This is a genomic window from Peribacillus sp. AS_2, from assembly GCF_026891895.1.
Classification (GTDB): Bacteria; Bacillota; Bacilli; order Bacillales; family DSM-1321; genus Peribacillus; species Peribacillus frigoritolerans.
This window is the reverse complement of the sequence record NZ_JAPTGA010000023.1, coordinates 1-57,671: the sequence shown is the minus strand read 5'-3', so window position 1 is coordinate 57,671 and position 57,671 is coordinate 1. Positions and strand designations below refer to the sequence as shown.

At 44.4% G+C, this 57,671-nt stretch carries 48 protein-coding genes and 1 pseudogene (1 of these 49 running past the window's edge); 34 read left to right on the top strand and 15 right to left on the bottom strand.

Translation table 11 applies throughout. The features are described 5' to 3' along the window. Together OTG27_RS25065 and OTG27_RS25060 are read left to right on the top strand one after the other, a co-directional pair. A protein-coding gene (locus OTG27_RS25065; protein WP_268938462.1) for a hypothetical protein crosses the window boundary here: on the top strand, positions 1-125 show its 3' portion. 46 nt of this gene lie to the left of the window's left edge; the window shows 125 of its 171 coding nt (coding positions 47-171); its start codon lies off the left edge, out of view; the stop codon is at positions 123-125. 61 nt (positions 126-186) lie between these two features. Beyond that, positions 187-342, top strand: coding sequence for a hypothetical protein (locus tag OTG27_RS25060; protein ID WP_156404402.1), 156 nt, complete (start codon positions 187-189; stop codon positions 340-342). A 560-nt stretch (positions 343-902) separates the two neighbouring features. Here OTG27_RS25060 and OTG27_RS25055 read toward each other — a convergent pair. Further along, positions 903-1,487: a DJ-1/PfpI family protein gene (locus OTG27_RS25055; protein ID WP_268938461.1), complete on the bottom strand. Its 585-nt coding sequence runs from the start codon at positions 1,485-1,487 to the stop codon at positions 903-905. 150 nt (positions 1,488-1,637) lie between these two features. Between OTG27_RS25055 and OTG27_RS25050 the strand changes: the two genes are divergently transcribed. Together OTG27_RS25050 and OTG27_RS25045 are read left to right on the top strand one after the other, a co-directional pair. Continuing rightward, on the top strand, positions 1,638-2,069 hold the full coding sequence (locus tag OTG27_RS25050; protein WP_057278365.1) for an Lrp/AsnC family transcriptional regulator: 432 nt from the start codon (positions 1,638-1,640) through the stop codon (positions 2,067-2,069). A gap of 118 nt (positions 2,070-2,187) precedes the next feature. Then, positions 2,188-3,018, top strand: coding sequence for an STAS domain-containing protein (locus OTG27_RS25045; RefSeq protein ID WP_268938460.1), 831 nt, complete (start codon positions 2,188-2,190; stop codon positions 3,016-3,018). A 215-nt stretch (positions 3,019-3,233) separates the two neighbouring features. Here the strand turns inward: OTG27_RS25045 and OTG27_RS25040 are convergent, their stop codons facing one another. Then, entirely contained in the window at positions 3,234-3,758 is a 525-nt protein-coding gene (locus tag OTG27_RS25040) for a GNAT family N-acetyltransferase (RefSeq protein WP_268938459.1), read from the bottom strand. 157 nt (positions 3,759-3,915) lie between these two features. On the opposite strand from OTG27_RS25040, the gene OTG27_RS25035 reads away from it, so the two are divergent. Next, positions 3,916-4,062: a hypothetical protein gene (locus OTG27_RS25035; protein WP_100298038.1), complete on the top strand. Its 147-nt coding sequence runs from the start codon at positions 3,916-3,918 to the stop codon at positions 4,060-4,062. 116 nt (positions 4,063-4,178) lie between these two features. Then, entirely contained in the window at positions 4,179-5,144 is a 966-nt protein-coding gene (locus tag OTG27_RS25030) for a quinone oxidoreductase family protein (RefSeq protein WP_268938458.1), read from the top strand. Positions 5,145-5,501: 357 nt separating this feature from the next. On the opposite strand, the gene OTG27_RS25025 is transcribed toward OTG27_RS25030, so the two are convergent. Next, positions 5,502-6,890, bottom strand: a complete 1,389-nt coding sequence (locus OTG27_RS25025) for a hypothetical protein (protein ID WP_268938457.1) — start codon at positions 6,888-6,890, stop codon at positions 5,502-5,504. A 232-nt stretch (positions 6,891-7,122) separates the two neighbouring features. Between OTG27_RS25025 and OTG27_RS25020 the strand changes: the two genes are divergently transcribed. Continuing rightward, entirely contained in the window at positions 7,123-8,883 is a 1,761-nt protein-coding gene (locus OTG27_RS25020; RefSeq protein WP_268938456.1) for a hypothetical protein, read from the top strand. Between the two features lie 96 nt (positions 8,884-8,979). Here the strand turns inward: OTG27_RS25020 and OTG27_RS25015 are convergent, their stop codons facing one another. Beyond that, complete coding sequence (locus OTG27_RS25015) at positions 8,980-9,678, bottom strand: FHA domain-containing protein (protein ID WP_268938455.1); 699 nt, start codon at positions 9,676-9,678, stop codon at positions 8,980-8,982. Between the two features lie 1,048 nt (positions 9,679-10,726). On the opposite strand from OTG27_RS25015, the gene OTG27_RS25010 reads away from it, so the two are divergent. Next, the gene (locus OTG27_RS25010; RefSeq protein ID WP_268938454.1) at positions 10,727-12,184 is read left to right on the top strand and encodes a protein adenylyltransferase SelO; all 1,458 of its coding nucleotides are present in this window, start codon (positions 10,727-10,729) and stop codon (positions 12,182-12,184) included. An 83-nt stretch (positions 12,185-12,267) separates the two neighbouring features. Here the strand turns inward: OTG27_RS25010 and OTG27_RS25005 are convergent. Further along, a pseudogene (locus OTG27_RS25005) lies at positions 12,268-12,693 on the bottom strand (MarR family winged helix-turn-helix transcriptional regulator); the annotation flags it as partial. Between the two features lie 119 nt (positions 12,694-12,812). Here OTG27_RS25005 and OTG27_RS25000 point away from each other — a divergent pair. Then, positions 12,813-13,400 (top strand): NAD(P)H-dependent oxidoreductase, encoded by a 588-nt coding sequence (locus OTG27_RS25000; protein ID WP_268938453.1) that lies wholly within the window; start codon positions 12,813-12,815, stop codon positions 13,398-13,400. A 58-nt stretch (positions 13,401-13,458) separates the two neighbouring features. Here OTG27_RS25000 and OTG27_RS24995 read toward each other — a convergent pair whose 3' ends face one another. From OTG27_RS24995 to nikC, 7 genes are all read right to left on the bottom strand, one after another. Beyond that, positions 13,459-14,784, bottom strand: coding sequence for an SLC5/6 family protein (locus tag OTG27_RS24995; protein WP_268938452.1), 1,326 nt, complete (start codon positions 14,782-14,784; stop codon positions 13,459-13,461). 3 nt (positions 14,785-14,787) lie between these two features. Then, positions 14,788-15,486: a response regulator transcription factor gene (locus tag OTG27_RS24990; RefSeq protein WP_268564236.1), complete on the bottom strand. Its 699-nt coding sequence runs from the start codon at positions 15,484-15,486 to the stop codon at positions 14,788-14,790. After that, on the bottom strand, positions 15,483-16,247 hold the full coding sequence (locus tag OTG27_RS24985; RefSeq protein ID WP_098187580.1) for a sensor histidine kinase: 765 nt from the start codon (positions 16,245-16,247) through the stop codon (positions 15,483-15,485). The genes OTG27_RS24990 and OTG27_RS24985 overlap by 4 nt, the downstream gene beginning before the upstream one ends. Positions 16,248-16,335: 88 nt before the next feature. After that, positions 16,336-17,325: an ABC transporter ATP-binding protein gene (locus tag OTG27_RS24980; RefSeq protein ID WP_307730185.1), complete on the bottom strand. Its 990-nt coding sequence runs from the start codon at positions 17,323-17,325 to the stop codon at positions 16,336-16,338. Then, positions 17,325-18,347, bottom strand: coding sequence for an ABC transporter ATP-binding protein (locus OTG27_RS24975; RefSeq protein ID WP_268938451.1), 1,023 nt, complete (start codon positions 18,345-18,347; stop codon positions 17,325-17,327). The genes OTG27_RS24980 and OTG27_RS24975 overlap by 1 nt, the downstream gene beginning before the upstream one ends. Positions 18,348-18,359: 12 nt before the next feature. Further along, on the bottom strand, positions 18,360-19,280 hold the full coding sequence (gene nikB / locus OTG27_RS24970) for a nickel ABC transporter permease (protein WP_034304259.1): 921 nt from the start codon (positions 19,278-19,280) through the stop codon (positions 18,360-18,362). Positions 19,281-19,292: 12 nt separating this feature from the next. Beyond that, positions 19,293-20,195 carry a nickel transporter permease gene (gene nikC / locus OTG27_RS24965; RefSeq protein WP_063575165.1) on the bottom strand — a complete coding sequence of 301 codons (903 nt, stop codon included), beginning with the start codon at positions 20,193-20,195 and terminating at the stop codon, positions 19,293-19,295. Between the two features lie 210 nt (positions 20,196-20,405). Here nikC and OTG27_RS24960 point away from each other — a divergent pair, with 210 nt between their 5' ends. The 15 genes from OTG27_RS24960 to OTG27_RS24885 all read left to right on the top strand — a co-directional run bounded on the left by OTG27_RS24960 (position 20,406) and on the right by OTG27_RS24885 (position 42,826). Further along, positions 20,406-21,962, top strand: a complete 1,557-nt coding sequence (locus OTG27_RS24960) for a glutathione ABC transporter substrate-binding protein (protein WP_268938450.1) — start codon at positions 20,406-20,408, stop codon at positions 21,960-21,962. 66 nt (positions 21,963-22,028) lie between these two features. After that, positions 22,029-23,543, top strand: a complete 1,515-nt coding sequence (locus tag OTG27_RS24955) for an amidohydrolase family protein (RefSeq protein ID WP_268938449.1) — start codon at positions 22,029-22,031, stop codon at positions 23,541-23,543. Next, positions 23,540-25,039, top strand: a complete 1,500-nt coding sequence (locus OTG27_RS24950) for a chlorohydrolase family protein (RefSeq protein WP_268938448.1) — start codon at positions 23,540-23,542, stop codon at positions 25,037-25,039. The genes OTG27_RS24955 and OTG27_RS24950 overlap by 4 nt, the downstream gene beginning before the upstream one ends. Positions 25,040-25,139: 100 nt before the next feature. After that, positions 25,140-26,705: a glutathione ABC transporter substrate-binding protein gene (locus tag OTG27_RS24945; protein WP_268938447.1), complete on the top strand. Its 1,566-nt coding sequence runs from the start codon at positions 25,140-25,142 to the stop codon at positions 26,703-26,705. Between the two features lie 36 nt (positions 26,706-26,741). Then, a complete protein-coding gene (locus OTG27_RS24940; protein WP_268938446.1) occupies positions 26,742-26,894 on the top strand; it encodes a hypothetical protein in 153 nt (50 codons plus the stop codon). Positions 26,895-27,090: 196 nt separating this feature from the next. Next, positions 27,091-28,338: an amidohydrolase family protein gene (locus OTG27_RS24935; protein WP_268938445.1), complete on the top strand. Its 1,248-nt coding sequence runs from the start codon at positions 27,091-27,093 to the stop codon at positions 28,336-28,338. Between the two features lie 24 nt (positions 28,339-28,362). After that, on the top strand, positions 28,363-29,613 hold the full coding sequence (locus tag OTG27_RS24930) for an amidohydrolase family protein (protein ID WP_268938444.1): 1,251 nt from the start codon (positions 28,363-28,365) through the stop codon (positions 29,611-29,613). A 27-nt stretch (positions 29,614-29,640) separates the two neighbouring features. Continuing rightward, positions 29,641-30,888 carry an amidohydrolase gene (locus OTG27_RS24925; RefSeq protein WP_268938443.1) on the top strand — a complete coding sequence of 416 codons (1,248 nt, stop codon included), beginning with the start codon at positions 29,641-29,643 and terminating at the stop codon, positions 30,886-30,888. Positions 30,889-31,313: 425 nt separating this feature from the next. After that, complete coding sequence (locus tag OTG27_RS24920; RefSeq protein WP_252267675.1) at positions 31,314-32,609, top strand: uracil/xanthine transporter; 1,296 nt, start codon at positions 31,314-31,316, stop codon at positions 32,607-32,609. A gap of 698 nt (positions 32,610-33,307) precedes the next feature. Next, entirely contained in the window at positions 33,308-35,251 is a 1,944-nt protein-coding gene (locus OTG27_RS24910) for a putative thiazole-containing bacteriocin maturation protein (protein ID WP_268938441.1), read from the top strand. Further along, positions 35,248-37,191, top strand: a complete 1,944-nt coding sequence (locus tag OTG27_RS24905) for a TOMM precursor leader peptide-binding protein (RefSeq protein WP_268938440.1) — start codon at positions 35,248-35,250, stop codon at positions 37,189-37,191. Before OTG27_RS24910 ends, OTG27_RS24905 begins: the two co-directional genes overlap by 4 nt. Before the next feature lie 23 nt (positions 37,192-37,214). After that, positions 37,215-38,783 carry a SagB family peptide dehydrogenase gene (locus OTG27_RS24900; RefSeq protein WP_268938439.1) on the top strand — a complete coding sequence of 523 codons (1,569 nt, stop codon included), beginning with the start codon at positions 37,215-37,217 and terminating at the stop codon, positions 38,781-38,783. Between the two features lie 169 nt (positions 38,784-38,952). Continuing rightward, positions 38,953-40,383 carry a MocR-like pyridoxine biosynthesis transcription factor PdxR gene (gene pdxR / locus OTG27_RS24895; protein ID WP_268938438.1) on the top strand — a complete coding sequence of 477 codons (1,431 nt, stop codon included), beginning with the start codon at positions 38,953-38,955 and terminating at the stop codon, positions 40,381-40,383. A 1,589-nt stretch (positions 40,384-41,972) separates the two neighbouring features. Beyond that, the gene (locus OTG27_RS24890; RefSeq protein WP_063575181.1) at positions 41,973-42,167 is read left to right on the top strand and encodes a hypothetical protein; all 195 of its coding nucleotides are present in this window, start codon (positions 41,973-41,975) and stop codon (positions 42,165-42,167) included. A 209-nt stretch (positions 42,168-42,376) separates the two neighbouring features. Beyond that, on the top strand, positions 42,377-42,826 hold the full coding sequence (locus OTG27_RS24885) for a YfmQ family protein (RefSeq protein ID WP_268938437.1): 450 nt from the start codon (positions 42,377-42,379) through the stop codon (positions 42,824-42,826). 120 nt (positions 42,827-42,946) lie between these two features. On the opposite strand, the gene OTG27_RS24880 is transcribed toward OTG27_RS24885, so the two are convergent. From OTG27_RS24880 to OTG27_RS24870, 3 genes are all read right to left on the bottom strand, one after another. Beyond that, positions 42,947-43,789, bottom strand: a complete 843-nt coding sequence (locus OTG27_RS24880) for a MurR/RpiR family transcriptional regulator (RefSeq protein ID WP_057278473.1) — start codon at positions 43,787-43,789, stop codon at positions 42,947-42,949. Between the two features lie 155 nt (positions 43,790-43,944). Continuing rightward, a complete protein-coding gene (locus tag OTG27_RS24875) occupies positions 43,945-44,637 on the bottom strand; it encodes an N-acetylmannosamine-6-phosphate 2-epimerase (protein WP_098186299.1) in 693 nt (230 codons plus the stop codon). 31 nt (positions 44,638-44,668) lie between these two features. Then, positions 44,669-46,204 carry a maltose/glucose-specific PTS transporter subunit IIC gene (locus OTG27_RS24870; RefSeq protein ID WP_268938436.1) on the bottom strand — a complete coding sequence of 512 codons (1,536 nt, stop codon included), beginning with the start codon at positions 46,202-46,204 and terminating at the stop codon, positions 44,669-44,671. Positions 46,205-46,564: 360 nt separating this feature from the next. Here OTG27_RS24870 and OTG27_RS24865 point away from each other — a divergent pair, with 360 nt between their 5' ends. From OTG27_RS24865 to OTG27_RS24820, 10 genes are all read left to right on the top strand, one after another. Next, the gene (locus tag OTG27_RS24865; RefSeq protein ID WP_098937524.1) at positions 46,565-46,915 is read left to right on the top strand and encodes a DUF2294 domain-containing protein; all 351 of its coding nucleotides are present in this window, start codon (positions 46,565-46,567) and stop codon (positions 46,913-46,915) included. 192 nt (positions 46,916-47,107) lie between these two features. Beyond that, a complete protein-coding gene (locus OTG27_RS24860; RefSeq protein WP_268938435.1) occupies positions 47,108-48,145 on the top strand; it encodes an ABC transporter substrate-binding protein in 1,038 nt (345 codons plus the stop codon). Positions 48,146-48,166: 21 nt separating this feature from the next. Beyond that, positions 48,167-49,096: a nucleoside hydrolase gene (locus OTG27_RS24855; protein WP_098863931.1), complete on the top strand. Its 930-nt coding sequence runs from the start codon at positions 48,167-48,169 to the stop codon at positions 49,094-49,096. 24 nt (positions 49,097-49,120) lie between these two features. Next, the gene (locus OTG27_RS24850) at positions 49,121-49,945 is read left to right on the top strand and encodes an ABC transporter permease (RefSeq protein WP_268938434.1); all 825 of its coding nucleotides are present in this window, start codon (positions 49,121-49,123) and stop codon (positions 49,943-49,945) included. Positions 49,946-49,951: 6 nt separating this feature from the next. After that, a complete protein-coding gene (locus OTG27_RS24845) occupies positions 49,952-50,740 on the top strand; it encodes an ABC transporter permease (protein ID WP_048687496.1) in 789 nt (262 codons plus the stop codon). A gap of 15 nt (positions 50,741-50,755) precedes the next feature. Continuing rightward, positions 50,756-51,820, top strand: coding sequence for an ABC transporter ATP-binding protein (locus OTG27_RS24840; protein WP_063575186.1), 1,065 nt, complete (start codon positions 50,756-50,758; stop codon positions 51,818-51,820). 16 nt (positions 51,821-51,836) lie between these two features. Then, a complete protein-coding gene (locus OTG27_RS24835; RefSeq protein ID WP_268938433.1) occupies positions 51,837-53,555 on the top strand; it encodes an adenine deaminase in 1,719 nt (572 codons plus the stop codon). A gap of 187 nt (positions 53,556-53,742) precedes the next feature. Beyond that, positions 53,743-53,895: a hypothetical protein gene (locus OTG27_RS24830; protein ID WP_153246156.1), complete on the top strand. Its 153-nt coding sequence runs from the start codon at positions 53,743-53,745 to the stop codon at positions 53,893-53,895. Positions 53,896-54,550: 655 nt separating this feature from the next. Beyond that, on the top strand, positions 54,551-56,455 hold the full coding sequence (locus OTG27_RS24825) for an endonuclease MutS2 (protein ID WP_268938432.1): 1,905 nt from the start codon (positions 54,551-54,553) through the stop codon (positions 56,453-56,455). Positions 56,456-57,066: 611 nt separating this feature from the next. Further along, positions 57,067-57,333: a hypothetical protein gene (locus OTG27_RS24820; protein WP_268938431.1), complete on the top strand. Its 267-nt coding sequence runs from the start codon at positions 57,067-57,069 to the stop codon at positions 57,331-57,333. Positions 57,334-57,671: the final 338 nt, after the last annotated feature.

Here is a 57,671-nt window from a genome sequence, read left to right as displayed (position 1 = left end):
AGCTTCATAAACTGGTTGGCAGTATGGAATATACTAAAGCGCAACTAATCGAAGGTATGAATGGAATTTCTGAAGTTTACCTCAAAAACAGCGAGGAAGGCACATCGGAAACACCTGATAAATAATATTGTTGTGTAAGCATACTTAAATAGTAGGAACAACAGGCTTGAGGAAAACATACAAAGCGTGGAAGATAAATTCGCCAATGGCGAGCTGGATAGTCTCGATGTCATTCGCCGGTATGGCGTCATCATCGATTATGCAACGAATAAAGCCTTGCCGGAATCAACAAAACAGTTCCGTGCATCCATGAAAACCCGTTCATTGGCTTATTGGAAATAACGTGAAACAGGTTCCGAATTCACTCGGAACCCCAGACTGCAGATCAACTCGAAAAAAAACGAGTTTGCCTGCAGTTTTTTTTCAGTTGATTTCAGAAAACCCCTCCCTTTCCGCCGACTGTCTGCCAAGCGCCTCACCGCAAGCGGCTGCGAGGTCTCGGCTAGCCAGTTATTCGGCAGGAGTGTCGCAAATTTCTTCAATCTTTTAAGGGTTTCATCCGTATAAAATAGTAAAAAACATAACCAAAGGTTTCTTTTAAAATTATGGTTTGGATTTAGACCATTCCGTACCTCTTTTTGCCGCTGCTTTCTCGGTCCGTTGTACTTCATAATTGCTTTGATATCTTCCATGTTTCAAGTTTTCATCCTTCTAAAAAGACTGTAGGAGAAAGAGTTCGGAAAACGTATTTAAATAATGTTCTTGAACCAACTGACCTAAAGTATTATCTTCGACTCCAAGTATGATTTCCATCTGTACTTTTGTAACAAAGTGCGACTCCCCGACCGCCCGCGGATAAGCGGGTTTCTTGAGCGGAAATCAACATCCCAATCGTGACATTCTTAATGGAAGCCCATCAATTCCTCCACATGTTCACAATTATCTTTGGAAGTGAGCATTTCCAAGAGCGTAAAGGCAACATCGAATGCTGTGGATGGATTGTAGGATGTAATGATATTGTCCGTGACGACAATCGGTTCGTTCACGACAATCGCACCAAAATCTTTTAGCTGCCCCTGTCTCTTACTGGTTGGGTGGTTGTATGTTGTGGCTTTTCTTCCATTCAATATCCCACTTTTTCCTAGTGGGAGGGAACCTACACAAATGGTTGCGATGATTTTGTTTTTATTATGAAAATGCTTGATTACATTAAGAAACCTCTGATCATAGGCATCCTCATAGAAACCGGCTTCTTCAAAGCCTCCTGGAATGGCCAGAGCATCGTAGTCATCAAGGTTCACTTGATCGAGGGTCAGTTCAGGCTGCACGATGAAATTCCAGGTACATTTCAATCGTTCGTGAAGTCCCACCGTAACCAGGTCAGTGGTGCCATCTCCCTCTAATTTATTCCACCCCAATACATCTGTAAACACACTTGCTTCAACCGCTTCGAATCCATTGGATAGCAGCATCAATACTTTTTTCATAACAGCATCCCCCTTATTTATATTTGAATTAATTATATAAAAAGCAAATTCCTTTATACATGTGATTAATTACGTATTCATCACATTTCTTTTTATTTTATAATGTATTTGAAAGGATTCTGTTAATAATAAAAAGTGGGGGCGATTGAGTTGGATCGAACGGATAAAAGAATACTTTCCTTGCTGGAGAATAATGGGCGCATGTCCATGAAAGAACTGGCGCAAGAAGTGTCCTTAACGGCACCAGCAACGAAAGAACGTGTGAATAAATTAGAGGAAAGCGGAGTGATAAAGGGGTATAAAACGGAAATATCACTTGAAAAACTTGATAGGAGCATTACGGCATTCATATTATTCGAAACGGATAGATGCAAAGATTTTTATCAATTTAGCTTGAGCCACCCGGAAGTACTGGAATGCCACCGGTTAGCCGGTCAATACAGTTATCTTATTAAAATAAGTACATATTCGATGGAAACGCTGGAAGACTTCGTCGATGAAGCCATTAAATATGGGAAGTCTTCCACCCATCTGATTTTTTCTTCCGCATCGAAAAATGTTTTTTCAGGAGAGGAGATTTAACCAGCTTCAACACCTTCTCTTTAATATATGAGCGATTAGCAGGAAAAAACTCCACACATATAGAAAGTAAATAGTAACAAAAATCACAGTTGGATGTTCAAAAAGGGAGTGGAGAAGAGTGAGTTTTGTTTATGATGAGGATAAAATAATGGAATTCCTTTTGCAGAATAAAAGTGAGTTTGAAGAATATCTTTTATCAGCAGCGGTCAATGTCAGGGATAAAATCGAAGAAATCCTTTTGATTGGAAATGTCGACCTTTTGAATAATGCACATAAGCTCGTCCGTTATATAGTGGAGCAGAATGAAACGGATTTAATTTCCTTTGCCGAACAAGAGGGAGTTACGTGGGCAACCCACTCCTTGACGCTTTCATTCAAGCTGGAATGGATTCAGGCCCTCCGCAGGACGCTTTGGACCTTTCTTTATAAGTTCGAACAAGAAAAGAAAGCGTTTATTGAGGATTCCAAGGTCTTTTTTGATTTAGAGAAAATAGTGAATGAAAAGGTTGATGAATTTCTTAAATCCTTTTTCGTCAGTTACTCCGATTACAAAGACAAATTGATTCTCGCTCAGCAAAACTTGGTGGAAAATCTATCCGTCCCAATCATTCCCGTCACTTCCACCACCTGTGTCCTTCCGTTAATTGGGACAATCGATTATTCACGGATACAGATAATCGAAGAAAAGGTATTGATGGAGATAGGTAAATTGCGGATACAAACCTTGATCTTGGATTTATCCGGTATTATCGAAATCGAAGTTGAAATGATCAATGATTTGATGAAAATCCTCGATGGAACGGCAATGATGGGGTGTAAAGCTGTGGTGACTGGATTACGCCCAGAGGTTGTTACGAAAATGATCCGTTCAGGGATTCAGATCGATAATAAAGCAGAAACAAAGGGTACGCTGCAGCAGGCCTTGAAGGACTATCTTGCAGTTACCTAAATCGTGAAGTGGGGTCGCCATGTTTTGGTGACTTTTTTTTGTAGGTAATTTGGAATATAAAGGAAGAATATTTACGGTTTTATCCTTCCAAAATAAGGAAATGGAATGGGGGGAAGGATGCTCCGGACAAAACCGAATCTTGGTTTCGGAAATTCGCACCCTTTCCGCCGATTGTCGCGAATTTCTTCAGGATCAACCTTCCAAGGAAGTTGGCTTCACTTCAGCAAGGAATAGACATATGTATCTTGGGGGATCCCGTTTTGGTACATATAACTCCTTAATATTCCTTCCTGGATGAAACCCAGCTTAAGCAAGAGCTCACTTGATGGCTGATTTTCCAGAAAAACGACCGCGCCGATACGGGTTAAATCAAGGTCGTTGAAACCGTAGGCGATAGCTTCCTTAAGCGCTTCTGACGCAAATCCTTTGCGCCAATGTGCTGGATGGATTTCATAACCGATTTCCGCCCGTCTATATTTGGGACTGTGGGCATGAAAACCGATGGTACCAATAAATTCCTGTGTATCTTTTCTTTCAATTCCCCATCGAACGGCTCGTTTTTCATGATAGTTTTTCGCAAAGGCTGCTACAATATCCTTGGCCTGTTCGACATTTTCCAATGAATCTTGACCATAATAGCGGGTGACTTCATCTTTTGATAAGCATTGGAAAAGAGCTTCCGCATCACTTTCACGAATTTCCCGTAAGCGTAACCTTTCCGTGTTCAATACAGGAAACATTTTTTCCCTCCTCATAAATCTGTTTTCTATCTATTCGGTCCCCACAAAGGGTTTTCCTTTATTATGAAGTGCTTATTTTGTCGGTATTTTCGATGGTAATCGGACAAGCTAACATTAGTTCAATTTAAAAAAACATTGGATGAAGGGGAGATAGATCATGGGAAAAAAACATCGCAACCGCATCGCTTCACCAAAAAAGAATAACCATATACCGAAAGCTGATATCATTGCAGAACATGAAGCACACGGTAAGGAATATTCTGCAAATAAACGAAAGAACGGTCCTGGTTCCAATACAGATTGAGTAAACATAGTGACCGCTCCTGCCTTTAATGGCTGGGCGGTCTTTTGTGTTTCTTGCCATCAAAGGGTCCATCCTATATCTTAAAGAATGAAGATACATTGAAGGGAGTTAGGATGATGAAAGCACTTGTCTTTGATGATTTCGGCGGGCCGGAAGTTCTGTCTGTAAGGGAAATTGCAGAACCTGAACGTTCAAAATCAGCCGTGATCGTTCGAATGAAAGCAATTGGGTTGAATTTTGCTGATGTATATAGAAGGAAAGGGAATTATCATTTGGTGGGTGATCCCCCATTCATTTTAGGGTATGAAGGGGCAGGGGTCATTGAATATGCCGGGGAAGATGTCCATCATGTGAAAGCAGGAGATCGTGTCGGGTTCGCTGATGTTCCCCATGCCAACGCGGAGCTGGTTTCAGTTCCAGCTGAAAAGCTGTTGCCGCTGCCTGAGGGCATTACCTTCGAAACGGCCGCTTCCGTTTTACTTCAAGGATTGACTGCCCAATATTTAACGCATGACAGCCATCGAGTTAAAGAAGGGGAAACCATCCTGGTCCATGCCGCTGCAGGCGGAGTCGGTCAATTACTGACACAGATGATCAGGATGAAGGGCGGTCAGGTCATTGGCTTGACCTCATCAAATGATAAAGCGGCTGTTGCCAAACAAATGGGTGCGGATCATGTTTTCCTTTACGGATCGGACTGGGCGGAGTCCATTAAGGATGTTACCGGCGGTAAAGGCGTTGATGTCGTTTATGAATCAGTGGGCCAAACCTTGATGGATAGTTTCCGTGCCACCAAGACTGGAGGAGCTGTCGTATTCTTTGGGATGGCAGGCGGTGATCCCGAGAAAATCGATCCCAGGATGTTAATGGATACATCCAAGGCATTAATAGGCGGAGACCTTTGGAACGTCCTGACTACCCATGAAGAACGGACAAGAAGAACAGCAGAGCTGTTCCAATGGATTCTGTCAGGGGAAATCCGCATCAAAGAACCGACTCTTTTTTCGTTGGAAAATGGGGCGGATGCACATCGACTTCTTGAAAGCAGGAAAAGTTCGGGGAAACTATTATTAATACCATAACAAATCATGAGGGCTTTCCATTCTAAATGGGGGCCTGTTTGTCTGCCGAGATTCAACCCCTTATTCATACTGATGATTAAAACCTTTTTCAGTTCTTTTATATAAACCCATGCTTAGACCCTTGGAATAACTCCATAATAAATGCCCCTGCCCTTACAAGTGTTATGGCCTGCCGTCAAAACAACTTGCTTCCCGAGTTCCCTTATCCACAAAAGCCATATGCAATACACGAATTCAGAGGAGAAATCCACAGTGCGCCAATCACCAAACCACAATCGTCATTCTGCAATTCACAGTCGGCATTTGTTACAAGCAAAAAAAAGAGAACGGATCCGTTCTCTTGGAAAACATATTATTTTAAGAAGAAATGGAGAGAACATCGAGACGCTCCTTTTGGATCGCGAAATAGGATTGGAGGGTTTCCTTTTTCTTTGTGAGAGGGAAGTTCCGGACGTCCGGGGCCACTGCATGATTGCCGAATTGGAGAAGCAAGGTCAACAGCCTGTCCAACTGGCCATATGCATCGTTTCTAATGCGGGCCATATATTCGGCCGCGACCTGTTTATCTTCGGTATTTTTTCCTTTTCCTTCCGCCCGGAATTCATCGGTCACTGTCTTTACACGGGAAATGAGCCATGTTTCGCACCAGTCGTTCAGCACATGGCGGATGAAGTCCGCTTGATGGTATTTACGGAGAATGGGCTCGATATGTTCATCCATTTCCAAATCATTCACTTCCCGGCGGAGAGCTTTCTCGGAGATGTTTCTATGAAAATGGTCGCGTTCAAGCAGGCTTTTGATGGATTCTGCCTGGTGGGCATACTTGACCATCTGTTCCAATGCTTCATTGTACATGATTTTGCTTAAATAAGCAGAGGCTTGTTTTGGGGCAAGAAGCAACTGCTTATTGGCAGGTAGAGCCTGGCCAAATTTCTTAAGGGAATGAGAATAGATGAAACGGGCTAACTTCTGCAGTTCCTTTTGGATATCATGGGAGATGTTCGTCGCTTCTTGCAGAAATGAACGGAAAATATATTTGCCGACCCGTTCCAATTCCCTGCATACAGAATCATTGATATGCCCAAGGTAGCCAGAGTTAAAAATCGTTCTCCGCAACAATGTCCGTTCCGCCCTATTTTCCTTATACTCATCCAAGACGCCTTCGGTAAAGGTGAATACCAGAACTTCTTTTTTTGAAAAAGCCCTGCTCGCAAAAGAAATCTTTACGATATGGCCTAAAGCGTCATGGATTGCAGCGACTGCATCCAATAAGCGCTGCCTTGTGAATGGCGAGCGGGAATCAGGAACGATTTCATCATAATCGAACAGTACTTCTTCAGACTTCAAAACGGACATTCGGAAGGCACCCATAAGCAGCAGCCTTTTTCCATGAATCGTTAGAGCTTTGAAAGCAGCACTATAAAAGAAACGGTACTTTTTGCAATAACGGTCCGTCTTCCTGTTATAGCCAAGATTACTTGCAGGACCAAGGTTAAACTTGTACAAAACATCTTCACCTAGATGAACAGGCACAAACACTTTTTTTAGTGATCCTTGTGGTGCGGTGAATTTATGGATGATCTGCCTTAAGTACTTTTCTGTCGTTCCGACTCCCCGGGCCATCATATGAAGCGGGCTCTGAATGACTCCATCCCAATCACTGTGGAGCAAGGCGTACAAACACGTATCGAATTCAGTGGAGGATACATTTCTTAATAGGTATCGGTATGTTTCTTCATAAATCATAAGGCTTCGCCCCCTTTGGCATCGATTCTTTTCTAGAGTCTATATAAACATTGAATCGGAAAAAGTAGCATCGGTGGAGCAAATAGTTTTGACATAATTCCGCTAGATTTTAAAAATAGTAAATTAGTTGCACAAAAGTGGTAAAATGGGTAAATAGGAACATACATGACAAGGAGAGATTTTTCAAACCATGATACTTTCACTACTCGGTTTCATCTTAAAAGGAATTTTAATGAAAATACCATTTGCCATATTGGGACTTTCCTTGATTCCGCAGAGATGGACGAACGCCATCACCAAAAAAGATATACCTTTTTTCATAGAACAGGTGCTGAGACTTTTAGTTTCTGCTGCGATATTGTTTTTCGTTATCGATATCATGCTGCTGGATCTTACTGCCGCTGCATTCTTTTCGTGTTTTGCCATTATTCTCGGGCTCATTCTCATCATCGATTCAAGCATGTATATGTACAGGGCCACTGAATCTTCAAGCACGCGACGGAATCGGAGGGGAAATGAAGCGGCAAAGCAGCCAAAAACACCTTGGAACGTACACTTCAACAGTTTGATGGGTGTCGTGTTGATTGCCGCATGGGTCATCATGCTGTTCTACCCGCTCACTTTTGCCGCAGATCTGCATGGATTGGCGAAGGTCGATAAGAAAAAAGAGCTGGAAGAAGTTCAAGATATAAAAAACATGCCGCTCGTTACAGTGAAAATGGCTGACGCAAAAGGCGATGCGGCGATTAATAAAATAGAAAATGCATCATATTTCACTGAAGGCGAATACCGTCTGACCAATATCAATGATGAATTGGCTTATACATCACCCATTGAAATGGACGGGTTTTTAAAAGCCGGGAAAGCGGAATACACGCCAGGTTATAATTTGATTTCCGCCGTATCGACGGATAAAGGGGCAAGTACTGTCAAAGGGAAGATGCTGTATGCTCCATCACAGTACCTTGATCATGATTTGGAAAGGACCATCCGCAAGGCATATCCGAATAAAATCATCCATGATTCATATTTGGAACCGAATGAAGATGGAAAGCCCTTCTTCGTAGCTTCAGTCGGACATTATTTGAAATACCGCAGCGGTCCCGTGGTGGACGGGGTGGTATTGGTGAATCCGGAAACGGGGGACACGAAATACTATCTAAAAGGAAAAGAACCTAAATGGGTAGATCGGACATTCACATTGGAAACAGCCCTGGAATATTGGACTTACTGGGGAAAATATGTTCACGGTTGGAAAAACCAGTCCCTGATTGGGCCGAAGAAAGATGTCCTGATTCCTAATGAGGATAATATGCAGGTTACGTTTAACGAAAAAGGAGAATTGATTTATGTAGTGGACTTTACCCGGGCTAAATCAAAAGGAAACTCCAAAACCCTTGTAGGTTATGGTGTTTTCAATGCCAAAACCGGTGAAATGACGTACTACAAAGGCGTCACGTCCGTTCTGACCGGAAAGGAAGCAAAATCCAACGCGAATGCGAGTGAGTTTTTGTCCAAATATCCAGGCTGGAAAGCCACTAATGGAATTTTCTATACGATCTACGGTGCTCCCACATATGTGATTCCGGTTACAAAGGGCAGCAAGTTCCAAGGTGTGGCGATCGTTTATGCCAATAGCGATAATCCCCAAGTGGTCTTTGGGAAAACGAAAGACGAAGCTTTCCGCAATTATAAAAAACTGATTGCCTCTTTAGGGAAAGTAAGCGGTGTGACGCCTCAAAAAGGATTTGAGATGAAAGAAATAAAGGGGAAGGTAATGAGGATCAATGATGCCAATCTCTCGAATGGATACGTATTCCATTTAATCGTCGAAGGCAATGCCAAGAGGTTCTCGGTGGACCCAGGTGTCAATGCGCTATCTGATGTGGTGTTGACGAATGTAGGAGACCGGGTTGTGCTGAAGGTGATGGATATGGAAGAAGACATCGTTCCAGTCGATGAATTCACTAATCTGGATTTGCCAAAGAAATGATAATGGACCGTGGACATATACACTTTCCATATCCAATATAAGCATGAAAAAAAGCATTGTTATCCACAATGCTTTTTTCATGTTTTCGAATGATTGTCATGATAAGTCCGATAAATTGAATGAATGGATGGATTCCATATAATATCCCTTTTGAATGACGGCCTTTATGGCAAAGTGCCCATTTAACCGTTTCCGCACGCGGTACAGCAGTGAAGCGATTTCCTCTGCCGTCACTATTTGCTCGGGATCCCCGACCCGCTCTGGCCAGACTTGCTGGACAATTTCTTCCTTTGAAATAAGGTTGTCCAAATTTTCATATAGCAGCTTAAAGCAATTGAATTCCTTGGTCGGCATTTTAATGGGTGCTTCTTCATTGATGATCACGGTCTGAAGGTGCTCATTGATAGCGACGGTTTGCAAGAATTCGGCGGGGTTCACCGGCGTGAAATCCATTGTTAAATCGTTGTCGATGGAGATTATGAATTCAATCAATCCATTGACCAACGTAATCGAATCCCCCGGTTCAATATGACAGGGATTGCCCGGTACGAGCGGCATCTGGTTCACGGAGGTGCCGTGTTTACTTGCCAAATCCTCAATGAGGAGCTGCCCTTCCTCCATATAAATCCGGCAATGTTCCCTGGAAACAAAGTCATTGTAAAGCCTGAAATCAGCTTTGGAGTGCTGGCTTGCCCGGCCTATCAGCAGGCTTTTCCCTTCATATACATAGGCGAATTCCTCGGTTTGGCCTTTGTGCATGGTCCTCAATACAACCTTGAAAGTTTTATAGATCATTCACTTCATACCCCTTAAAAAATCTGAAAATTTAAATTATTTTCATGAATTTATCATTTTGGCTACATGGCTGTTTAGTGGGTTCAATTTTATAATTATAAATTATCAGTCGCTTACTTACTAACGAAAAATGAAAAAAATCCAAATTAGGCACACAGCCATTATAACAAAGAGGAACGAAGGATGAAGAAGAAACTCTATTTTTGCTGATGTTCGCTTTGACTGTGGGAGAAGTGGTTCCTCAAAGCCGGCCCGGCAGCACCGAAAAAAGTTTGCGATGAAAATGTACCTTACGCTTGTGGAAAAGGAGTTGACCAAAGGTGAGTATGTGGAGAGATAGGATAAATGCCTTCAGCATCCTGCTGATGATCATCAGTATGATCGTATATATTATTTTTCCCCAGCCCTTTACCCTCATTCTGTACTGTATATTTGGCATTGCCTTTATCAGCCTGACTTTACTGAATTAAGCATATCCTTGAATGGGTGGAGGATGGAACCAATAAGAGGAGAAGAAACTAGCCTGCCGAATCAATGGCAGGCTTTTTGATGCATAATGTTTCATAATGGAATTGTAACTATTGGCATCTTAGGAAAAGAAGCAGGAACCTAAAGGGTGCGTACTTGAGTTCATAGGCAAATGGAACAAAATTGATTGGAACGGAAGGCGCGAGACTCCTGCGGGAATAGCGAGTCTAAGGGAGACCCCACAGGCGCAATAGCGCCGAGGAGGCTCCCGGACCGCCCGCGGAAAGCGAGTGCCTGGAGTTGAATGATTTTCATCGGATTTGTCTACAGTCTGAAGCAGGAACCCATTAAGGGTACCTGCTTTATTTCATTCTAAGGAACTGCAATCGGTTTATGAAATCCCGGGACGTAATGGATTTAACACGACTTTAAAAGAGCCATTTTTATGCAAAAAAGGTATAATTAATTGTTAGAAGCAGACATTAAAAAATGGACTGCAACTTAGTTTTATCGCGTGTTTTAACTGAATCTTGAGCGAAATATCTTTTATAAAAAAGTCAAAATGAGAAAAGGAGAAACTATGACTAATGAAACAGGATGGAATTTAGACAATAGCTACGCACGTCTACCGGAAAAGTTTTTCACGAGCACGAACCCGACTCCTGTACGTTCACCGGAGTTGATCATTCTCAATGAGGGTGTGGCGGATTCTCTTGGTTTGGACGTGGAGTCGCTGCAAAGCGAAGATGGTGTGGCGGTGTTTGCCGGAAACGAGATCCCGCAAGGTGCTTCGCCTCTTGCCCAAGCATATGCTGGGCATCAATTCGGTCATTTTAACATGTTAGGGGACGGCCGGGCGATATTGCTTGGCGAGCAGATGTTGCCAGAAGGCGGGAGGGTCGATATCCAGCTGAAGGGTCCAGGAAGAACGCCATATTCCCGCGGGGGCGATGGCCGGGCTGCACTTGGACCGATGCTGCGCGAATACATCATCAGCGAGGCGATGCACGGGCTCGGCATTCCTACCACCAGAAGTCTGGCAGTGGTGACGACCGGTGAAACGGTGATCCGTGAAACAGGGCTGCCTGGTGCCATCATGACCCGTGTGGCTTCGAGTCATCTTCGTGTCGGAACTTTTCAATTTGCTGCAAAATGGGGCACGATCGAGGAGCTCCGGACACTTGCCGATTATGCCATTGAGCGTCATTTTCCAGACATTGCAGCAGATGAAAGCCGTTACCTTTCGCTGCTGCAGGAAGTGGTCAAGCGTCAGACTGAGCTCATTGCCCAATGGCAGCTGGTCGGCTTCATTCATGGAGTGATGAACACCGACAATATGACGATCAGCGGGGAAACCATCGATTATGGCCCTTGCGCCTTCATGGATGCCTATGACCCTGCAACCGTATTCAGTTCAATTGATAGGCAAGGCCGCTATGCCTATGGAAACCAGCCGGTAATTGGGGGCTGGAATCTTGCACGGTTCGCTGAATCCCTATTGCCGCTGTTGCATGATGACGAGGATCAGGCCGTTACACTGGCCCAGGATAAGATTTCGATTTTTAATGATCTGTATCACTCCAATTGGTTAGCGGGAATGAGGGCGAAACTGGGGATATTCAATGAAGAGACTCAGGATGAGGCCCTTGTTAATGGCATCCTCAGTATGATGAAGAAGCATGGTGCCGATTATACCAATACTTTCCGTGCCCTGACCTTTGATAAAATGGAGGATACGGTCCTTTTTGGTACACCGGAGTTCGCCCAGTGGCAGGAGCTTTGGCAGGCGAGGCTAGGGAGGCAGAAGGAATCGAAAGAGTCTTCGATTAAGTTGATGCAGAACAGCAATCCTGCAGTGATTCCGCGGAACCACCGGGTGGAAGAGGCGTTGGAGGCGGCAGTGGAAGAAGAGGACTACAGTGTGATGGAACGGCTGTTGGATGTTCTTGCAAATCCTTATGCACACTGCGAAAAACAAGCAGAATACGCCGCACTGCCTGAGTCAACAAAACCTTACCGGACTTTTTGCGGTACCTGATCATAAAACATGTATGGAGATAATGTAAGAGCTCCCGCGATTGAAGTCGATTCTTCGTCAACTTCAATTGCGGGAGCCTTTTTGTGTAAAAGTTTTGTTTGAAGAATGTCCAGGGCACGGTCAATCTCCGCTAAATCTTCCTTTGATGCATGTTGCAGCCGGCTTTGAAAACGGGATTCCACGATTGCAAAAGCCTCGTTCATCATCATTTCCCCTTCTTTGGAGAGGCGGATGTATTGTTTCCGTCTATCTTCCGAATCACTTATTTTTTCAATTAAATTCTTTTCGCTTAATTTTTTCAGTTCACGGCTCGTGTTAGGCATGGAGATATGATGACAGTCACTGATTTCACTTGGTGTAACAGGCTGACTGACGGTTATATATTCAAGAATTTTATATTGTACCGGCGTGATGGAATCGGATTTGGCGTTTTGTGTCAATTCGTGTGTGACTTGATGTACGGAAGTTGTAAATGTGACCATTTTTTCAAAAAGAGCTTTTTTGTCCATAACTTTCACCTCTTACTGAGAAGATATCAAAAATATTATCAAAATACAATTATCATTTGATAATAAAAAAGATGGTGTTATATGATATTTATCAAATGATAAGTAATAGGGGGTACGTCATGAACATGCTGGTCATCTACACATATCCAAATCATAAAAGCCTAAGCCATGCTTTTTTAGAAAAAGTCGTCAAGGGAAGTAAGGAGAACCCGAACATAAAGGGGCTGCAGGTCTTGGATTTATATGAAGAGGGCTTCAATCCGCTCTTGGAGTTCAATGAGCATAAACGAAGGCGTGATATGCATCGTGATCCTCAGTTTGAAAAATATAGAAATCAAATTATTTGGGCCGACAAGATTGTCTTTGTCTATCCGATCTGGTGGGGGAGGCCACCGGCCATGCTGATGGGATACATCGATCAATTATTTTCTGCGAATTTTGCCTACAGGGATAAAAAGGGCTTGTTCCCGGAAGGCCTTCTGAAAGGAAAGTCGGTCGTATGTGTGTCCACGATGAAGGGACCTGCAAAGTATCCGCTTCTCTGGTTGAATGATGCGCATAAAATATTGATGAAAAGAGCACTATTCAATTTTGTCGGAATCAAGAAGGTGAAGTTTTTCGAATTCGGTAATATGGAAAGCCCAAATGGGAAACAAACGCAAAAGCTAGAAAAGGTTTATCGGTATTTCAGGAAGGTGGCTAGCTAAGTTTTTACGGGATTAAAGAAGAACCCCATTCATGCATAATGAATGGGGGTGGCCGTATTCATGGTTTTGTTTTCACGATCCTCCATTTGTTCTTGATGAGGGTAAGGATCGTACAAATCACCAGGATCGTCAATGAAGCCAATCCGCTGAACCATATGCTTTGGAATTCACTTACATGAGGCTGGATGATGTATGAAGCCACAATCGCCAGGACCGCGCTTATCGGTATGTAATCAGCGACTTTTCCTTTACTGAATACGATAACCAGGATTGGAGCCAGCAATGCCGAATATATATTGCCTGAATAAAATAAGAGCTCCAATAGGTTTGGGGAATAGAAGAGTGTAGCAATGAAAACCAATCCTCCAATACAGATCGAAAGCAGGCAGGCCATCCTTATTTTTTGCTGGTCGCTTTTTTTTGTTTGTAATGGTTCAAGAATATTGGCTGCGATCAGGCTTACCAATGAATGCAGGCAGGCACCGAATGTTGAGGTGATTGCACTGATGGCGCAGAGAACAAAAAGGATGAAAAAGAATGGTGTCGTTATTTTATTTGCCAATCCAGCCAGAATCGAGTGTATATCAGTGAAGCCGCCCGTAAAGATTACCATAATGAACAGGGATGAAAAGGAGAGCGGGAATATGATCCATATAAGGCCGGATAAAGAGAATGTCAATCGAACCTTTTTCATTTCTATCATGAATAATCGCTGCCACGAAGTGAGGTCAAAGAAAAACTGGCCGAACCCGACAAGAAGTCCTGCAAAAAGAAAACTCCATAGATCATACTTATTGATTACGAGCATGTATGGATGGTATAGACGAATCCCATCATAAACAGGCTGAATCCCTTCCTTGACGAAAAAGTATAAAGGAATCAAGATAACTGCGGCAAACATGGATATGACCTGAAAAGCGGCGAATCCATGAATGAGCTTTAACCCGCCGAATCCAGCATAAAGGACACAGAAGGCGAAAAAAAAGAACAGCCCGACATAGAGGGGCGTATCGAAAAGAAACTGACATAGGGTGGACGCGGCCATTCCCTGAATGAATAAAATGTGTAAGCTGGTTATGACCAAGATCATGATCAATATCCAATATCCGAGGGGATGGAGCCGGGCTTTTAAATAGTCCCCGATGGTCAAGCCCTCGGGGAAATCCTGCCGGACCCTCTTCCCGATGAAGCTGAACATGAACAGGGCGATCGCTCCCATCAGGGCGTATCCGATCCCCCCGAAAACTCCATACTTCACCATTGATTCAGGGGAGGATAATATTGTGGTGCCTGTCACCCAGCGTGCCAGGAGGGAGATGATCCCCAAGCCCATCCCGATTTGAATGGGGCCTTGTACGTATTCTTGAAATGTACGTGATCGCAATGTTCATTTTCCTTTCTCGCGGAACTCCTTGGGCGTGATTCCCTCTATCTTCCGGAATAAAGTGCTGAAATAATGCTGGCTATTGAAACCCGATTTTTCAGCGACGTCTGATATGCTCCAGCTGGTGTTATTGGTCAAGGCCCTTTTTGCGGCCTTTATTCTATAGTGGATTAAATATTCCGAAAACGAAGTGCCGACTTCTTCATGGAATTTCCTGCTTAAATAAGTCGGATTGGTATGCACTTCACGGGCGATGTCCGAAAGGGAGAGTTTTTCGGCATAGTTTTCATGAATGAATGAAAGCGAATGGTGAATAAGTGTTGAATAGTTATGGGAAGATTCCCTTTTGTCATACTTGGCAAGGACTTTATGCAAATCGCTTTCTATTACAGGTTTCGTTAAATAATCAACCACGCCTATCCTGATGGATTGCTGGGCATAATCGAAACTTTGATGCGCGGTCACCATGATGATTTCGACTTCTTTGTTCAGCGCCCTTAGGTCTTCACCAAATTCAAGACCCGATCGGCCCGGCAGATTAATATCCAGGAAAGCGAGGTTGATTTTATGATTTTGGTTGAGGGTCAGTGCCTGACAGGCATCAGCAGCTTTGTGAAATTTCCAAAAAGGGTATATGGACTGAATCATATATTCCATTTGTTCAAGGACCAATGGTTCGTCATCAACTAATAATACATTCATCGCTCCGCCTCCTCCATTTTCCTATCAAAAACCAGCGGCCATGATACCTCTACCTTTGTTCCCGATTCATTGGAAGCTATATGCAATTGTGCACGGTCATTGAAATACAAATATAAACGTTTTTGGATATTATCGAGGCCATGGCCGCCATCGTCCGTAACGGAAGATTCATTTCCCATCAATCCATTGTCCGCCACTTCCAGATACACCATCTGCGATTCCAGATAGAACCGGATATGCAGCAGGGCTTCACCCACTTTTTTTTCCAACCCGTGTTTAAATGAATTCTCCACCAAGGTCTGGAGAATGAAGGGCGGGACCAGTGCGGTTGATAACGGTTCCGGGCACTCCATATCAATCTTGAGCCGATCACCGAAGCGAAGGGTCTGGATGTCGAGATAATGCTGGGTATACTGGATTTCCTGGGAAAGGGGGATCAATGGTTCCGATGCTTTATACTTGAATTTCAGGAATTGCGAAAAAGCCTCTAAGGCCCGTATCAATTCTGCCGTCCTGTTCAGGCGGGCCAAGCCCAGAATGACATTCAGGGTATTAAACAAGAAGTGAGGCTGGATCTGCTGGTTCAATTTATTATATTGTGCTTCTTGCAGTGCTTGCTCCAGGCGGATCTCCTTGTTTTTATTTTCAAGAAGATCGATCCTTTTCTCGAATATGAATAGAAATAAAAGAGCGATAGCTCCCATGATGGGAGCTAAAATGAAGAGCATGATAATTAACGTGAATCCCTCGTAACTTAGCATGGAGAACCTCTGCTTGTTATATTTTTAAATAACTTGAATGATTCTGTTTATTAGTATCATACTAAAGACCCCTCCGGAAATCTACAGCTTAAGACACAATGTGACAAGCCACTTGATGGTTTTGTGCCGATCGTTTCAGTTCGGGCAGCTGTGTTTTGCAGATATCCTGTACAAACGGGCACCGTGTATGGAAGCGGCAGCCGTTTGGCGGGTCGATGGGTGACGGGACATCACCCGTCAATAGGATCCGTTCTCTTTCATGTACAGGATTCGGTACTGGGATGGCCGATAGCAATGCCCTTGTATATGGATGCTGCGGCTGTTCGAAAATGGACTTTTTATCAGCTATTTCGACTATTTTTCCGAGATACATGACCATGACCCGATCCGAGATATGTCTGACCACACCTAAATCATGCGAAATGAAAAGAAAGGTAAGGTCGAATTGGCGCTGCAAGGATTTTAATAAATTCAGCACTTGGGCTTGAATGGAGACATCCAGAGCAGATACAGCTTCGTCACATATGATCAATTTGGGGTCCACGGCCAGAGCCCGCGCAATCCCGATCCGCTGCCTCTGGCCGCCGCTGAATTCATGCGGGTATCTTTCCATGGATTCAGGTCTCAGCCCGACATGTCCCAATAATTCTTCAATCCGGCTCTTCCGGTTTTCTTTAGGGACTACATTTTGGATCGCCAAAGCTTCCCCGAGAATTCTGCCGATCGTCTGTCTTGGGTTGAGGGAGGCAAAGGGGTCTTGAAAAATAACCTGCAGATCCTTCCTGGTACGCCGCATTTCTTTTTTGCCTAAACTCAGTAAATCCCTATCCTGAAAGTGAATGCTCCCGCTCGTCGGTTCATCCAATCGAAGGATGGCCCTTCCGGTAGTCGATTTCCCGCAGCCGGATTCGCCGACGATGCTTAAGGTTTCACCCTGTTTGATATCGAAGGTAATGTCATCAACGGCTTTTACATGATTGATGGTCCTTCCGAAAAATCCTCCCTTGATCGGAAAATATTGCTTCAATTGATCCACTTTAAGCAGAACCTTTTTTTCTGCAGCTGGTACACCCATCATTAAATCCCCACCTTCTCTTGAGCGTCATATGCCTTCTCCCATTGGGGGGTGAACATCCAGCAGCTGATCTCCGTGCTTGGGCCGATGGCCTGGAGATCCGGTACGGCTTGTTCACAAATGCTCTTCGCATGTGCACAGCGGGGAGCGAAGCTGCATCCCTTGGGCATGTTGTAAGGGCTTGGAACGGTCCCGGGAATTGTGGTCAGTTCTTCCTGGTCCATGTCCAGACGGGGAAGGGAGTTCAATAAACCAATGGTGTAAGGATGTTTAGGGTTTGTGAATATTTCCTTGGCCAAGGTGTATTCAACGATTTTCCCTGCGTACATGACAGCGACCCGATCACAGGTTTCGTATACGACGCCCAAATCATGTGTAATCAAAATGACAGCCGTCCCGAAATCCTTTTGCAGCGTCTTGATCAGTTCGAGGATTTGGGCCTGGATTGTCACATCCAGTGCTGTTGTAGGTTCATCGGCTATTAAAACCTCAGGGTGGCAGGCAAGTGCCATGGCAATCATGACCCTTTGCCTCATTCCGCCGCTTAGCTCATGCGGCTCCTGTTTTGCCCTCTTTTCAGGTGAAGGGATCCCGACGAGCCGAAGCATGTCGACGGCTTTATCCCATGCTTCCTTTTTTCCCAGCTTTTGATGGAGCCGGATCGCTTCCGCAATTTGCTCGCCCGCTGAATATACGGGATTCAATGACGTCATCGGCTCCTGAAAAATCATCGAAATTTCATTCCCGCGTATGGACCGCATCTGTTTTTCAGACTTCGTAAGCAGATCCTCCCCTTTAAAAAGGATGCTGCCGCCGGCAATCTTGCCGGGTGGCGATGGAATGAGCCTTAACAATGAGAGCGATGTTATGCTTTTCCCGCTTCCCGACTCCCCGACGATTCCAAGCGTTTCCCCTTTATTGAGGGAGAAACTGATCCCATTGACTGCTTTACTCGTTCCTTCATCAGTGAAAAAGTGAGTATGCAGATTTTTTACCTCCAGTATTTTATCAGCATCCTGATTCATCATCATACCTCCTTAGTTCAAGTCTATTCTTTTGTTAAAGTACCGATAGAGGACATCCACTGCCAAGTTCATGAATACGAAGATGACGGAAGCGATGAGGACCCCGCCTTGGACCATCGGCAAATCCCTCGTCCTGATTGCATCGACGATCAATCTTCCAAGTCCATTGATGGCAAAAACGGACTCTGTCAATACCGTGCCGCCAAGGAGTGCACCGAACTGGAGGCCAACGACGGTAATGACTGGGATGAGCGCATTTTTCAGGCCGTGTTTATAAATGATGATATATTCTTTCAATCCTTTGGCTCTCGCGGTCCGGATGTAGTCCTGGCGAACGACTTCAAGCATGCTCGACCTGGTCATCCTGGCAACGATGGCCGCTCCGCCGGCCCCGAGGGTTATGGCAGGGAGAATCATGTGGCTGAAGGTTCCCCAACCTGAAACCGGAAACAAATGAAGGTTCACGGAAAAGAAGTAGATAAGCATGAGGCCCAGCCAAAAACTAGGTAACGAGATTCCCAATAAAGCAACGATCATGATGGAAATGTCAGCTGCCGAGTATTGCTTGGTGGCCGAGATGATTCCTGCGATCATTCCAAGCACAACGGTTATGAATATGCTGGCAAGTGCCAGTTCAAGGGTGATGGGCAAGCGGACCATGATTTCGTCCAAAACTGGGCGGCTGCTTCGGAGTGATTCCCCAAAATCACCTTGAACGGCATGAAGGACATAGTCAACATATTGATAGAGGATTGGACGATCCAAGCCAAGCTCATGCCGCAGCGACTCAATCGTTTCTTTAGTCGCTCCTTCACCTGCAAGCAGTGTTGCCGGATCTCCCGGGACCATTTGCATGATGAGGAAAACAACAAGACTTACTCCCAGTAATACCGGTATCGTTTGAAGTACCCGCCGGATAATGAATACGAACATTTTCTCTCCTCCTTATTTTTTCATTCTTGGATCAAGGGCATCTCTAAGTCCATCCCCGAAGATGTTGAAACCAAGTACCAGTGTTGATATCGCTATCCCCGGAAACAAAGCGATGTGGGGGGCACTGAACAAATAATCCCGTCCGCTGCTCAGCATCGCTCCCCATTCTGGTGAGGGCGGCTGGGCTCCCAGTCCCAGGAATGACAATCCGGCTGCCGACAGAATGGCCGTTGCCAGACGTAATGTAGCTTGTACGATGACCGGTGATAGAATATTCGGAAAAATATGCTTGCATATGATCGTGAAGTCAGTCGCTCCCAATGCACGAATGGCATCGATATATTCCAGCTTCCTGACTGACAATGTGGAACCCCGTACAATCCGGGCAAACATCGGTATCGAAAAGACGCCGACCGCTACCATTACATTGATCAAGCTCGGACCAAGGGCACTAATGATGGCAAGAGCAAGCAGTATTCCCGGGAAAGCCAGCAGCACATCGACAATCCTCATAATGACGGTATCGATCCATTTTCCGTAATAACCAGCTGCTAACCCGAGGAGTATGCCAATGAACGCCCCGAAGAAAACAGAGACAAACCCAACCGTTAATGAAAGCCGTGTTCCATATAACAATCTGCTTAAAATATCCCTTCCCTTATCATCCGTACCCATCCAATGTTCGGCTGATGGAGTCTGGAGTTTGTTGACCAAATCAATTTCATAGGGATCCTGCGGGGAGATCAAAGGGGCAAAGATAGCCAATAAAATATAAAAAAGTACGATGTACCCGCCTACCAATGCCAATTTATTTCGCTTGAATTTTTTATAAAAGGCTTTCCAGTGTCTTAGTTTCGGAGATTTTCTTTCTTTTACATTCAATTCGGTATTATTGATGACGACCTCTGGCTTCATTGGATTTCCTCCTTTTCTTTCATTCAATTTATTCAAAAAAAGGATTGAAGTAAATATGATGCGGAAAAGCAGTAAAGATAATTAAAAAAAGAGTAAAGATTCTGAAAATATAAAATTCGGTTTTTTTTTATAATTTACAGTAAGCCCGATGTACTCATAGCTGTAAGTTACTTGGAGAAACAAAGGCAGGTTAAAAAGGGAGGAAATAGAATGAGAAAAGGTATGATTGGGTTGCTTTTTGCTTCTTTATTAGGCATCTCATCCGTTTTATCAGGGTGTGCAACAGAAGAAACCGGCAGTAAGGAAACAGTAGAAAAAGCGAAAGAAGGAGGTACGCTGATCGTCGCGCGCTTATCTGACGCGACCACACTTGACCCCCATTTCATAACAGACATTCCATCTGCAAACGTCGTTTATGAAAAGGTTTATCAAACATTGGTCGTTCCTGACAAGAACATGGATCCTAAACCGCTGCTCGCAAAAGAGTGGAAACAACTGGATGATGTCACTTGGGAGTTTAAATTGCAGGAGGGAGTCAAATTCCATGATGGAGCTCCATTCAATGCCGAAGCGGTGAAAACCAATTTCGACAGGGTACTGGATCCGGCAACAGCTTCTCCGCAGGCTGGTAAATTGGAAATGATCAAGGCAATTAAAGTGATTGACGAAACGACCGTACAATTCAAGCTGAAATATCCTTATGCTCCGCTGTTATCGATTTTAGTGAGTAATGAAGGAAGCATCATCAGCCCTAAAGCGATTAAGGAAAATAGTGACAAACTGGCTCAAAACCCCGTTGGGACAGGGCCATTCGTTTTTAAATCGTGGAAGCCTGGTGAGGAAATCGCCCTTTCGAAAAACAAGGACTATTGGGGGGATAAGCCTAAGATTGATGGGGTGGTATTCAAGGTGGTCCCTGAAGATGCCACGAGGATTGCGATGATTGAAACGGGTGAAGCGCATGTGACCGATCAAGTGCCAGTGACGGAGATTGATAGGATCGAAGCGTCGGGCACGATGGATTTATATCGCACGGAGGGACTTGCCGTTGAATACTTAAGCTTCAATGTTAAGAAAAAGCCCTTTGATGATGTAAGGGTACGTAAGGCGGTCGCTCATGCCATCGAGGTCGATTCCATCATCAAAGGGGTTTATAACGATGTCGGCACGAGGGCAAATTCAACAATGAGTCCAAAGGTGTTTGGTTATGATCCGGATATAAAAGGCTATGACTATGATATTAATGAATCTAAGAAGCTCTTGACTGAAGCGGGAGTCAAGGATGGTTTGGAGTTTACCCTGACGACGAGTGACCGTAAGGAAAGGATCAATATGGCCGAGGTGATTCAATCCCAGTTAAAAGGAATTGGAATTAAGGTCAAGATTCAAGTCCTTGAGTATGGGGCTTACATTGATGCGACAGCCAAGGGCGAGCACCAGGTATCGATAGGCGGCTGGGGCAATGCTACCGGGGATGGAGATTATAATCAATTCAATCTATTCAATAGTAAATCCCAAGGTGCTGCGGGAAATAGTTCATTCTATAGCAATCCGGAAGTGGATAAATTGATTGAAAATGCACGTAAAGAATCGGATGGCGATAAACGTAAGGAACTATATTCGAAGGCACAGGCAATTGAAAGAGAAGAAGTTCCATATGTTCCTATCCGTAACTATGAACACTTGGCCGTGTATGGCGGGACAGTTAAAGGACTTTGGCTGAATCCGGCAAATTATTTAATGCTTGATGACGTAACCGTGAAGTAGGAATTCATCACAAAAGGAAGGCAGCATAAGGATGTTATGCTGTCTTCTCAATTAGGAGGGGAAAGTATGATAGATTTACTGCTAATCCATGGGACCGTCATTACCATGGATCAAAACAGGAGAATTCTGCAAGATGGCGCCGTAGCCATACATCAAGGAAGGATATTAGCTGTAGATGCGACCGAAAAACTGAAATCGAAGTATGAGGCAGTAAAAGTCATCGATTGCAGCCATCAGTGCATATTGCCCGGATTGATAGATGTTCATGGGCATGGGGGACATTCCATGTTCAAAACGATTGCCATGGAGAATATTGATTTTTGGATGCCGATCATGACGAATACGTACAAGCATTTTGTAACGGATGAGTTTTGGTATTACGAAGGAAAGCTATCCGCCCTTGAGAGATTGAAGGCTGGCGTGACGACTGGGGTGAGCGTGTTAGGATCCATGCCGCGGTCCGATGAACCGATTTTCGCCATCAATCATGCAAAGGCATACGCCGAAGTGGGAATCAGGGAAGTGGTATGCACGGGTCCTTGCAATCCTCCATGGCCCCATTCATTCAGCCGGTGGATCGATGGAAAGAGAGTGGTAAAGGAAGTTACCTATGAAGAAGTGCTACAGGGGGCCGAAGCGGTGATCGAGGCGCTGAACCATGCAAATGAGGACCGTACGAGAGCCTTCATTACACCATTTGTCATCGTTACATCGGTGGATCCCTCCAATCCGACATCTCCTGACAGGCTTTATGGGCTTACTGATCATGACCTGTATCAAGCGAAGAAAATAAGGGAGATTGCCAGGAAATATAACACACGCATTCACTCTGATGCCTTTGGCGGGATGATCCATTTAGCGATACAGGATAAGGAAAATGCCCTATTGGGTCCGGATGTCCATCTACAGCACTGTCGGGGCATTTCCTTCGATGAAGCAAGAATACTGGCAGAAACAGGTACCAACGTCAGTGCATCACCTGGATTTGGCCAGGTTCATGCCCGTACCCCGGTAACTGAATTATTGGAGATGGGTGCAACTGTGGCAATCTCCACGGATGGGACGTCCCCTTCGACAAGTTTCGATATGTTTCAGGCAATGAGGAAAACACAGTTCGTTCACCAGGCCGCCCTTAGGGACTACTATTATTTACCGCCAGGCAAGCTGTTGGAAATGATCACGATAGATGCTGCGAAATGCATTGGCTGGGATGATGAAATAGGCTCCCTCGAGATCGGGAAAAAAGCGGATGTCATTACGGTCAATCTTAATCAGCCTCACCTGACCCCTGAATTCATGCATGTTCACCGGCTTGTATTTCAAGCTGTGGCGAATGATGTGGAGCATGTCATCGTGGATGGGAAATTGATCATGGAAGGCAGGAATGTACGGACGGTCCATGAAAGTACAGTGATTGATGAAGCGAATGAGGAGGCCTTTTCAACGATAAAGCGTGCAGGGCTCGAAAAGTATATGCAGCCGACTAAATATTTCTGGGGCCATGCCAGGGCCTATGTTGATGAAAAGCGATATGACGAACACGAGCACGCTGCCGCGAAAAGTGAAAGGGGAATAAGATGAAAACCAAACTTAAAGGAAGATATGTAATCGGGTATGATGGGTGCGATCATGTCATTTTGGAAAACGCGGAGATCGTTTATGAAAAAGACACGATTTTGTATGTCGGAAAAAATTATCCAGAAGAAGTGGACGAGGTAATGGATGCCGGTAATGCGATTATCAGTCCCGGGTTCATAGATTTAAATGCATTAGGGGACATTGACCATGATATTTTACATTTTGAAGCCGGTGCCGACAGACAGAAAAACCTTCTTTGGTCGGAGAATTATATAAAAAGCGGACATCCCGAATTAATGACCAAGGAAGAAGAAGCGTTTAAATCACTATATGCTTATTCACAGCTCATACTGCATGGCGTGACGACGGCGATGCCCATTACTTCCGTCTTTTATAAAAGCTGGGCTGAAACCTATGATGAATTGGCAGCTGCCGCAGAACATGCCGCTGGCTTGGGGTTAAGGATTTACCTTGGCCCGAGTTTCCAATCAGGAATGAGAGCCGTCCAGCCTGACGGGAAAATCAAACTGCATTGGGATGAAAAAGCCGGTGAAGCGGGGTTACGGAAAGCGGTCGAGTTTGTGGAAAAGTTCGATGGAGCCCATGAAGGCATGGTCAGGGGGATGCTTGCTCCAGAACGGATTGAGTCTCAAACGGCCGATCAATTAAAACAGATTAAATATTACAGCGAAAAATTGAATGTACCCATTAAGCTTCATGCTGCACAAGGAAGTTTTGAATTCAGCACCATCTGGGAAGCCCATCATGTTACACCGATCAGATATTTGTATGACCTTGGCTTTCTCGGTCCAAGAACAGGGATCCCGCACGCCCATTTTATTTCAGGATACAGCAAAGCGAAATATGGCCACGGTGATGACTTGGCGCTGCTTGCGGAAACGAATACAACGGTGATCCATTGCCCGCTGATTATCGGGAGGCATGGGGAAGCGTTAGAATCTTTTGCCAAATATAAACGGGCTGGGATCAATATAGCCCTTGGAACGGACACATTCCCTCCTGATATGTTCCAGAACGTCAGGACAGGCAGCATGCTCTCACGGCTGGCGGCAGGAGAAACGGAAGGCTCTGTCTATGCCGATTTCTTCCGGTCAGCCACACTGGATGCGGCCGCTTTTCTTGGCAGGAACGATCTAGGTCGCATCGCCGCGGGGGCCAAGGCGGATATCATCGCGATTGACCTGGACGGTTTCCATATGGGGGTAATCGATGATCCGATTCGAACCATGTTCGCAAGCGGATCCGGGAGGGACGTTAAATTATCGATCATCAATGGAAAGGTGGTCATGAAGGATCAAATAATCCCCGACCTTGATTTAACGGAAATCAAATATAAGGGGCAGCAATATTTCAATAAGATGAGAAGAGGCTATATGGAAAGGGACTATCAGGAGCTTCCCGAGAATGAATTGTTTAAGCCATCATTCAAGGTCGTTGAATCGGTAAGCGCTACAGAAGCCATTTGTGAAAACAAGTAAAGAAAATGAAAAACATAGTAAAGATATTCGAAAAAAATAGTCAGAATATTTCCTATAATTAGATAAATGTTCAAAAAATGAAATTGGGAGGTAGAAGACCATGGGGGTAAAACGTGGGGCAGGAAAGCTTTTTCTAGTCATGATCATGGCTATCATCATTACGGGCTGTTCTTCTAACAATGACGTAAGCACAACAGAAAGTGATTCGAACAAAGCATCAAACGGAGGGGGTACATTGGTCATTGCCCGCCTATCCGACGCTGAGAATTTAGATCAGCAGTTCATGTCCACGATTAACGCCGCTAGCGTCACTCACCATAAAATCTATGAAGGTCTTGTACAGCGGGATGAGAATAGTGAGATACAGCCAATGCTAGCAGAAAAATGGAAGCAAATAAATGACAAGACCTGGGAATTCAAGCTTAGGGAAGATGTAAAGTTTCATGATGGCACACCATTTAATGCAGATGCGGTAAAGAAGACGTTTGATCGACTATTGGATCCGGCGGTCGCTTCTCCCAGAGCGGTAGTATTCGATATGGTGAAAGAGGTGAAACCGGTTGATGAATTTACCGTGCAATTCATTCTGAAGGAACCTTTTTCCCCTCTCCTTTCCATATTGGCGAATCACGAGGGCGGAATCATCAGTCCGAAAACGATTGAAAAGTACGGCAAAAAGATTATCCAGGAACCGAATGGAACCGGTCCTTTCGCTTTTGATTCATGGTCCCCAGGCCAGGAAATCACATTGACGAAAAACGACAGCTATTGGGGAGACGAGCCAAAAGTGGACAAGGTCATCTTCAAGGTCGTCCCGGAAGACTCCACGAGGATATCGATGATAGAAACCGGTGAAGCGCATATCGCCGAGCCGCTTCCTGTAGCGGTCATGGACCAGGTGGAATCATCACCGTCAATGGATGTTTACCGCAGTGAAGGGTATGGTACCGAATATTTAGGGTTCAATGTCAATAATGAACCGTTCAATGATGAAAGGGTCCGTAAAGCCATTGCCCATGCCATTGAGATGGACTCGATTATAAAGGGTGTCTTCAATAATGTGGGAGTAAAGGCGAACTCCTTGATGGGCTCTAAAGTATTCGGGTACAACGAAGATCTCGAAGCCTATGATTACAACTTAAAGGAAGCAAAGAAACTGATGGCCGAAGCAGGATATTCAAAAGGCTTGGATGCGACCATCCTGACAATGGACAGTAAAGAAAGAGTCAACTTGGCTGAGGTCCTTCAATCCCAACTGAAAGGGATCGGGATTAATTTGAAAGTGCAGGTCATGGAGTACGGTTCATTCGTGGAACAAGTGAATAAAGGACAATCAAAAATGTTCATCATCAGTTGGAGAAACGCGACCGGGGATGCTGATTATAATCAATATAACCTTTTTCATACGGAGTCACAGGGAGCGGCAGGTAACACATTCTTTTACAGCAATCAAAAGGTTGATCGTTTAATAGATGCCGCCAGGAAGGAAAAAGAAGAAGGGAAACGCAAAGAACTATACGCAGAGGCACAGGAAATCGAAATGGCTGACACCCCGTACATCCCTGTAAGGGTCATAGAAAATGTTGCTGCAGTCGCCAAAGAAGTAAAAGGATTTTCAATCAGCCCTTCAGGCTACCTGGAGATAAATGACGTAACGATCAAGTGAGCAGTGTGTAGAGGAGAGGGGTTAGGAGTCTGAGGAATGATTCTTTCTTGTAATCCTCATTGGAAGGGATTTGCGAAACTCCTGCCGAATTACTGGCTAGCCGAGAACCCCACAGGCGCTTGCTTTGATGCGGCTTGGCAGACAGTCGGCGGAAAGGGAGCGGATCTCTTCAATCAATTGAACTTTTAAAAAAACTGCAGGCAAACTGAGTTTTCATCGAGTCGTCTTAAGTCTGAAAGGGTTCATCCATTAGGGTGAGCCTTTTTCTTTGGCACAATAAGTAAAAATAACATAAAAACGAGTAAAAATACTGAAATTATTTGTTGATCTTTAAAACTATAATGAAAGTGATGCATAGTCAATCTGGAATGAAAGGGTGAGTGTAATGTCTCAATCGTATTGGTTAACGAATGTCCGCTTGGAAAATGGTTTTATTTATAATGAAAATGAAACGATCACCGGCACTGAAACCGGCAATTACCACATCAAGATTGAAAGTGGGAAAATTTCTTCCATTTTATCGGCGAAGGAATCGATAACGGATCAGGATCCGCAGCATGATGTTCACGGTCTCCTGATGGTTCCCTCGTTTAAGGAAATGCATATCCACATTGATAAAACGTACTATGGCGGTCCGTGGAAGGCTTGCATGCCTGCCATTAATGGCGTGAAAACCCGGATAGAGGAAGAGCAGGTCTTGCTGCCCGAATTATTGCCTACCGCTAAAGTCAGAGCAGAGAAAATGCTCGATTTATTATTGAACTTCGGATCTACCCATATACGCACACATTGCAACATCGACCCCGTCATCGGACTGAAGAACTTGGAAGCGACCATTCAGGCACTGGAAGGGTATAAGGATAAATTGACGTATGAGATCGTCGCATTCCCACAGCATGGACTTTTACGCAGCGATTCCGTTCGGTTAATAAGGGAGGCCATGAAGAATGGGGCGAATCTGGTAGGAGGTGTGGACCCCGCCACCATTGATGAAAACATAGAGCGGTCACTTGAAACGATCATGGATATCGCGGTTGAATCCAATTCAGATATCGATGTCCATTTACATGATCCGGATCAACTTGGTCTCTTCACCATGCAGCGACTTGCTTCAATGACGGAAGACGCAGGCTGGCAAGGAAGGGTCACGGTTAGCCACGCCAGCGGGTTGGCAGATCTTTCAGTCCCGGAGGCTACGGGCATAGCCGAAAGGTTTTCGGAAACAGGAATATCGATTACATCCACAGTGCCCATCTTCAGAACGATCCCCATCCCCCTGCTTCATGAAAAAGGGGTGAAAGTGGAATTGGGTAATGACAGCATCACTGATCATTGGACACCCTTTGGCATCGGGGACAATCTGGAAAAGGCCGGTCGCCTTGCCGAGAGGTTTCGCATGATTGAAGAACGTTCCTTGGCGCAAAGCCTGCAATTCATAACAGGAGGGAAGACCCCATTAAACCAAGACGGGGTCAAGGCGTGGCCTAATGTCGGGGATGAGGCGAATATCGTGTTGCTTGAAGCCAGCTGTTCTGCGGAAGCGGTGGCTAGAAGGGCGAAGCGTGCGGCAGTCATCTTCAGGGGCAATGTTGTTAGCGGATCCATTTCATCTTTTGAGACGACAGGTGTTTAATCTTTTAATAAAGAGAGTGATTGGATGAATGAAGCATACTGGCTTACAAACGTTACGCTTGATAGTGGATTTGTTTTTGAGAATGAACGAATTGATCGGACGAAAACAGCTACATACAACATGTATATAAAAAATGGGATCATAGAGGATTTGCAATTGGCTTCAACTTTGCCTTTGAAAACGGATGGTCCTGTTCACGACGCGAGAAAGCTGCTTGCACTTCCTCCTTTTAAAGAGATGCATAACCATCTCGACAAGACGTATTTAGGACTGCCATGGAAATCATGCACTCCGGTTCCGAACTTAATCGAACGCTTAAAATTAGAAGCAAAAGAGCTTGCAGAACTGGCTGAAACTGGACAGCTCCGGGCTGAACGGATGCTTCAACTATTGTTAAGCGGCGGGGCAACGCATGTAAGGACGCATGTAAATATCGATCCATACATTGGTATGAAGAACTTGGAAGAGATTCAACGTGCACTATATCGTTTCAAAGGGAAAATGACATACGAGATCGTGGCTTTCCCGCAGCACGGACTGCTAAGAACGAATTCAAAAGGGTTGATGAGACAAGCGATGAAAGAAGGGGCGTCCTTGGTGGGCGGCCTGGATCCTGGCGGGGTGGATAATAATATAGAAGCTTCCCTGTATGAAATGGTCGATTTGGCTGTTGAATTTGATGCAGATATTGATATTCATATACATGATCCCGGTCACCTTGGTTTATATACGATCAAGAAACTGGCTTCTTTGATCGATGAAGCAGGGTGGAAGAACAGAGCGGCCATCAGTCATGCTTTTGCACTTGGTGATGTTTCAATAGGAGAATCGAATGAACTGGCCAGTGAATTATCAAACCTGGGGATAGCGATCATGTCTACAGTTCCGATCAACCGGGTCATGCCCCCGATTGATTCACTGCATGAGAAAGGTGTCCATGTTGCTCTCGGCTGCGATGGCTTTTACGACTCCTGGTCCCCATTCGGTACTGGGGATATGCTGGAAAAGGCAGGCCGATTGGCTGAGAGGTATAACTGGAAGGACGAGTATGCATTGTCTCAATCGCTCCAATTCATTACGGGCGGAGTCAAGACATTGGACGATGAAGGAAATCGTTTATGGCCGAAAGCGGGAAATGACGCAAGTATGGTTTTTGTGGATGCATCATGTGCTGCCGAAGCAGTTGCCAGGAGATCTACGCGGGCTGCGGTCATGGTCGATGGAAACCTGGTTTATGGCGGACTTGATCGCGAATCTGCCTTGAAGTCGAATTGAAGATATGGTTCAAGAAGGGAGAAGATCATGAATAGAATCTATTGGTTAAAGAATGTTCGTTTGGAATGTGGTTATCGGAAAGAGAATGAAAGAGTTACAGGAACGATCACCGGGTTATTTCATCTGTTGATGGAGGATGGCAGGATCACGAAGATAGTCAAAGATGGGGAAGCCATACATGATGATTTACCAGTGGAAGATGCAAAAGGATTGCTGGCGCTTCCATCCTTCATTGAAAAGCATGTCCATCTTGATAAGACGCTGATGGGGGATGTTTGGAGAGCGTGCACTCCTTCTTCAAGTGTCATTGAACGCTTTGAAAATGAGAAGAGGGTTCTGCCTTCCATTGCAACAAGCACATGTAAACGTGCAGAATCTTTACTGGAAATCCTGTTAGCTTCCGGATCTGTACATATTCGGACTCATGTTGATATCTATCCGGAAGCGGGTTTGCAAAACTTAGAGCAAGTTCAACAGGCGCTTGCTGGCTATTCCAATCGACTCAGTTCAGAAATCGTCGCATTTGCGCAGCACGGTTTGCTGCGGTCCGGCTCTGTCAAGCTTGTCAGGGAGGCATTGCGAAACGGAGCAGGAATCGTTGGGGCGGTGGATCCGGCCACTGTCGATAACAATATTGAAGCATCGCTCGTGCAATTGATGGATTTAGCAGTGGAAGCTAATGCTGATGTGGACTTGCATTTACATGATCCCGGCCATCTGGGCACGTTCACCATGAAACGTTTGGCAGCTCTGACCAAGCAAGCGGGCTGGGAAGGAAGGGTGGCATTAAGCCATGCGTTCGGAATCGGGGACGTATCCAGGGAAGAAGCCTATGAACTGGCTGACATTCTTAGGGAGGCGGGGATTTCCATCGTCACCAGTGTCCCGATCAACAGGCAGATGCCCCCTGTTGATTTATTGCATGAAAGAGGGGTTGAAGTATCAGTAGGAAATGATAATATCTTTGATGTATGGTCACCTCTTGGGAATGGTGACATTTTGGAGAGGGCAGGAAGGCTCGCAGAACGTTTCAAATGGATTGATGAAGTCTCGCTTTCCCGGACACTCGGATATATAACTGGCGGAAAAACCCCATTGGATGATAAGGGTAACCAGGCATGGCCGAAAGTTGGGGATGCCGGAAGTCTGGTGTTAATTGACGCAAGCTGTTCTGCAGAGGCAGTTGCCAGGCGTTCGGAACGTAAAGCGGTCATTTACAAGGGGAACTTGGTTTCCGGTTCACTATATAAACAAAAGCAGTCCATTGAACGGTAGGGCTGAACCAAAAAAGGATTTCTGGATATTTCCGGATTTCCTTTTTCGTTTTTGGCGGCTTCCGTGTACTTTTATTTACATATGTTATATGCTGTGGAAGTGATTTTTTTTGGCTATATGAATTAGCCCCCCAGTCTTTATCATTATTATATTTTAAAACGCTCTGCTTGCCTGCCTTGCATCCTTTATCCAAGCAAACAAATTAGCAGGGAGCTGAAGTCTTTGTTACTATTAATGGGAACGTTATCATTTCCCATGCATCTGCAAAGGTCATATGACATAAATCATGTGTCCAGCAATGCAGCAGCGGACCATCCGGGACCGCGTCTATTAACATGGTGCTGTCCTTTCGCCATTTTCAAGGGAAGGACAAGTGAAATTCACCATGAGTTTGAAAAGTATCATGTTCAAAGGAGATGGAATCTATGAAAAGTTGGAGATCTTCTGTGACTCTATTTTCTTCTTTTCAATGGTTGTTTTTTATTTTTGCAAATACGGTAGTTGTGCCCATATCGATTGGCGCAGCTTTTGATCTTCCTCCCAATGTTACGGAAATGACCATGAGAAGCTCGCTCATTTTCACGGGGATTGCTTGTGTGTTTCAGGGGTGGAAGGGGCATAAGTATCCGCTTATGGAAGGTCACTCCGGTCTATTGTGGGGAGTGATGCTTAATTTAGGTTTATCTGCACCATCCATAGGTCTCGGTTATGCTGAGATAGGAGGGGGCATAGCTACTGGCCTCATTGCGGCGGGTGTCGTGACCCTCATTATTTCTGCCTTCAACCTGATTTCTCATGTCCAGAAGATTTTCACTCCCATGGTCATGACGGTTTATTTATTCCTTTTGACGTTCCAGCTCATTTTTGTCTTCTTTAAGGGGATGCTGGGGATTACGGAGAATGGCGAAATCAACATCCCGGTCAGTTTCCTATCAGTGGGGATTGTACTTCTAGTCAGTATATTAAAAATAAAAGGACCAAGGACAATAAGCAATTTCTCCATATTGATCGGGATTATAGTGGGATGGATTTTTTACGAGCTACTATTTCCGGTGGCCGGGGGAGAAATGGGATCGACGGGTGCCGCTTTTTCATTTTTCCCATTAGGTGCTCCAAACCTTCAATTCGGGATCATAGCGATTTCCTTTTTTGCAGGATTGCTGAATTTGTGCAACACGTTTGCTTCCATTCAGGCTGCATCGGAATTAATCGGTGATGAAGCTGAACACAAGCAGTATCGAAATTCTTTATTCATGACTGGCGGATTTACCATTTTCGCTCCGCTGCTTGGCCTTGTTCCATATACACCTTTTACTTCATCGATTGGATTTTTGCAGAGCACTCAAATCTATGAGCGGAAGCCCTTCTTGCTTGGAGGCATGTTATTGACCATAATCGGGCTCATTCCCCCTTTCATCTCTTTCCTGGCCACGATGCCGATAACAGTCGGGAATGCAGTATTGTTCGTTGCGTACCTTCAGCTGTTCGGTACGGCTTTCAACAGCGTCAAGGGTCAGAATTTCACTTCAGACACGATATTCAGGCTTGCCGTACCAGTATTGATTGGCGTGAGTTTGATGAATGTCCTGCCTACTGCATTTTCGAACCTGCCCGCGTTATTACAGCCCTTTTTGACGAATGGGCTCATAATGGGAGTATTGATATCAATCGTGCTGGAAAAATCGGTCAACTGGACTCGTTATGAACAACTGCATAACTAATGGGACTTTGATTGAAAAGGGCTATACATAAAGGGAAACGACAATGCTAATTGAAGAGGCGATCATGAAAACCGGAAGGGTATTACCCTTCCGGTTTTCTGTTTTTTCATGGGTCTTTTAATGGGAAATGGGCGTTGTAATCAGTAGCAATACCCACTCCCTTTACATATTTTGTTGGAGGGAATACTTGACGTGGTGTTAATTCCCTGACCATTTCGTTCTGGCTTCCCTATCTAATCTAAGCTCTACCTTATAAATAATAAACGGAGGTTATATAAAATGTATGAATTTCAAAATCAATTGCAAAATCTGAATGTCGATGATTTCCAGGTGACTCAGCCAGTTCCTTGGGAGCAAAACCAGTATAGTTTGGATGATTCGTCCCGGCAATTCATTGGTGTGGGCGGCTTTGGTTGTTTTGGCTGTTTCTTGTGCTTCGGTTGCTTTGGTTGCGGCGGTCGCTGTGGACGCTGTGGTGGATGCGGACGTTGCGGAGGGTGCGGCGGTCGTTGCGGGGGGTGCGCCGGTCGTTGCGGACGTTGCGGCGGTTAAGGTTTCAGGTCTTCTAAAGAAAAGTCCCTGCGGTGCAGCAGGGACTTTTCTTTATTGCATTAGACATAAGAGACAAATTGTCGTACATAGGATGATAGTGAATTGATGAAGCAGAACTTAGAATGCTTCGGGTTAGGAGGAGCGGAATGGTGAATTTGACCCCTTCTATGCGTTTGAAAGTGAAAAGGGATACGTTTTTTCTTCCGGAACCAAACAGAGGAGTGTATTTCAGGAATAACATAAGTTCGTTCCGTATGGAAGGCAGCTCGATCGTCCAGTGGATTGAAAAGTTATTGCCGATGTTCAACGGGAACCATACATTAAGCGAGTTGACTGATGGATTGCCTGACCCATACCGGAAGCGGGTGATGGAAATCGCCGAGGTTTTGTACGGGAATGGGTTTGTTCGGGATGTAAGCCAGGACAGTCCCCATCAATTAAGGGAACAAGTTCTTGAAAGGTATGCTTCGCAAATCGAATTCCTGGAAAGCTGCGGCGATTCGGGGGCTCGCCGTTTTGAGACTTATCGAAAGCAAAAGGCGTTGGCTATAGGCTCTGGCCCCTTGTTCCTTTCATTGGTGTCCTCCCTGATCGAATCCGGATTGCCTGCTTTCCATATCTTCATTACGGACACGGTACCGACCAATAGAAAAAGATTGAACGAGATCGTGGCACATGCCCGTAAGACAGACGACGAGGTTGCCATAGAGGAGGTCATGCTTGAAAAGGGAAATGAGATTGAATGGCGGGAGATCGTGCGGCCTTTTGACTCGATCTTATATGTGTCACAGGAGGGTGATATAGAGGAATTAAGAGAACTTCATTCGGTTTGCAGGCAAGGGGAAAAGATCCTGTTTCCTGCGTTGATCATCAATCAAGCAGGCATGGCTGGACCGCTCGTCTATCCGGATTCCAAGGGGTGCTGGGAGTCAGCGTGGCATCGTTTACATCAAGCTGAGCTGGAAAAGAATCAGGCATCATCTTCTTTTTCCGCCACAGCCGGAGCGATGTTAGCCAATATAATGGTATTCGAATGGTTTAAAGATGCTGCAGGCGTTACGACAGCAGAACAAGCCAATCAATTTTATCTGTTGGATATGGATACATTGGAGGGAAAATGGCATCCGTTCATTCCCCACCCTGGCGTGACGGGTAAAGGGACTGCTGCATGGGTTGAAGATTTTGAACGGCGGCTTGAACAGAATTCGGACCCGGTTGAACCGGGGAAAGTATTTATGTATTTCACCCGGTTGACATCCGCGGAATCCGGTATCTTTCATCGTTGGGATGAGGGGGATTTAAAACAGCTGCCACTGGCTCAATGCCGCGTTCAGGTCGTGGATCCGCTATCGTCCGGTCCGGCCGGACTCCTGCCCGAAATCATCCGTTCAGATCTGACGCATGAGGAAGCGAGGAGGGAAACCGGTCTTGCAGGAGTTGAAGCATATGCATCCAGAACGCTCAGCCAGCTCGTTGCGACTCTTCCTTCGCTTCAGGGAGCAGATGAAATAAAGGAATCGATCGGTGTCGGAGCGGGGGAAACATTTGCTGAATGTGTCTGCCGTGGACTGCAAAGCAGTTTGGATACAGAGTTTTTAAATGAGCGATTCAACCAAGAGAAACTTGTGACGGTGCAATTGGCTCAAGTGGAAGATGAGCGCTGCAGGTATTATCTACAAGCGTTGACCCGGCTGCAGGGAGATCCGATCATCGCCTTGGGTGAGGGAGTGTCAGGCTTCCCGGTAGTTTGGGCAGGAACGAGCGATGGCTGGTCCGGCGCTGTCGGTTTGAATGTAACGATCGCATTACGGAACGCATTGCAAAAGGCCGTCATGAAAGTCCAAAACCAGACCGTTTGCTTAACAGCTCCAGGTTTAGTGGCATCACCTGTTCTTGAAGAAGAAAAGGTGGATCTTGTGATTCCTTCATGCGGGGTGAAAGGGAATTCCGAACTGGTACAGTCCGCCATTCAAGTTTTGAAGAAGAACAGTAAGCGAATTCACGTTTTCGAAATGGATCTGGAACCTTTCTTGAAGGAAGAAATGGCAGGTGTGTTCGGGGTGTTTTTGCGAGAGGAGGAATCAGGGTGAAAACTGACGTATTGGTTGTCGGGGAAGGAGTGTTGGCCGACCATGTTCATGGGGACCTGTCCGGCCAATATCAGGTGAATCGCCAAACCGATTTCGAGGCAGGAATCCCGCAAACCACGGCGATGGTCCTTCTGCTGCAAGATGCTTGGAATCCCGCTGTCCATGTAAAGGCGGAAGAGGTGATAAGGCAAGCGGGCATTCCATGGCTGCGGGGGTTCGTATCATTTGGAGAGGGAGTGGTAGGGCCGTTGGTGCACCCTGGTGTTCCTGGCTGCTCACAGTGTGCGGACCAAAGGCATCTCATGGCCGGGCGTGATCGAAAAGAAATGTGGGGAATCCGCAAACAGCTGGAGGAAAATGGGGGGATGGAGCGTGATCCGGCGGCATCCCGCACTGGCCTTTTACAGATGGCCCACTTGATTTGTGCAGAGGTAAGGAAGGTGATGAAAGGAGAACGCGCCCGGTCGGAAGGGCATGTATCATTAATCAGCCTGAAAACGCTGAATGGTTCTTGGCATTCCTTTTTACCTGACCCATTGTGTCAGGTTTGCTCAACATTACCTGATGACTCGAAAGAGCGTGCAAGAATTTCGTTGCAGCCAAGTCCGAAAATCAGTCCCGACAGTTACCGAACCCGTTCAATGGATGAGCTGAATGAAGTGCTGGCCAAGGATTATTTGGACCACCGCACAGGATTCCTGAATAATAAAATGATAGACCTTGTGCCGCCATTTGCCGATGTAAGTGTTAATTTGCCTTTGTTCATAGGCGATGAGGGGGCGGCTGGCCGGACTCTCTCATATGCGACCAGTGAGATGACGGCCATATTGGAGGGATTGGAAAGGTATTGCGGAATGGAGCCCCGCGGTAAACGGACAGTCATACATGACAGCTACAACAACCTGAAAGATTCTGCGCTCGATCCCACCAGGATCGGGGTGCACTCGAAGGAAAACTATGCACAGCGTGATTTCCCGTTTCAACCGTTTAATCCCGACCGCTCGATAGATTGGGTATGGGGCCACTCATTCTTGCAAGAGAGGCCGATCTTGGTCCCGGAATTGCTTTCCTATTACAGCTTGGGCTGCGGTCATGGATTTGTCTATGAAACTTCCAATGGCTGTGCTTTAGGGGGAAGTTTGGAGGAGGCCATTTTCTACGGCATCATGGAAGTGGTCGAACGTGATTCGTTCCTGCTGACCTGGTATGCGCAGCTGCCACTCACACGCCTTGACCCTTATTCTGCAAATGACAAAGAACTTGAGCTGATGATTGACAGGGCGAGGGCGGCAGCGGGATATGACATCCATTTGTTTAATGCGACAATGGAACATGGTATACCGAGCGTATGGGCGCTGGCGAAAAACAGGAAACAAAAAGGATTGAATATCATCTGTGCGGCAGGGGCCCATCTCGACCCGATCCGGGCTGTGAAAAGCGCGGTCTTCGAGTTGGCCGGCATGATGCTGACACTTGACGATAAATTGGAAGAGAACCGGGATGAGGTTGAGAAAATGCTGCAGGATTCCTCACTGGTACGGAAAATGGATGATCATGGCATGCTGTACGGTTTACCGCAAGCCGAAGAGCGACTGCAGTTTCTGCTGGATGATGACCGCCCGATGAGAACCTTCGCTGAAGAATATGGGGAAAAGGTGAACCATCCGGATTTGACGGAAGATTTGCAGGAAATCCTTCAGCAGTTTCGCCGATTGCAACTCGAGGTGATTGTGGTGGATCAGACGACACCGGAGATTGCACGGAATGGATTACATTGCGTGAAAGTCCTGATCCCGGGGATGCTGCCGATGACATTCGGCCATCATCTTACCCGCATAACGGGGCTTGAAAGAATACTGTGGGTTCCGATGGAACTTGGATATGCTGAACGGCCGCTTGATTTCGAACAGCTCAATCCGCATCCGCATCCTTTTCCATAAGCAGTGACGTAGGAGGTTGGAGGATGAGTCTAGAGGCATTTTTGCACAATTTACATTTTGATATCGAAAAGGCAAGTCCGCCGGGTTGGGAAGTGGATTGGGATGATGCACCGCTAACGTATAAGCTTTACCGTGACTTGCCTGTTTTTCCGCTATCACTGGAGGTGCCGCTGACGCTCGAGGGGGAGATCGGGCCTTCAAAGCAGGACCTCGCAGGAATCGGTCACTTCCTCTGGTATGCCTATGGCCTGACCCAAGTCAGTCAGGTACCGAGATCCTCGGAATCTGAGGACCTCATGCAGTCATTCCGGCGTTTTCCGCCATCAGGGGGAGCTTTGTATCCAAGCGAATTGTACGTATACTTGAAGATCGAGGGATTACCTGCTGGCGTATACCATTATGATGCGGCACACCACCGGCTGGTTTTGCTGCGGGAAGGGAATTTCGATTCATATGTAACAAAGGCTCTTGGTGGAACCATTGATATGTCCGCTTGCTTTGGCACGGTTTTCGTATCGACGATGTTTTGGAAAAACTTCTACAAATATAATAACTTTTCATACCGTCTGCAAGGTCTTGATGCAGGGGTGCTTCTTGGACAGTTGCTCGAAGTGGCGAAACGCTTTGGAATCGCTGCCGGGGTGTGCTTCCAATTCCTTGATCGGGCCATCAATCATCTGCTCGGGCTTTCGGAGGACGAAGAGAGCACGTATGCGGCGATCCCCTTATCATCAGAGCCTTCTTGGAGATTTAGGGAAGAAAGGAGTATGGACCGACCTGTCACTTCGACGGAATTATTGCTGGAATTGAAGGGAATTCAGCCTGAGCACTATGTTCGGTCGCAAAGGATCAGGGAATTTCCGATGCTGACTAAAATGAATGAAGCATCCATGATCGAATCCACTCAATCATTCCAGCGGATCCATCCAAAGAATGGGACGGAATCAGAAGGGGAAATTGTAGCCCTTCCTATCGTGAAGCGGTTGTCCTATGACTTGGCATCAGTTTGCCGGAAACGATTTTCACCTGAAATGGACTTTGTACTCGGGAAAGTCAGTCAATCGCAACTGGCCGCTCTCCTGCAGGAGGCAACCGCTTCGTTCTCCTATCGAAATGACTTGGATGGAACAAACGGGAACAACGGAAATCGCGTTTCCCTCTATGCTTGTTTATATAATGTGGAAGACATACAAGATGGTGCCTACCATTATGACAGCACGACACATTCATTACGGCAGATACAACCAGGAGATCATCGGCTCCTATTGCAATACGGAATGTCCCTCGATATCATGAACTTTCAGCAAGTGCCGATCTGCATGCATGTAGTTGGTGAGCGGGACCATTCCAAAACGCAACTTGGATATAGAGGATACCGCATCCAGCAAATGGAGGCGGGGATGCTCGTTCAGAAATTACTGCTGGCATCGTCAGCCCTTGGAATGAATGGGCACCCGCTGCTCGGCTTTGATGTGAATATGTGTGATGAGCTTTATAAGATAGACGGTCCGCAAAGGAAAACGAGCCTGATTCAAATCCCTATCGGACACTTTCTGAATCGCCCTTGGCTGAAGGGGAGTCTGCATAGTTGAAGAAGATGAAACGAAAACCTCCATTTCATTTAAGGAATGGAGGCTTTCATTTTTTATATTGCAGTATGGCAGAGTGCAATAATCTCTGCTGAAGATTATACTGAATGAATAAGTAGATAAAGTATTAATGCAGTACGCTTTTAACTAAACATTTTAAAGGATGTAGCTTATGGAATGGAAAACGGACAGAAAATCCAAGAAGCCTTTATATAAACAAATAGCCGCTTACATCGAGAGTGGCATTGCTGATGGAACGTTCCTATTGGATAAGCCGTTACCGTCTGAACGCTTCCTGGCAAGTGAACTGGGAGTTAACAGAAGCACAGTTGTTGCGGCTTATGATGAATTGGAAGCAAATGGGCTGGTTGAACGAAAAAAAGGAAGCGGAACGATGATCAGCAAAGATATCTGGGGAATTACCCGAAAACGTATCCCTAGCTGGAATAGATATATCGAAGCGGGTTCTTTTTTGCCCAATATGCCAGTAACCCAAAAAATACGTAAAGAGACGGAAGGGCATAACCTTATTAACTTAGCTAGCGGGGAGCTTTCAGAAGACTTATTTCCAGTCCAATCCTTACGTGAGATCATTTCCAATAGATCCTTCATTGGTAGCTTAGGTTATGATCACCCTCAAGGCAATGCGGTTTTAAGGGACACGATAGCCAATCATGTTAAACAGTATAGGAGAATTGACACGGATCCATCTTCTATACTCATTACTTCTGGTGCACAGCAAGCCCTGCATCTGGTGGTCCAATGCTTGTTAAAGCCAGGGGATGCCGTTGTATTGGAAGATCCATCATATGGTTACAACCTTCCCATCTTTCAATCCGCGGGGCTAAGAACCTTTCCTTTGCCGGTTGATAAAGATGGCATCAACCCAGAGGATTTACTGGAACTCCATAAAAAACATCGGATCAGGATGATTTTTTTGAACCCTATATTTCAAAACCCTACAGGAACTGTCCTTCATATCAACCGCCGTAATAGGATTCTTGAGCTTTCATCCGAATATGGAATACCGGTCATAGAAGACGATCCTTATAGTTTAATGTCCTTTGCCGGAGAAGAAATTTCCACTCTTAAATCGATGGACAACAACGGAAATGTTTTATACATAAGCTCTTTGTCAAAAATTGTTGCTTCCGGTTTAAGAATTGGGTGGATTATTGGTCCGAAATCAGTCATAGATAGACTATCGGATGCTAAGCAGCAGGTTGACTTCGGTCATGGCTCATTCACTCAATGGATAGCGAATGATTTTTTGGATTCAGATTATTTTCCTACCCATCTTGCCGGCTTAAGGGGGCAACTGGAAAAAAGAAGGGATGCAATGGTTTCGAGTCTTCAACAATTCCTGCAAAAGGAAGTAGATTATCATTCGCCAAATGGCGGAATTCATTTGTGGTGTAAGCTGAAAGTGCCATTGAACGAAATAAAGTTACTGGAGGAATCCATCAAAAGAGGAGTCATATATGTTCCGGGTTCAACGCTAGGTACAAATAAGGAATACGTACGCTTTACATTTGGAAGGGAAAATGAGGATTCCATTCACGAAGGCATCAAAAGGTTTGCAGAGGCGGTAAAAAGTTTATAATCATAGTATTCCAGACTGTAGACAAACTTGATGAAAACTCAAGTTTGCCTGCAGTTTTTTTTATTAAAAAATTTCCGTTGATTTCAGAAATCCGCTCCCTTTCCGCCGACTGTCTGCCAAGCCTCCTCGACGCAAGCGTCTGTGGGGTCTCGGCTAGCCAGTAATTCGGCAGGAGTGTCGCAAATTTCTTCCATCCATTAAGGAGCACAGGAGAAAAAACATGAAGGGTAAATCCTGAGATATTCCGAAATCTCCTTTTGTAAACAAACCTGAAGAAAACCAGTTTCATACGTTCTTTTCTAATAAATATCCAGCTTGATTTCAGAAATCCGCTCCCTTTCCGCCGACTGTCTGCCAAGCCTCCTCGACGCAAGCCTGTGGGGTCTCGGCTAGCCAGTATTTCGGCAGGAGTGTCGCAAATTTCTTCCATCCAATAAGTATTTCAGGAAAAAACCATGAAGGGTAAATCCTGAGATATTCCGAAATCTCCTTTTGTTGACAAACTCGAAGAAAACCAGTTTCATACGTTCTTATCTAAATAAATATCCAGCTGATTTCAGAAAACCGCTCCCTTTCCGCCGACTGTCTGCCAAGCCTCCTCGACGCAAGCGTCTGTGGGGTCTCGGCTAGCCAGTAATTCGGCAGGAGTGTCGCAAATTTCTTCCATCCATTAAGGAGTACAAGAGAAAAAACATGAAGGATAAGCTAGTCTTAAAGAGTGTTTGGAATAAGACGAGCCAACAGTTTCTTATTTTAAAACACAAAGTTGATTGGAACGGAAGGTACGAGACTCCTGCGGGAAAAGCGTGGCATGGGAGACCCCGCAGGCGCGCCGAGGAGGCTCCCGCCCGCCCGCGGAAAGCGAGTGCCTGGAGTGGAAATCAATATCTACTTTGTACAAGCCATATAAAAAGGGTAGGCAACGCCATTATTATCGAATTTATCTACAGTATGTAAGGTGCATCATGGCATAATCCTGTTATCGACAAAAAAGGTTTCATCTGAATGTTAAAACAAAGTTGATGGGAACGTAAGGTACGAGACTCCTGCGGGAAAAGCGCGTCGAAGGGAGACCCCGCAGGCGCGCCGAGGAGGCTCCCGCCCGCCCGCGGAAAGCGAGTGCCTGGAGTGGAAATCAACGTTCCCATTTTACAAACCCACAAAAAAGCTGTCGGCAAACAATTATTATCTAGTTTGTGAACAAAAGGGTTCTATCTAAATAAAACAAAGTTGATTGGAACGGAAGATACGAGACTCCTGCGGGAAAAGCGCGTCGAAGGGAGACCCCGCAGGCGCGCCGAGGAGGCTCCCGGACCGCCCGCGGAAAGCGAGTGCCTGGAGTGGAAATCAACAAGTGGATGGTGGAAATTTTACTGAATTGGATGGTCCTAAAAATGGTTGTTCTTTTATTATAGAGGGGAAGGGTTTTACTAATATTTACTCAGTAAACACAAAGAGCGATCCACCTGTCATGTTGACATGCAAATTAGGTGCGATCTTTATGTAGTTACACTGCGAAATAGGATGAGAATCGGAATGATTTTAAATGGTTCAAGGAAATAGAAAATAATATTGGGAGGCGTTGATTCATGACGGTAAGTGTAATAGCAGTGGTGGTCATTTGTTTAGTTGCCCTGGTCGGCACCCTTTCATTAACGGGGAAAAGTGATAGTGATTATTCTGCAGCAACGAGAGGGAATTTATTGAACCTTAGTTATATTTATATCGGTCTCGCCCTAATATTAACTGTGGGCATCATCTACTTCGTAATAAAATCAGCCTGAGATACCATGAATGATTATATAATAGCCTATCAAAATGAATGGAAATGTGAATTTGTTCACAAATGTGTCGAAAATATGAACGAAAAGAATCTGATCGATATCTGGAAACAATACCTTTGTAAGCTGAGTAAACAATCCTTTCGACATAATTATGGATGAAAAATATATAGATGAATCATTAAACAATAGAGTAGCGGAGATGATCAAATATGACATGGCCAGTATTGATTTTGACAATTATCTTAAGTTTGCTTAAATTATTAGTTACCTGTCTTCCAACCGATGCCGTGAATTGGATTATGAATAAATTTAAAATACATTCTGAAATTAGTGACGCGGATGCAATCGTGACCTTTGATGGAAAGCGTTTGGAAGGTGAAGATAAAGTTCAAGTGCTTCATTATTTTAACGAAGCTAAGTTTTTGAAAAAAAATCATATATTTCCGGGGAACGAGAAATTGTTTTTACATCCAGAGAACAGCGGGACTCCCATTATAATGGATGTAAAAAGAGGAAAAAACGATGTTAGATTATATGTGTACATGTACAACGACCATGTGGACGTAGTCAAACAGTACAAGAATAAAGTAGTGGCGTATAGTCTTCTTTCCGAGAGCCTCCAAGAACGTTCCATGCCAGTAATAAGGAATTTAGTTTAAAAGGAATAAAAGTGAACTGCACCCCAATTGGAGATGCAGTTTTTTTATGAAGAATAACGACAAGGACTATTGCGCAGGTTCAGCTAAGCAAGCAAACTGATAACTTTCAGATGCCGAAAGTCAGTCGGTCTCGGTTAATACCTTTAAAGTCTTTTCCCTGATGCTTATCCGGTTTTTATAATCTTTAGCTACCAACTCTGTATATAATAAATCAAAAAGCAAAAGGAGCGGAAGCAATGGAGAGATGTTTTGTCCCATATGCATGCTGTTTTTGCTTGTGACCAATAGTGTTAGGTCGCCAAGCTGGGAGAGTGCGGAATTCTTATCTCCAGTAAAGACCAAGATGCATGCGCCTTGCTTCTTTGCGATTTTAACTGCAGAAATCACTTCTTTCGTCGTTCCGGAAATGGAAATGCCGATGACAACACTATTCTCGTTACTTAAAGCTGCATCCATCATGGACTGATGGGGGTCTGTAATGGCTTCGACAGTTAAGCCGATACGAAAGAACTTGGACTTGAACTCCTGGGCCGCTATACCAGAACTCCCTATTCCATATACATGAATCTTATTTGCCTTTGTAAGGAAAGAGACAGCTTTTTGGATATTGTCATATGTCGTTATATGAAAGGTATTATCAATGATACCTAAGTGATCTTGATACAGTTTAGCGAAATAATCCACCTGCTTGATGTTCTTCATGTTTTTCGGCGTATTTCGGAGATCGACGAACCTTTTTAACTCATGCCTGAACTCATTAAACCCAGAAAAGGCTAATTTCTGGCAGAAACGCGTAATGGTTGCAGGTGAAATATGGAGCTTTTTAGCTATTTGACTGATCGTTAACTGACTTACTTCTTCAGGGCGCTGCAGAATATAATGGGCCAATTCTTCCTCTGTTTTGGTGAACTTGTCCATGCTGCACTCTATGCCGTATATGAGGTTTTCTGCTAGGTATTCCATTTGATCACCCATTTCGGATTTCTTATCTGTATTTATAGTTTAATGTATCCAGCAGGGACGTCAATAACCGGAGGAACGGAAACAGGAATATGAAAAAGAAAAAGACCCAAACTGTTGTTGCCAGTCTGGGTCTTTTCATTACCATGTGTCATTTTCTATTCTTGGATGGCATCGACGAATCTTTTGGTGATTTGCTGCGGCCTGGTAATGGCACCGCCCACCACTACTGCATGGACGTTCATATCCAATACAGAGCGGGCGATTTCTGGTGTGATGACATTTCCTTCCGCGATCACTTTCGCTTTTTTCACTGCTTTTACAATCTCTTTGAGCACAGCATAGTCATCCTGATATATTTTCTCTCCGAGAGTTTCGTTCGTATAGCCGTATAAAGTGGGCGCCACAATATCGAATCCTAAATCGTCAGCGTATTTGGCTTCCTCAATGGTGGATACATCCGCCATTAGCAGGACATCCGGATATTTTGCCCTTATTTCACCATAAAACTGCTTTAACGTTTTACCGTCCGGCCTTACCCGGGCTGTAGCATCCGTCGCAATGATTTCCGCTTTGGTTTCCATCAATGCATCGATTTCGGCCATGGTGGGAGTGATATAGACATCGTTTTGTCCATACACCTGTTTAATGATCCCTATGACTGGAAGGTCCACATTTTTCTTGATTTCCATTATGTCAGCTACAGAGTTTGCGCGAATGCACTTCGCACCGCCTTCTTTGGCAGCAATGGCCATGCGTCCCATAATAAAAGAGCTGTGCAGCGGCTCATTCTCCAATGCTTGACATGATACAATTAAGCCCTTGTGAATTTTATCCAGCACCTGTTGCATGTTTAACACGTCCTTATCGTTGTCTATATTCTCAATGTCCCAAGAATTCTTCCACTTCATTTTTGATGATCGTCACTTGGGGACCGTAAACTATTTGAATGCCGTTTCCTTTTTTTACGACACCTTTTGAACCGGTTTGTTTTATGACGTCTTCTTTCACCAATGTTTCATCCTTTACCGTGACACGGAGACGGGTTGCACAGCAATCGACGATCTCGATATTTTCCTGTCCGCCCAATCCGTTAACGATGGTCTGGGTTCTCTCTGATGCCGTTACTTGTGTAACAGCGGTCTGTTCATCATCTTCACGGCCAACCACTTTCAAATTCTTCTTCCTGATCAAGAATTTAAAAGTGAAGTAGTATAGGAAAAACCACGGAATTCCGACGAAAAGTACATAAATCCAGTTTGTTTTACTGATGCCCTGGAGTATCCCGAATAAAGTAAAATCAATGAATCCTCCAGAAAAGGTTTGACCGATCGTGATATTGAATATATCTGCCATCATGAAGGCAAGTCCGTCAAACAAGGCATGAAAAACATAAAGGATCGGTGCGACAAATAAGAAACTGAATTCAAGCGGTTCGGTGATGCCTGTTAAGAAAGAGGTCAAGGCCGCTGAAAGCAGCAAACCGGCCACGATTTTCTTATTTTTAGGTTTAGCGCAATGGTAAATGGCTAATGCCGCGCCAGGCAGACCAAACATCATCGTGATGAACCGTCCCGACATGAAGCGGGAAACACCCTCATAATACTTGACGGTAGTTGGGTCGGCCAATTGTGCAAAAAAGATGTTCTGGGTCCCGCTGACAAGCTGCCCTTTAATTTCCATCGTTCCGCCTAATGCTGTTTGCCAGAAGGGAAGGTAGAAAATATGGTGCAGCCCTAACGGCCCGAGCATCCGTAATATGAATCCGTAAAAGAAAGTCCCGATCGTACCTGTGCTCGTTACCAGCGCACCTAATTGGTTTATGAAAAGTTGGAAATAAGGCCATACGATAAAAAGCACGGCTCCAACCAAGATGGATGCGAAGGAAACGATGATGGGAATGAAACGTGAACCCCCGAAAAATCCTAACACTTGCGGAAGCTGAATTTTATTATATTTATTGTGCAAAAGTGCGGCAACGATCCCTACTACGATACCGCCAAACACACCGGTCTCCAGTGTCTGGATCCCGACGGCCATTCCTTGTCCGGCACCTGCCAAATTCTCTTTGGCAAGTTCCCCGGTTATTTGAAGCAGTGCATTGATTGAACTGTTCATGACGAAATAGCCGATCATGGCTGCCAATGCAGCGGTCCCTTTATCCGAACGTGCCAGGCCTACTGCAACACCTACGGCAAAAATAACCGGCAAGTTGCCGAATACGATGCTTCCTGCAGAACTCATGATCGTGAAAATGGCCTGCAGCCAAGCAAAGTCTAAAAATGGATATGCTTCAACTGTATTTGGATTGGAAAGAGCACCGCCAATTCCCAGTAATAAACCGGCCGCTGGCAAAACGGCAATCGGGAGCATAAAAGATTTACCGAATTGTTGCGCTTTCTCGAAAGCTTTCTTCATAAAAATTCCTCCCTCATTTAACGAGCCATTGATACTCTTTATTTTTTATCGCTCTATACTAGCTATATTAAATCCCTTTGAGAGCGTTTACAATGCGATGGAAGGTTATATCAACTGTTTTCAATCTTGTGCTTATTTCTCTGAAAAAGTTTTCATTAATCGAAGGTGCTGGATTGAATAAAAAGTTATATGAATATATTGAAATCTTTATTGCTTATTTTTATAATTCGTGTATTGGTGAGTAAACGTACTATTTAATAAGAAAAAACATTTTTTTTGTGCAAAATCCGAATATTATCTTGTACAATCAAAAAAAAGTATATATAATTACCTCAAACGATAGTTTGGCAGGTGATAGTCATCTTACCGATAAACGCTAACGAAACGAAGAAATTGCTTTCTCATATGTATAATGAGGTATCGAAGGAATTGTTCGGCTTTGGTACGACGCTGCTGAAGGTTACTGTTGAGCAGAATGTGATTACATTTCAGGCCAAACATCGACGTGCCCCGCGCTCTGAAGCTTTAGAAGGGGAAGTTCCCAGCCTGAAGCAGGAGGTTGACTTCCATATGTCCCTGCTTTATAAAAAGAAACTGAAACAAAAGCTGGAAACGCAAACGAGTTGGGATATCGAAGCTGTCCTGAGGGATTATGACTCAGCGACTCAGCTGGCATTCACCAATATAGTATTGAAGGAAAAAATTATTTAATCATATAAGTGGATTTCCCTCCGGATTTATCTGGAGGGGACGCCGCTAGAGAACCAAATGATAAGTTTTATCTTTGTTTACAAAGAAAAGACAATCTTGGGTAGAATTTCAATTCTATTTAAGATTGTCTTTTTTTACATGTAAATCAGTAAAAAGGAAATTTTAAACAATATGAACTTGGAGGTTTGGATGATGAAAAAAATATTGATGATGTTATCACTGTTCACATTAGTTTTAGCTGCATGCTCTTCAAAGGACAATGGAAAGGAAAAACCAGCTAAATTGGTCGTTTCCACTTGGGGATTCGCCGATGATTTCTTCCGTCCTGAAGTCTATGAGCCATTTGAAAAGAAGCATAATGTCGAGATTGTCGTTGATTCAGGAAATAATGCAGATCGATTGAACAAAGTGCGCCAATCGAATAGCGATGTGGATGTTATCTATTTATCCGACTACTATGCACAGCAGGGAATCGATGAAGGGTTATTTGAGAAAGTTGACCATAGCAAAATTCCGAATATTGATCATATCTACGACAAAGCAAAAGCGCCGAATGGTGCTGAGTATGGACCAGCCTATACCATTGCACAATTTGGGATTGCCTATAATCCCGATGAATTGAGTAAACCGATCACCTCTTGGAAAGATCTTTGGAGCAAGGATATGGCAGGGAAGATCACGATCCCATCCATCACTTCGACAACTGGACCGATGTTTTTGGATGCCGCTTCAAAAGCTAGCGGAAGTGAAGAGTTCAATGAGGATAAAGCGTTCGATCAAATGAAAAAGATCATGCCGAATGCGGTTAAGGAATATGGGCAAACATCAGAGTTCGTCAACATGTTCTCGCAAGGGGAAATCGCTGCAGGCCCGATCATGGAAATGTATTTTGGCGATTTACAGGAAGCCGTTCCCAATGCTAAGTTCATTTCCCCTCAAGAAGGCGGCTACGCAGTAATGAATACGGTGAATATTGTTAAAGCCAGCGATCAAAAAGAATTGGCAGGCGAATTCATGAATTACATCTTAAGCAAGGAAGTTCAGGAAAAATCAGCGAAAGCGAAAGTGGATTCTCCTGTCAATACGGAAGTCAAACTATCTAAAACGGAAGCGAAAGGCTTAACCTATGGAGATGACGTCATTGACAGCCTGCGTGTATTGGACATGAAGTTTGTTAATGAAAACTCGAAACAATGGATCGATCGCTGGAATCGTGAGCTTACACACTAAGAAAGAAACGAGGTGTGCTTGATGAAGAAAAAAATGATTCTTGATGTGGATACTGGAATAGATGATGCGATCGGGATCATTCTTGCTGTTAAAAGCCGTCAATTCGACATATTGGCGGTCACAACGGTGAACGGGAATGTATCCCTTGATACGGCAACATTGAATACATGCAAAATATTGGATTTATTGAATGAACAGGACATTTCAGTCATAAAGGGGGCAGATAGCCCAATTATCAGAAGCCCCTTTTTTGAACACCGGATCCATGGCGAAGACGGGATTGGCGGAGCCTTGAAGGATGTGCCAGTCAAAAAGCGGCCTGATGATGGATTTGCTTCTGATTTCATCATCAATTCCATTTTGAATTTTCCTGGTGAAGTGACGCTTGTCATGACGGGACCTCTTACGAATTTGGCATTGGCGGTGAAAAAATGTCCGCAAATCACCAAGCTCGTTAAAGAAGTCATTTTCATGGGCGGAGTGATCAAAGGGGTTGGCAATGTCACGCCGACCTCTGAATATAACACGTATGTCGATCCTGAAGCAGCCAAAATCGTATTACAGGCGGGATTCGCATCCATCACGCAAGTTGGTCTTGATGTCACGAGAAAGGTTCTATTGGGTGAAGAGCATATCCAATTGATTCAAAATCATGAACTTGCTGACTATATAAGGCAAAGTACATCAGATTACCGGAAAAGGTATTTTGAACGTAACGGCATATGGGCATGTGCAATGCATGATCCATTAGCTGTAGCCATTGCGTTGCAAGAAGATCTTGTCACCAGAGAAGAATATTATGTGGATGTTGAAACAAAAAGCGAGCTTTGTGACGGACAGATGGTTTGCGACTTTCAAAATAGGCTGATGAAGCAGCCGAATGCGCAAGTTTGTCTGGACGTCGATGCGGAAGCGTTTTTCGACCTGTTCATTCGCATAATCAATTCATAAATAATACGAACAGGGGGTTCCGAGGTGAAGAAACGCTATCTATACCTGTTGCTGTTACCAGGCGTTCTATTTTTAACGATTTTCATGATCATTCCGATCCTAATGACGATTGGCACGACCTTTTTTCATGAAGGCGGCGGTTTTTCCATACAAGGATATCTCGATTTTTTCCAAGACCGATACTTTATTGAAATTCTGCTGACGACACTTAGGGTGAGTCTGTTCACGACAATCATTTGCATTCTATTGGGATTTCCAGCAGCTTATTATATTTCAAAACTGAAACAACGAAAAAAAGCCATCATGCTTTTGCTGACGATCTTCCCGCTATTAACAAGCCCTGTTGTCCGCTCATTCAGCTGGATGGTGATCATCGGTAAAAACGGTGTCGTGAATAAATTGCTGATGGGCATGGGCTTGATTGAGAAGCCGCTTGATATATTGTACACGCCCACTGCCATCATCATCGGATTGGTCCATTTATTCCTGCCATTGATCATCGTGACGCTGGTGGGTGTGATGGAGAACATCGAGACGGACTTATTAAAAGCGGCGGAGAGCCTTGGAGCATCAAGGTTGGCCGTATTCTCAAAAGTGATCATTCCGCTTTCGGTTCCAGGTTTGGTCATTGGCAGCATCCTTGTTTTCGTAGGAAGCTTCACGGCTTATACTACGCCTGCTTTATTAGGCGGGAAACAGCGGGTCATTTCGACCTTTCTTTATCAAAACGCGATTACATTGAACGAATGGCAAGTGGCATCGATTGTCGCTACGATAATGATTGCCGTGACCATCCTTATCATATCGATCATGAATGGTTTGGCAAAAAAATTAAATCCAAAGGGGTAGAGGTGTATGCAGGAAAAAAATCGAGGATTGGCCCTGTTTACATTCCTGGTGTTCCTTTTTTTACTAGGGCCTTTGCTTATCATATCCGTTACGTCATTTGAAGGCGGAAATATTTTGAAGTTCCCGCCAGAAGAGTTTTCTTTCAGATGGTACGAAAATATTTTTAATGTGGACATGTTTTTGGTCGCTTTTAAAACGTCCATCCTTGTTTCACTCGGGGGCAACCTTTTGGCACTGTTACTGGGAGTGCCGGCTGCCTATGCATTAAGCCGGTTTGATTTCAAAGGGAAAAGCGTGATAAATGCCTTTTTCGTTTCTCCGATATTAATACCGGGAATTGTGCTGGGCTTTGCGTTTTTACGTTACATTGTGGGGACTTATCAGCTTCCGATATATGCGGCCCTGTTTGTGGGACATACTGTTATCATGCTGCCTTTCATCATCCGGGTGATTTCTTCAAGCTTATCAAACTTTGACTTTTCCATTGAAGAAGCGGCCGAGAGTCTCGGAGCGAGTAAATTGGGCACATTCTTTACAGTCGTCCTCCCGAATATAAAATCAGGAATTCTGGCGGCAGTCATGATTGCCTTCTTGGAATCCTTCAATAATGTAGACATTTCAGTTTATATGACAGGCCCTGGGGTAAGTACGTTTCCGATTCAGATGCTGACGTATGTGGAGAACTACTTCGATCCCACCATTTCGGCCATTTCCGTATTGCTCATGTTCATAACCGCTTTCTTCATGTTTATAGTGGAACGGCTCATGGGATTGTCTTATTTCACAAAACGATAAAGGAGGTAATGATGGGTGGCTTTATTCACTTTACAAGATATATCTGTAGCCTATAACAAACAGAATATATTAAAGGATTTCAATCTAGAGATTGAAAAAGGGAAACTGGTATCCCTTCTTGGCCCGAGCGGCTGTGGGAAAACGACGACTCTAAGGTTAATTGCCGGGTTTTTACAGGCGAATGAAGGGAAGTTTTTATTCAAGGAAAAGGACTATACGAAAGTGCCCGTCAACAAGCGGAATTTTGGCTTTGTGTTTCAAAACTATGCATTATTTCCGCATTTGTCGATATTCGATAATATTGCATTCGGTCTCCGTCTGAGAAAGAATGCTAAAAGTGAAATCGAAAAAAAAGTAATGAATGTACTCGAAATCGTTAATTTAAAAGGTTTTGAAAAACGATATCCCCAAGAGCTTTCTGGAGGGCAAAAGCAGCGGGTTGCGATTGCCAGGGCACTGGTGATTGAGCCGGACATCCTCTTATTTGACGAGCCATTGAGTAATCTTGATGCCAACTTAAGGGTGAATATGAGAGTCGAGATTCGCCGTATCCAACAAGAGCTGGGGATTACAACGGTATATGTTTCCCATGACCAGGAAGAATGCTTTTCGATATCCGACCAGGTGGCGATCATGAATAAAGGGATCATCGAACAGCTTAGTGACCCTGCGACCATTTACAAATATCCTGAAACCAAATTTGTCGCGGACTTCATCGGCTTCAAGAACTTCATTGACTTCGATAAGCGGACAGATCATGACGGTAAAATTGAACTGAACAAATCTGGATACTCATTTGTGCTGCACAAAGATCCGCAGATGAGCAATTCAACGGGAAAAATAGGCGCCATCAGGCCGGACGATCTGTTGATCAGGGAAAAAGATAACACAGGAGCTGTTCAGGAAAATAGTTTACCTGGCCGGGTCAAGGTAAGTACGTATCTTGGAAGAAGCTATCAATATGTTGTTGAAACTCCAATAGGGGATTTCACCGTGAACAAGGAAATGGCGGAATCCTACCGGACGGGTCAGGAAATCATCCTTGAAATTCCGAGAAACCAGATGGTGCTTGTTGACTAGCTTAGGGGGGGAAGTTATGCGAATGGATATGCTTGTAAGGGATATCAACGTGTTTAACAGCTATTTTAAAAGATTCATTAAAGGGAATGCAGCCATCAAGGATGGCAAGTTCTATTATATTGGAGAACGTGAATTGGATGCCTTCGAGCCGGATCGAATCGTCGATGGACAGGGGAAGTATATGGTTCCAGGTCTGATCGATATCCATCTCCACATTGAAAGTACGATGGTGACGCCTGCGACTTTTTCCTACGGGCTAATCAAAAATGGCGTGACGACGATCGTGCCGGAACCGCATGAAATGGCCAATGTTTTCGGCATTTCCGGTGTGAAGGAAATGATCAAAGCAAGTCAAGATTGCGTAGCGGATATGTTTTATGCCATCCCGAGCTCCGTTCCAGCGACATCGATGGAAACAACAGGCGGTTCGATCGAAATAGATGATATAGACGAATTGATGCAAACCGAGGACATTATATGTCTCGGCGAGATCATGAATTACTATGAAGTCATAACCGACCCGGATTGCAAAACGAATAAGATCTTGTGCCATATCCGTTCCCGTTATCCAGATTTGATCATAGAGGGGCACGTTCCAAAGCTGCTCGACTTGGACTTGCAAAAGATTATTAATGCCGGAGTGAATTCAGATCATACACACCAGACTGTGGAAGGGATGGATGCGAGAATCGCTGCCGGGATGTTCATTGAGATTCAAGAGAAATCAATGACTGAAGAAGTGATAGATTACTTGAAGGAAAATCAGGTGGATGAACATTTCTGCTTTGTCACCGATGATGTCATGACCGACTCTTTCCAAAACAGAGGACATTTGAACGTCCTTTTAAAGAAAGCCGTCCAAATGGGGATGACTCCGGAAAAAGCTATTTATGCATGCACCTATACACCTGCACAGCGGATGCGGATGCATGACCGCGGCGCCATTGCACCTGGGAAAACAGCAGACTTCCTGCTGCTATCGGATTTGGAAACATTTGAAATTGAACAAGTATACAAAAAAGGTGAACTAGTTTATGAATCTTCACGCCCCTATGTCCAAGAAGTGAAGGAAGAACAATTTCCTGAGCATTTCTATCAAAGTGTGAAGCTTGCGGAACTTACCGAAAACGATTTTAACATTACGATCCCGGAGAGTCTTGAAAGCAGCAAGTGCCGGATCATAAACGTGCAGAACGGTTCTACTTTCACATCTGAAACCCATGATCGTATCGAAGGGAAGGATGGTCAATTAAGCTGGGAGGAAAGCCCTTATGGTTTAATCGCCACATTCGAACGATACGGGAAAAACGGTAATCGGGCGCACGGGCTGATCACCGGCGATGTATTGAAGCGTGGAGCTGTCGCCACAACCTATTCGCATGATAACCATAATCTTCTGGTGATAGGCCATAATAAGCAGGATATGATGATTGCCGCTAACGAAGTAATAAGGAAGCAAGGCGGTGTCTGCTGCGTCCACGATGGCAAGGTCCTATCGATGATTCCACTTCCGGTAGGAGGAATTCTTTCCGAAGAGCCGATGGACATCGTATCAAAGCAAGTTCAGCACCTGACAGATGCACTTAAGTCGTTAGGCTACGAACATTATAATGTCATCATGTCATTAAGCACCTTATCGCTTCCTGTCAGCCCGGCTCTGAAAATAACCGACCATGGATTGATCAACGTGAACGAAGGGAAAACAGTCCCTCTCATGATGAGTGATGAAGCTTAAACCGAAAAGGGGATTATCCAATGGATAATCCCCTTTCTTAATGCTTCAAATGTTAGCTGGATTTGTCTATTTTCATATAATTACCATTAAAGGAAAAATATGATAAAATAGAGGAACAACTGAGGATAGAGTGGTAGGTCACGCTTTGCTTTTCCATCTAATGATAGATTGGAAAGGAGGTGACCGCTTGATTCATTTCTTATTGAACTTGATTACAGATATGGGTAAAGAGATATTTGTTGCTGTAGCAACCAGTCTTATCCTGTCTATGTTCGCCAAGAAACGGAAAAAGAACCACTCATCCTCCCAAGATGGCAATGGTTCTTCTTCTGACGATTAATTAAGTTAGTTGTGACCAACCACTCTTGCTAGTTGTCAGCCTCATGTTAGCGCATGAGGCTGTTTTTAGTTTATGTCAATATAAGGATAACATACCCCGATTTTAAAGTAAATATTCAGACAATGAAAAGGGGGGTACTATGGGCTTGGCTGCATTTTTTTCTTGAATCTTTTAATGAAACTTTGGAAAACCGCAAAAAAACGAATTGACTCTTTCTTACTGATATGGTATGTTAATTCCAATCTAAGAAAAGGTGTGGTGTTTTATGTCGGGAGTAGGTATCAACTAATTTAGTTGAATAAGGTATTTAATCACTGATTTGTCAGTGGATTAAGTATGCCTTTTTTCACAGTGCAATTCTGCATTGTGAATACCTACCTTAAGACTGCTTCCTTTTCCATAATTCGTGTAACATGCAGGTGTTACGGCGAAAAGCATGGTGGGATTTGTCCTATCATGCTTTTTTGTGTACGCAGGTCTATTCGAGCTGCCCTATTTGTTATCGATTTCAGGTACTTATCCATGGATAAGGCCGATGCCCGCAGGAGCTTTCTACTCAAATGGCTTGTTCATTTGTAAAGGTAGGGGGACCATTGCGGGCATTTTTTGGATTCGGGAATTTTTTAATCACTCACTCATTCAAGGAGGATTTTAGATGAATACAATGACTTATGAAAAATTACAATATATCCAACTCAAGGAAATGGTTAAAAACCATTGCGTAAGCGGTTTAGGGAAAGCGTTGTTGGATCGGCTTAAGCCGAGCGGCATCTTGAAGGTCGTTAAAAGCCGTTTGAACGAGACCACGGAGGCAAGGAACTTACTGAATGCGGAAAGCCATATTCCCTTAAAGGGCATTTCACATATTGGCCTCCATATCGACAAACTGGAAAAAGGAATGATTTTGGAGCCGTCAGAGTTAGTGGCGATAGCAGACTTCTTAAGAGGCTGCAGGAATATCAAGAAATTCATGACCGATAAAGAGTTCTTTGCACCGACACTGCATTCCTACGCCCGCTCCATGACTGAATTCAGGAGCATTGAAGAAGAAATCCAATTCACCATAAAGGGAAATGCTGTCGTTTCCGAAGCAAGCAAGGACCTGAAACGGATCAGGAACCAAATCATCAAGACAGAAAGTAAAATAGAGGAACGGCTGAATAAGTTCTTGAAGAGCGGAGCCAATAAAGAGTTCATTCAGGAATTTTTCATCAGTAAAAAGGATGATCGCTACACCATCCCGATCAAAGCCTCCTATAAAAATCAAGTGGCCGGAACGATCGTGGAAGTATCCGCAAAAGGGGCTACCGTGTTCATTGAACCTGCCTCTGTTACGAAATTGAATGTAGAATTGGCAAGCTTAAAGGCGGAGGAATCGATGGAAGAGTATCAACTTTTGGCCACATTATCCGGAACGGTTTTCGAACAGCTGAAACCGATCAAGATAAACATCGAGTTGATCAGTCAATATGACATGATCTTCGCAAAAGCCAAGTTCAGTAAAAGCATGGACGCCATCGAACCGAAAATCAATGATCACGGGTATATTAAATTAACGGGCTGTAAGCATCCACTATTGCCGCAAGACAGCGTACCTTTGGATTTTGAAATCGGTAAGGACTATCGCAGCTTGATTATCACAGGCCCAAATGCCGGGGGAAAAACTGTCGTCCTGAAAACGATCGGCATCCTTACATTGGCTGTCATGTCAGGACTGCATGTTGCCGGGAAAGAGGGGACGGAGCTTGCCGTCTTTGACCAGGTATTCGTCGATATTGGTGATAATCAAAGCATGGAAAATGCACTGAGCACGTTTTCATCGCATATGAAAAACATCTCGGAAATCATGGGGGCAATAACCAACAACTCCTTGCTGCTGTTCGATGAAATCGGGAGCGGAACGGAACCGAATGAAGGAGCCGCATTGGCGATTAGCATCCTTGAGGAATTTTATCAAAGGGGGTGCATAACCGTTGCGACGACCCATTATGGTGAAATCAAGCGCTACTCGGAAATACACAGTGATTTCATGAATGCGGCCATGCAATTCAACAGTGAAACACTTGAGCCAAAATACAAGCTGTTGATCGGTCAATCTGGCGAAAGTAATGCCCTTTGGATAGCCAAAAAAATGAATGTCCGTGAAAAGGTACTGCAAAAGGCAAAGCTCTATATCGAAAATAAAGACTACGACTTGGAGCGTGTCCAGGAAAGTAAAATCAAAAAAGCGAAGCCAGCGGCCGTTCCTAAAGAATCATCTTATGAATATGAAGTCGGCGACAAAGTGAAGGTAAGCGAACTGAATGGATACGCGATCGTTTATAAGAAAAAGGACTCCTTCAATAATGTCGTCGTACTTTTCGAAGATACCTTCAAGGAAGTTCATGCCAATAAGCTCGAGCTTGAAATAAAGGCCGTCGATTTATATCCTGAAGGCTATGATCTCAATACTTTATTTGTCGGCTACAAGGAAAGGAAATTGAACCATGACTTAGAGCGGGGATCGAAAAAGGCGCTAAAGAACGTAGCAGCGGATATCCGGAAGAAGCTTGGTGAATAAACAGGGGGGGATTTTGAAAGGGAAAAACGGATGATTTATGAAATTGTAATAAAGTGGTTGTGATAACCGTGTTCCACAAAAAAAAGTTAGATATTGGCAGGGTATGAGTTCTGTATGAACAGGGCTCATACCCTTTAATTTTGTCTTAATTTCTCGTGTGAAGAAGGAAGGATTAGGCTCTAGACGGAGATATAAAAGGTATTAAACAATCAAAATCAATTAGAGTTGAAAGATATAATAAGAAAGGGATGCATACATCATCTGAAAGGTTGTTAGTATCACCTAGATATTTAGCCTCTTACATCTTTTGAATGATCAAACATCTTTAAAATAAAAATTGAACTAAGAAAAAGTACTGGTATTCCTATAACAAAATAATAAATACCTTTGGGTATATACATATCAAAGAAATATAAAAATAATACTACCCAGAGAAATAGGACAATATATTTGTTTGATTTTTTCATTTTTGATTAATCATCCTTTAAATTAATAAAAATCTATCCAACCATAGCAACGCCAATTGCTCCGTTAAGGTTAACACCCAAATACCTAGAATGAAAATCCTTGTTTCCAAAATAAACTATTTTTTTAGTTGGTGGGTTCCAAATATGACCAGTACAATTTCAAAAATGATACGGCTCTCCTTGTTTAGCGGGGTAGATGTCATCGTTCTTTTCGAAGATACCTTCAAGGAAGTTCATGCCAATAAGCTCGAGCTTGAAATAAAGGCCGTCGATTTATATCCTGAAGGCTATGATCTCGATTCTTTATTTGTCAGCTACAAAGAAAGGAAATTGAACCATGACTTAGAGCGGGGATCGAAAAAGGCGCTAAAGAATGTAGCAGCGGATATCAGGAAGAAGCTTGGTGAATAGTACGATCATCAAAATGCAAAAAAGCCTCTCTAAAAGGTTTCAGTTATTAGATCTAAATTTAGTAAAGTTGATTGGAACGGAAGGTGCGAGACTCCTGCGGGAAGAGCGAGTCCAAGGGAGACCCCACAGGCGCGAGTGCGCCGAGGAGGCTCCCGGACCGCCCGCGGAAAGCGAGTGCCTGAAGTGGAAATCAACGTCCAAATTTGTGCAAGCAAAAAAACTGTAGTCAAACTCGATTTTCATCGAGTTGATCTGACCCAATAAAGTTAGACATATAATTTAAGCAGCTTCTAAGACCTGAGTTCGGTATTCTATCGGACTCAGGTCTTTTAATTTTT

Coding starts and splice junctions, on each gene's coding strand:
- OTG27_RS24950 (WP_268938448.1), top strand. CDS start 23,540: ATGAAAACCAAACTTAAAGGAAGATATGTAATCGGGTATGATGGGTGC.
- OTG27_RS24910 (WP_268938441.1), top strand. CDS start 33,308: ATGGTGAATTTGACCCCTTCTATGCGTTTGAAAGTGAAAAGGGATACG.
- OTG27_RS24845 (WP_048687496.1), top strand. CDS start 49,952: ATGCAGGAAAAAAATCGAGGATTGGCCCTGTTTACATTCCTGGTGTTC.
- OTG27_RS25010 (WP_268938454.1), top strand. CDS start 10,727: ATGACTAATGAAACAGGATGGAATTTAGACAATAGCTACGCACGTCTA.
- OTG27_RS25040 (WP_268938459.1), bottom strand. CDS start 3,758: ATGTTTCCTGTATTGAACACGGAAAGGTTACGCTTACGGGAAATTCGT.
- OTG27_RS24855 (WP_098863931.1), top strand. CDS start 48,167: ATGAAGAAAAAAATGATTCTTGATGTGGATACTGGAATAGATGATGCG.
- OTG27_RS24920 (WP_252267675.1), top strand. CDS start 31,314: ATGAAAAGTTGGAGATCTTCTGTGACTCTATTTTCTTCTTTTCAATGG.
- OTG27_RS24890 (WP_063575181.1), top strand. CDS start 41,973: ATGACGGTAAGTGTAATAGCAGTGGTGGTCATTTGTTTAGTTGCCCTG.
- OTG27_RS24980 (WP_307730185.1), bottom strand. CDS start 17,325: ATGATGGGTGTACCAGCTGCAGAAAAAAAGGTTCTGCTTAAAGTGGAT.
- OTG27_RS24870 (WP_268938436.1), bottom strand. CDS start 46,204: ATGAAGAAAGCTTTCGAGAAAGCGCAACAATTCGGTAAATCTTTTATG.
- OTG27_RS25015 (WP_268938455.1), bottom strand. CDS start 9,678: ATGATCTATAAAACTTTCAAGGTTGTATTGAGGACCATGCACAAAGGC.
- OTG27_RS24985 (WP_098187580.1), bottom strand. CDS start 16,247: ATGCTAAGTTACGAGGGATTCACGTTAATTATCATGCTCTTCATTTTA.
- OTG27_RS24960 (WP_268938450.1), top strand. CDS start 20,406: ATGAGAAAAGGTATGATTGGGTTGCTTTTTGCTTCTTTATTAGGCATC.
- OTG27_RS24955 (WP_268938449.1), top strand. CDS start 22,029: ATGATAGATTTACTGCTAATCCATGGGACCGTCATTACCATGGATCAA.
- OTG27_RS24900 (WP_268938439.1), top strand. CDS start 37,215: ATGAGTCTAGAGGCATTTTTGCACAATTTACATTTTGATATCGAAAAG.
- OTG27_RS25055 (WP_268938461.1), bottom strand. CDS start 1,487: ATGAAAAAAGTATTGATGCTGCTATCCAATGGATTCGAAGCGGTTGAA.
- OTG27_RS24860 (WP_268938435.1), top strand. CDS start 47,108: ATGAAAAAAATATTGATGATGTTATCACTGTTCACATTAGTTTTAGCT.
- OTG27_RS24835 (WP_268938433.1), top strand. CDS start 51,837: ATGCGAATGGATATGCTTGTAAGGGATATCAACGTGTTTAACAGCTAT.
- OTG27_RS25035 (WP_100298038.1), top strand. CDS start 3,916: ATGGGAAAAAAACATCGCAACCGCATCGCTTCACCAAAAAAGAATAAC.
- OTG27_RS25030 (WP_268938458.1), top strand. CDS start 4,179: ATGAAAGCACTTGTCTTTGATGATTTCGGCGGGCCGGAAGTTCTGTCT.
- OTG27_RS25000 (WP_268938453.1), top strand. CDS start 12,813: ATGAACATGCTGGTCATCTACACATATCCAAATCATAAAAGCCTAAGC.
- nikC (WP_063575165.1), bottom strand. CDS start 20,195: ATGAAGCCAGAGGTCGTCATCAATAATACCGAATTGAATGTAAAAGAA.
- OTG27_RS24875 (WP_098186299.1), bottom strand. CDS start 44,637: ATGCAACAGGTGCTGGATAAAATTCACAAGGGCTTAATTGTATCATGT.
- OTG27_RS24975 (WP_268938451.1), bottom strand. CDS start 18,347: ATGAATCAGGATGCTGATAAAATACTGGAGGTAAAAAATCTGCATACT.
- OTG27_RS24930 (WP_268938444.1), top strand. CDS start 28,363: ATGAATGAAGCATACTGGCTTACAAACGTTACGCTTGATAGTGGATTT.
- OTG27_RS24880 (WP_057278473.1), bottom strand. CDS start 43,789: ATGGAATACCTAGCAGAAAACCTCATATACGGCATAGAGTGCAGCATG.
- OTG27_RS24940 (WP_268938446.1), top strand. CDS start 26,742: ATGATTCTTTCTTGTAATCCTCATTGGAAGGGATTTGCGAAACTCCTG.
- OTG27_RS24925 (WP_268938443.1), top strand. CDS start 29,641: ATGAATAGAATCTATTGGTTAAAGAATGTTCGTTTGGAATGTGGTTAT.
- OTG27_RS24990 (WP_268564236.1), bottom strand. CDS start 15,486: ATGAATGTATTATTAGTTGATGACGAACCATTGGTCCTTGAACAAATG.
- OTG27_RS24885 (WP_268938437.1), top strand. CDS start 42,377: ATGACATGGCCAGTATTGATTTTGACAATTATCTTAAGTTTGCTTAAA.
- OTG27_RS25025 (WP_268938457.1), bottom strand. CDS start 6,890: ATGATTTATGAAGAAACATACCGATACCTATTAAGAAATGTATCCTCC.
- pdxR (WP_268938438.1), top strand. CDS start 38,953: ATGGAATGGAAAACGGACAGAAAATCCAAGAAGCCTTTATATAAACAA.
- OTG27_RS24825 (WP_268938432.1), top strand. CDS start 54,551: ATGAATACAATGACTTATGAAAAATTACAATATATCCAACTCAAGGAA.
- OTG27_RS24945 (WP_268938447.1), top strand. CDS start 25,140: ATGGGGGTAAAACGTGGGGCAGGAAAGCTTTTTCTAGTCATGATCATG.
- OTG27_RS25020 (WP_268938456.1), top strand. CDS start 7,123: ATGAAAATACCATTTGCCATATTGGGACTTTCCTTGATTCCGCAGAGA.
- OTG27_RS24820 (WP_268938431.1), top strand. CDS start 57,067: ATGACCAGTACAATTTCAAAAATGATACGGCTCTCCTTGTTTAGCGGG.
- OTG27_RS24935 (WP_268938445.1), top strand. CDS start 27,091: ATGTCTCAATCGTATTGGTTAACGAATGTCCGCTTGGAAAATGGTTTT.
- nikB (WP_034304259.1), bottom strand. CDS start 19,280: ATGTTCGTATTCATTATCCGGCGGGTACTTCAAACGATACCGGTATTA.